Origin of the sequence: Streptomyces sp. S3(2020), assembly GCF_013044505.1 — a bacterium.
Lineage (GTDB): Bacteria > Actinomycetota > Actinomycetes > Streptomycetales > Streptomycetaceae > Streptomyces.
Genome location: NZ_JABERD010000079.1, coordinates 1 through 41,419 on the forward strand (window position 1 = coordinate 1; position 41,419 = coordinate 41,419).

Annotated in this window: 41 protein-coding genes and 1 riboswitch; of the genes, 10 read left to right on the forward strand and 31 right to left on the reverse strand. The window is 70.1% G+C overall.

Annotated elements, in window-relative coordinates:
* Positions 1-151 precede the first annotated feature (151 nt).
* The 5 genes from HLK59_RS24475 to HLK59_RS24495 all read right to left on the reverse strand — a co-directional run bounded on the left by HLK59_RS24475 (position 152) and on the right by HLK59_RS24495 (position 4,459).
* The gene (locus tag HLK59_RS24475) at positions 152-337 is read right to left on the reverse strand and encodes a hypothetical protein (RefSeq protein WP_171143644.1); all 186 of its coding nucleotides are present in this window, start codon (positions 335-337) and stop codon (positions 152-154) included.
* Between the two features lie 196 nt (positions 338-533).
* Positions 534-1,151, reverse strand: a complete 618-nt coding sequence (locus HLK59_RS24480) for a hypothetical protein (protein WP_171143645.1) — start codon at positions 1,149-1,151, stop codon at positions 534-536.
* A gap of 35 nt (positions 1,152-1,186) precedes the next feature.
* Positions 1,187-1,759, reverse strand: coding sequence for a GNAT family protein (locus tag HLK59_RS24485; RefSeq protein ID WP_171143646.1), 573 nt, complete (start codon positions 1,757-1,759; stop codon positions 1,187-1,189).
* Positions 1,737-3,965 (reverse strand): MMPL family transporter, encoded by a 2,229-nt coding sequence (locus tag HLK59_RS24490; protein ID WP_171143647.1) that lies wholly within the window; start codon positions 3,963-3,965, stop codon positions 1,737-1,739. The genes HLK59_RS24485 and HLK59_RS24490 overlap by 23 nt, the downstream gene beginning before the upstream one ends.
* 191 nt (positions 3,966-4,156) lie before the next feature.
* A complete protein-coding gene (locus HLK59_RS24495) occupies positions 4,157-4,459 on the reverse strand; it encodes a hypothetical protein (protein WP_171143648.1) in 303 nt (100 codons plus the stop codon).
* 138 nt (positions 4,460-4,597) lie between these two features.
* Between HLK59_RS24495 and HLK59_RS24500 the strand changes: the two genes are divergently transcribed.
* Complete coding sequence (locus HLK59_RS24500) at positions 4,598-5,401, forward strand: methyltransferase domain-containing protein (protein ID WP_171143649.1); 804 nt, start codon at positions 4,598-4,600, stop codon at positions 5,399-5,401.
* A gap of 49 nt (positions 5,402-5,450) precedes the next feature.
* Here the strand turns inward: HLK59_RS24500 and gatB are convergent, their stop codons facing one another.
* The 10 genes from gatB to HLK59_RS24550 all read right to left on the reverse strand — a co-directional run bounded on the left by gatB (position 5,451) and on the right by HLK59_RS24550 (position 16,742).
* Positions 5,451-6,965: an Asp-tRNA(Asn)/Glu-tRNA(Gln) amidotransferase subunit GatB gene (gene gatB, locus HLK59_RS24505; protein WP_171143650.1), complete on the reverse strand. Its 1,515-nt coding sequence runs from the start codon at positions 6,963-6,965 to the stop codon at positions 5,451-5,453.
* Between the two features lie 15 nt (positions 6,966-6,980).
* A complete protein-coding gene (locus tag HLK59_RS24510) occupies positions 6,981-7,220 on the reverse strand; it encodes a hypothetical protein (protein WP_171143651.1) in 240 nt (79 codons plus the stop codon).
* Complete coding sequence (gatA, locus tag HLK59_RS24515) at positions 7,217-8,719, reverse strand: Asp-tRNA(Asn)/Glu-tRNA(Gln) amidotransferase subunit GatA (protein WP_171143652.1); 1,503 nt, start codon at positions 8,717-8,719, stop codon at positions 7,217-7,219. The genes HLK59_RS24510 and gatA overlap by 4 nt, the downstream gene beginning before the upstream one ends.
* 5 nt (positions 8,720-8,724) lie before the next feature.
* Positions 8,725-9,021 (reverse strand): Asp-tRNA(Asn)/Glu-tRNA(Gln) amidotransferase subunit GatC, encoded by a 297-nt coding sequence (gene gatC, locus HLK59_RS24520; protein WP_007384860.1) that lies wholly within the window; start codon positions 9,019-9,021, stop codon positions 8,725-8,727.
* A 126-nt stretch (positions 9,022-9,147) separates the two neighbouring features.
* Positions 9,148-11,379, reverse strand: a complete 2,232-nt coding sequence (locus tag HLK59_RS24525) for a bifunctional diguanylate cyclase/phosphodiesterase (protein WP_171143653.1) — start codon at positions 11,377-11,379, stop codon at positions 9,148-9,150.
* A 281-nt stretch (positions 11,380-11,660) separates the two neighbouring features.
* On the reverse strand, positions 11,661-13,853 hold the full coding sequence (gene ligA / locus HLK59_RS24530; protein WP_171143654.1) for an NAD-dependent DNA ligase LigA: 2,193 nt from the start codon (positions 13,851-13,853) through the stop codon (positions 11,661-11,663).
* Positions 13,854-13,868: 15 nt separating this feature from the next.
* Entirely contained in the window at positions 13,869-14,867 is a 999-nt protein-coding gene (locus HLK59_RS24535) for a methionine synthase (protein ID WP_171143655.1), read from the reverse strand.
* Positions 14,864-15,553 (reverse strand): SDR family oxidoreductase, encoded by a 690-nt coding sequence (locus HLK59_RS24540; RefSeq protein WP_171143656.1) that lies wholly within the window; start codon positions 15,551-15,553, stop codon positions 14,864-14,866. Before HLK59_RS24540 ends, HLK59_RS24535 begins: the two co-directional genes overlap by 4 nt.
* Before the next feature lie 26 nt (positions 15,554-15,579).
* Positions 15,580-16,119 (reverse strand): TIGR00730 family Rossman fold protein, encoded by a 540-nt coding sequence (locus HLK59_RS24545; protein WP_171143657.1) that lies wholly within the window; start codon positions 16,117-16,119, stop codon positions 15,580-15,582.
* Positions 16,116-16,742, reverse strand: coding sequence for a class I SAM-dependent methyltransferase (locus HLK59_RS24550; RefSeq protein WP_171143658.1), 627 nt, complete (start codon positions 16,740-16,742; stop codon positions 16,116-16,118). The genes HLK59_RS24545 and HLK59_RS24550 overlap by 4 nt, the downstream gene beginning before the upstream one ends.
* A gap of 78 nt (positions 16,743-16,820) precedes the next feature.
* Between HLK59_RS24550 and HLK59_RS24555 the strand changes: the two genes are divergently transcribed.
* Entirely contained in the window at positions 16,821-17,147 is a 327-nt protein-coding gene (locus HLK59_RS24555) for a DUF427 domain-containing protein (RefSeq protein ID WP_171143659.1), read from the forward strand.
* Between the two features lie 28 nt (positions 17,148-17,175).
* Complete coding sequence (locus tag HLK59_RS24560) at positions 17,176-17,958, forward strand: alpha/beta hydrolase (protein WP_171143660.1); 783 nt, start codon at positions 17,176-17,178, stop codon at positions 17,956-17,958.
* Here the strand turns inward: HLK59_RS24560 and mnmA are convergent.
* Entirely contained in the window at positions 17,948-19,075 is a 1,128-nt protein-coding gene (gene mnmA, locus HLK59_RS24565; RefSeq protein WP_171143661.1) for a tRNA 2-thiouridine(34) synthase MnmA, read from the reverse strand. The genes HLK59_RS24560 and mnmA overlap by 11 nt on opposite strands.
* A gap of 60 nt (positions 19,076-19,135) precedes the next feature.
* Here mnmA and HLK59_RS24570 point away from each other — a divergent pair, with 60 nt between their 5' ends.
* Complete coding sequence (locus tag HLK59_RS24570; protein ID WP_171143662.1) at positions 19,136-19,798, forward strand: N-acetylmuramoyl-L-alanine amidase; 663 nt, start codon at positions 19,136-19,138, stop codon at positions 19,796-19,798.
* Positions 19,799-20,011: 213 nt separating this feature from the next.
* Positions 20,012-21,559 (forward strand): multicopper oxidase domain-containing protein, encoded by a 1,548-nt coding sequence (locus HLK59_RS24575; RefSeq protein ID WP_171143663.1) that lies wholly within the window; start codon positions 20,012-20,014, stop codon positions 21,557-21,559.
* Positions 21,560-21,633: 74 nt separating this feature from the next.
* Here HLK59_RS24575 and HLK59_RS24580 read toward each other — a convergent pair whose 3' ends face one another.
* The 4 genes from HLK59_RS24580 to HLK59_RS24595 form a co-directional block, all read right to left on the reverse strand.
* On the reverse strand, positions 21,634-22,797 hold the full coding sequence (locus tag HLK59_RS24580; protein ID WP_171143664.1) for a VCBS repeat-containing protein: 1,164 nt from the start codon (positions 22,795-22,797) through the stop codon (positions 21,634-21,636).
* A gap of 194 nt (positions 22,798-22,991) precedes the next feature.
* Entirely contained in the window at positions 22,992-24,161 is a 1,170-nt protein-coding gene (locus tag HLK59_RS24585; RefSeq protein WP_171143665.1) for a cysteine desulfurase family protein, read from the reverse strand.
* 52 nt (positions 24,162-24,213) lie between these two features.
* The gene (locus HLK59_RS24590; RefSeq protein ID WP_171143666.1) at positions 24,214-24,504 is read right to left on the reverse strand and encodes a DUF4190 domain-containing protein; all 291 of its coding nucleotides are present in this window, start codon (positions 24,502-24,504) and stop codon (positions 24,214-24,216) included.
* 37 nt (positions 24,505-24,541) lie between these two features.
* Positions 24,542-24,706, reverse strand: coding sequence for a hypothetical protein (locus HLK59_RS24595; RefSeq protein WP_171143667.1), 165 nt, complete (start codon positions 24,704-24,706; stop codon positions 24,542-24,544).
* A gap of 143 nt (positions 24,707-24,849) precedes the next feature.
* Here HLK59_RS24595 and HLK59_RS24600 point away from each other — a divergent pair, with 143 nt between their 5' ends.
* Entirely contained in the window at positions 24,850-25,476 is a 627-nt protein-coding gene (locus tag HLK59_RS24600; RefSeq protein WP_171143668.1) for a TetR family transcriptional regulator, read from the forward strand.
* A gap of 76 nt (positions 25,477-25,552) precedes the next feature.
* Here the strand turns inward: HLK59_RS24600 and HLK59_RS24605 are convergent, their stop codons facing one another.
* Both HLK59_RS24605 and HLK59_RS24610 read right to left on the reverse strand, forming a co-directional pair.
* Positions 25,553-25,957, reverse strand: coding sequence for a hypothetical protein (locus HLK59_RS24605; RefSeq protein WP_171143669.1), 405 nt, complete (start codon positions 25,955-25,957; stop codon positions 25,553-25,555).
* 203 nt (positions 25,958-26,160) lie between these two features.
* Entirely contained in the window at positions 26,161-27,015 is an 855-nt protein-coding gene (locus tag HLK59_RS24610) for a thioesterase family protein (protein ID WP_171143670.1), read from the reverse strand.
* Positions 27,016-27,151: 136 nt separating this feature from the next.
* On the opposite strand from HLK59_RS24610, the gene HLK59_RS24615 reads away from it, so the two are divergent.
* Complete coding sequence (locus HLK59_RS24615) at positions 27,152-28,396, forward strand: alpha/beta hydrolase-fold protein (RefSeq protein ID WP_171143671.1); 1,245 nt, start codon at positions 27,152-27,154, stop codon at positions 28,394-28,396.
* Here the strand turns inward: HLK59_RS24615 and HLK59_RS24620 are convergent.
* From HLK59_RS24620 to HLK59_RS24660, 9 genes are all read right to left on the reverse strand, one after another.
* Positions 28,305-28,961: a trimeric intracellular cation channel family protein gene (locus HLK59_RS24620; protein ID WP_171143672.1), complete on the reverse strand. Its 657-nt coding sequence runs from the start codon at positions 28,959-28,961 to the stop codon at positions 28,305-28,307. The genes HLK59_RS24615 and HLK59_RS24620 overlap by 92 nt on opposite strands.
* A 79-nt stretch (positions 28,962-29,040) precedes the next feature.
* Complete coding sequence (locus HLK59_RS24625; RefSeq protein ID WP_171143673.1) at positions 29,041-30,249, reverse strand: dipeptide ABC transporter ATP-binding protein; 1,209 nt, start codon at positions 30,247-30,249, stop codon at positions 29,041-29,043.
* Positions 30,250-30,260: 11 nt separating this feature from the next.
* Positions 30,261-31,358, reverse strand: coding sequence for an ABC transporter ATP-binding protein (locus HLK59_RS24630; RefSeq protein WP_171143674.1), 1,098 nt, complete (start codon positions 31,356-31,358; stop codon positions 30,261-30,263).
* Positions 31,355-32,353, reverse strand: coding sequence for an ABC transporter permease (locus HLK59_RS24635; RefSeq protein ID WP_171143675.1), 999 nt, complete (start codon positions 32,351-32,353; stop codon positions 31,355-31,357). Before HLK59_RS24635 ends, HLK59_RS24630 begins: the two co-directional genes overlap by 4 nt.
* Positions 32,354-32,463: 110 nt before the next feature.
* Entirely contained in the window at positions 32,464-34,263 is a 1,800-nt protein-coding gene (locus tag HLK59_RS24640; RefSeq protein WP_171143676.1) for an ABC transporter substrate-binding protein, read from the reverse strand.
* A 71-nt stretch (positions 34,264-34,334) separates the two neighbouring features.
* A complete protein-coding gene (locus tag HLK59_RS24645; protein WP_171143677.1) occupies positions 34,335-35,345 on the reverse strand; it encodes an ABC transporter permease in 1,011 nt (336 codons plus the stop codon).
* Between the two features lie 313 nt (positions 35,346-35,658).
* Positions 35,659-36,459: an enhanced serine sensitivity protein SseB C-terminal domain-containing protein gene (locus HLK59_RS24650; RefSeq protein WP_171143678.1), complete on the reverse strand. Its 801-nt coding sequence runs from the start codon at positions 36,457-36,459 to the stop codon at positions 35,659-35,661.
* 155 nt (positions 36,460-36,614) lie between these two features.
* Positions 36,615-37,385 carry an enhanced serine sensitivity protein SseB gene (locus tag HLK59_RS24655; RefSeq protein WP_171143679.1) on the reverse strand — a complete coding sequence of 257 codons (771 nt, stop codon included), beginning with the start codon at positions 37,383-37,385 and terminating at the stop codon, positions 36,615-36,617.
* A gap of 80 nt (positions 37,386-37,465) precedes the next feature.
* On the reverse strand, positions 37,466-38,140 hold the full coding sequence (locus HLK59_RS24660; protein ID WP_171143680.1) for an AAA family ATPase: 675 nt from the start codon (positions 38,138-38,140) through the stop codon (positions 37,466-37,468).
* 221 nt (positions 38,141-38,361) lie between these two features.
* Positions 38,362-38,456: riboswitch (glycine riboswitch) on the forward strand.
* Between the two features lie 143 nt (positions 38,457-38,599).
* Between HLK59_RS24660 and gcvT the strand changes: the two genes are divergently transcribed.
* The 3 genes from gcvT to glyA all read left to right on the forward strand — a co-directional run.
* Positions 38,600-39,715, forward strand: coding sequence for a glycine cleavage system aminomethyltransferase GcvT (gcvT, locus tag HLK59_RS24665; RefSeq protein WP_171143681.1), 1,116 nt, complete (start codon positions 38,600-38,602; stop codon positions 39,713-39,715).
* A 117-nt stretch (positions 39,716-39,832) separates the two neighbouring features.
* Entirely contained in the window at positions 39,833-40,210 is a 378-nt protein-coding gene (gcvH, locus tag HLK59_RS24670) for a glycine cleavage system protein GcvH (protein ID WP_046261643.1), read from the forward strand.
* Positions 40,211-40,225: 15 nt separating this feature from the next.
* Positions 40,226-41,419 (forward strand): serine hydroxymethyltransferase (gene glyA / locus HLK59_RS24675; protein ID WP_171143682.1); only part of this gene is annotated, 1,194 nt, incomplete at its 3' end.

Consider the following 41,419-nt stretch of genomic DNA (forward strand, 5'->3'; position numbering starts at 1 on the left):
GCCATCCCCGCCTCCGTTCCCGCCCCGGTCTGCCCCGTGACACCCCGCGACGCCGTCCCGGCGTGCGGGACGGCGTCGGTCTGTTCGTGTGTGCCGGTGTTCGGGGGGACGGCCGCCTCGGTCGGCGGGCGGCCGTCCCCCTCCCCCGCGGTCACGCGGCGCGCAGGAACCGGAGCCGGCGGGTGCGCCCGGTATGCACCCCGCCCTCGGCCTCGTGGCCGGCTGCCTCACGGCGGGCGGCGCGACGGCTGCGGACGGCCTCGCGGGCCAGCCGCTCCTGCTGGGCCTGACGGAGCAGGTCGGCGGAGCGAAGCTGGGAGAGCTCGTACTCGTACATGGTGTCCCCTTGGGAGAGTCGGTTTCGTGCTTCGCTTTCTGCGATGTCTCAACCTTCGTCTCCGAGGCGGGTCCGCCACATCGGGAGAGTTCCGCATCTTCGGCCACCGTGGGGGCCTTAGACATGCCTAAGGGGCCTCAGGCGCCGCGTAAGGTGCTTACGGTCGGCCTAAGACCCCTTGGTGACCTGCGGTGATTCAGCTCGTGGACGGCAGTCCGAGCAGGACGTCGGTGTACTTGAGGACGGCCAGGAGCAGGCCGATGACACCGAGCGCGACTCCCGCCCAGCCGACCGACTTGATCCACGGGGCCTGCGGCTTGCCGGGCGCCCCGAAGGCGGGCCGGGCCAGCACGAAGACGCCCACGACCAGCGCGGCCAGCGCGAAGAAGCCGGCCCACAGAGCGGAGGTCTGCCAGGCGTCGCCGTAGATCTCCTTGACCTGGGTGGCGACGGTCGCGGTCGACGCCGTCTCCAGCTGGCCCACGAGGGTCTCGCGGGCGGCGGCGACCGTACCGATCCAGCCACCGGTGAGGGAGACCAGGCCGAGCCCGACGGACACGACCGCGGCCGCGCCCTGGCCGACGCCGGACGGGCCCTCCTTCTCGTCCTCGGCGAGGCCCTCGAGAACCTCGGCCTCGTCGCCGTCCTCGGCGTCGTCGGCCTCGGTCCCGGAGTCGGTCCCGAGCTCGGAGTCGGCCTCGGTCACCTCGTCGGCGCCCACGGCGTCGCTCTTCGTGACGTCCACCTTCTCCTCGTCGGTCTTCACCTCGGGGCCCGTCTCGGCCCCGGTCTCGTCAGCAGTCTTGGTTCCCATACCTCGCACCGTACGGACGCAGTCTGAGAGGTCTCTTAATGATCGTTGTGAGCGGCACGCGTGCGTGCCTCACGCCACTCGGGCGCCAGCACCGACCAAACCTCGAGATCGTGCCGGGTCCCACCATAGAGGTGCGCCTGACGGTGGACGCCGTCGCGGGTCATTCCCAGCCGGCGGGCCACGTTCAGGCTGGGGGTGTTTCCGGCGGCTGCGACCCATTCGATCCGGTGGACGCCGCGTCCCTCGACCATCCAGTCGATGAGCAACCGCATCGCCCGGGTGATCAGCCCGCGTCCGGTGGCGGCGGGTTCCAGCCAGCAGCCGACCTCGCAGTTGCCCTGCGCCGCGTCGAAGTTGAGGGTGAGCACCCCGCCGACGAGCTTTCCGTCCAGCCAGATGCCGTGGTAGCCGCCGGTGTCGTCGACACGCATCCGGGCGTAGCGCTGGAGGGTCTCGCGCGCGGACTCCACGTCGACGGCCTGGGAGCCGAAGGGGATGAACTGCCCGATGAACTCCCGGCCGCGCTCCAGGTTCGCCAGGAACTCCTCGGCGTGCCAGGGCTCGAGGGGCCGCAGTTCGGCGCCGTCACCCAGCGATATCGCGTACATCCTCGTCCTGCTCCCTCTCCAGCTCCGCCACGACGTCCTCCACCCTTTCACGCGGGGCGCGGCACTCCGGCGGCTCGATGCTGATGCGTGGCATCCGGCGGTCCAGCCAGCCCGGCAGCCACCAGTTGGCGCCGCCGAGCAGGTGCATGAGGGCGGGGACGAGCAGTGTGCGCAGGACGAAGGCGTCGAGGGCGACGGCGGCGGCGAGGGCGATGCCGAACATGGCGATCACGCGGTCGCCGCTGAGGACGAAGGCGAGGAAGACCGAGATCATGATGACCGCGGCGGAGTTGATCACCCGGCTGGTCTCGGCGAGGCCGACGCGGACCGCCCGTCGGTTGTCGCCGGTCTCCAGCCACTCCTCGTACATCCGGCTGACCAGGAAGACCTGGTAGTCCATGGAGAGCCCGAAGAGCACGGACACCATGATCACCGGGAGGAAGGGCTCGATCGGTCCCGCCCGGCCGAGGCCCAGCAGCTCGCTCCCCCAGCCCCACTGGAAGATCGCGACGACGATCCCGAAGGCCGCGGCGACCGCGGCGACGTTCATCGCGGCGGCCTTCAGCGGGATGCCGACGGACCGGAAGGCGAGCAGGAGCAGCAGACAGCCCAGACCGATGACGACGCCGACGAACAGGGGCAGCTTGCCGACGATCACCTCGGCGAAGTCGTCGTACGACGCCGTGACACCGCCGACCTGGATGTCGAGCGAGGTGCCGGTCTCGGCGCGGGGCAGCACCTCGGTGCGCAGCCGGTCGACGAGGTCGCTGGTCTGCTGGGACTGCGGGGACGAGGTCGGGACGATCGTGAAGTAGCCGATGTCACCGGCGCTGTTGTAGGTCACCGGCGTCACCGAGGCGACGCCCTCGGTGGTGCGGATGGTGGCGTCGAGGTTGTCGAGGAGGAGCTTGTCCTCGGCGCCGTCGATGTGGGTCACCAGGGTCAGCGGGCCGTTGACGCCGGGGCCGAAGCCGTCGGCGAGCAGGTCGTAGGCCTGGCGGGTGGTGGATATCTTCGGGTTGTTGCCCTGGTCGGAGGTGCCGAGGTGCAGCCCGAGCGTGGGCAGGGCCAGGACGGTCATGACGACCAGGGCGACCGCGCCGAGCAGCTTGGGGTGCCGTTCCACGAACGCCGACCAGCGTGCGGCGAGCCCGGTCGGCACCTCGGGCTGGGGCCCGTGCTCGTCCAGGTGCCGTCGCTCGCGCCGGCTGAGGGCGCGCATGCCGATGAAGGAGAGCAGGGCGGGCAGCAGGGTGACGGAGGCGGCGACGGTGAGGACGACGGTGAGCGAGGCGGCTATCGCGACGCCGTTGAGGAAGCTCAGCCGGAGGATCAGCATGCCCAGCAGGGCGATGCAAACCGTGGCACCCGCGAAGACGACCGCCCGTCCGGTGGTCGTGACGGCGTTGGATATGGACTCGGCGACGCCCAGCCCGCGTTTCAGTCCGCGCCGGTGCCGGGTCACGATGAACAGGGCGTAGTCGATGCCGACGCCGAGTCCGATCAGCATGCCGAGCATGGGTGCGAAGTCGGCGACGGTCATGGCGTGCCCGAGCAGCACGATCCCGGCGTACGCGGTGCCGACGCTCACCAGCGCGGTGGCGATGGGCAGCAGCGAGGCGGCGAGCGAGCCGAAGGCGAGGAACAGCACGAGCGCGGCGACGAGTACGCCGACGGCCTCGGCCAGGTGTCCGCCCGAGGACTCGGTGAGGGCGATGGCGCTGCCGCCCAGCTCCACCTGGAGCCCGTCGCTCGCGGCCTCCTCGGCGGTGTCGACGACGGACCGCACCTCGGCCGCGTCGATGTCCTCGGCCCGGTCGTCGAAGGTGACCGTGGCGTACGCGGTACGGCCGTTCTCGCTGATCTGGGCGGCGCCCTGCTCGTCGTAGGGGCTGACGACGGCGGCCACTCCGGGCAGATCGGCGATCTCGTCGAGGGTCCGGGTCATGGTCTGTTCGACGGCGGAGGCACGGACCGTGCCGGACGTGGTGTGCCAGACGACGGTGTCGCTGTCACCGCCGAGCTCCGGGAAACCCTCCCGCAGCAGCTGGGTGGCGCGGCCCGACTCGGTGCCGGGGACCTCGTAGTCGTTCGAGTACGCCGAGCCGGTGGCCACGGCCGCCGCGGTCACCCCGCCGAAGGCGAGGAGCCACAGCAGGACGGCGACGAGGCGGCGCTGGACACACCAGCGTGCGAGGGCTGCCACGAAACGTGCTCCCGGGTGGATTTATGGATCTTTGACCGGGAACAGTCGTCCATGAGTTGAACGGCCCGCAAAGAACGCATGAGCAATGCGGAGACCACTCTTGCAGTCAGAAATGATCGTTTAACGCATTCGTGCGTTTATTCACAGGAGTGGGAGACAGATCACAGGACAGTAACGTCCGCTCTGTCACCTCAGTCGAACTGGTCGCCCAGTGCCATCACCATCACGCCGACGATCAGCAGCCACAGCGCCCTGCGGGTGCGTCCCCGGGAACCCAGGACCGCCGCGAGCGCGCAGACGGCGGCTCCGAAGGCGTAGGCGGCCGGCACCAGCGTGGGAGCGGCACCGCTCAGCCGCAGCACCGACGCGGCGAGGCCCGCGAGGGCCAAGAGGGTTCCGGTGCCGGAGGACGTCCAGCGCGCCCGCCGGGCGTCCAGCACCTCGTCGTCGTACTCCCCCTCTATGTCGGACTCGGAATCCGGGTGCGCGTTCATGGCGGGCGAGCGTAGCGTGTCCGGCTGAGAATCCCGGGCGGCTACGCCCCTGACCGAAGCGGGTGCATTGTTTGAAGGTCCGACCGAGCTCCTACGCATCTCTCTTTCCTACGAAGGACTCAAGGAGCCCGTTCACCGATGTCAGACATCACCTCAGGGACCTCGGACGACCTCACTAGCCGTCTGACCCACCCGCGCTGGACACGCAGCAACCACTACGACGTCCGCTGGACGATCGAGAACCAGATGGGCCCGCACGCCCTGTGGCTGCTGGAGTGGCTGGCGCCCGCGCTGGGGCTGGAGAACCTGCGCCCCGGTGCCCGCGTCCTCGACCTGGGCTGCGGCCGCGCCATGACCTCCGTGTTCCTCGCCAAGGAGTACGACGTCCAGGTCACCGCCGCCGACCTGTGGGTCAGGGCCGACGAGAACGCCGTACGCGTCGCCGAGGCGGGAGTCGCCGACCGTGTGCTGCCGGTGTACGCCGAGGCGCACGACCTGCCGTTCGGCGAGGGGACGTTCGACGCGATCGTCTCCGTCGACGCGTATCAGTACTTCGGCACGAACGACCTGTATCTGCCCACGCTGACGCGGCTGTTGAAGCCGGGCGGGCGGATCGGGATCGTCGTACCGGCGCTTCGGGAGGAACCGGCGGGCGACGAGCCTCCGGCGCATCTGAAGGAGTACTGGGAGAAGGACCCCGGTTTCTGGGCGTTCCACTCCCCCGCCTGGTGGCGGCGGCTGTGGACGCGCGGCGGGGCCGCGGTCGAGACGGCCGACTGGCTGGAGGACGGCTGGCGCGACTGGCTGCTGTGGAGCGAGGTGTGCGCCGCGGAGAGCCCGAGCGAGTTCATGGCGGACATGGCGCGCTGGTCGGTCGACCTGATGCACGCCGACGTCGAGCATGTGCTCGGTTTCGCGCGGGTCGTGGGACGCCGTAAGTGACAGCGGGGCCCCGGAGGTACGACCTCCGGGGCCCTGCCTACGACGGGTCTCAGCCCTCGCTGACGCCCAGCTTCTCCAGGATCAGCTCCTTGACGCGGGCCGCGTCGGCCTGACCGCGGGTCGCCTTCATGACCGCGCCGACCAGGGCGCCGGCGGCCGCCACCTTGCCGGAGCGGATCTTGTCGGCGATGCCCGGGTTGCCGGCGATGGCCTCGTCGACGGCGGTGCCGAGGGCACCCTCGTCCGAGACGACCTTCAGACCGCGCTTGTCGACGACCTCGTCCGGGGTGCCTTCGCCCGCGAGGACGCCTTCGATGACCTGGCGGGCCAGCTTGTCGTTGAGGTCACCCTTCGAGACGAGCTCGGTGACCCGGGCGACCTGCTCGGGCGTGATGGCCAGCTCGTCCAGCGACGTGGCGGACTCGTTGGCGCTGCGGGCGAGTTCGCCCATCCACCACTTGCGGGCGGAGGCCGCGTCGGCACCGGCGTCGATGGTCGCGACGATGAGGTCCAGCGCACCGGCGTTGGTGATCGACTGCATGTCGAAGGCGCTGATGCCCCATTCCTCCAGCAGCCGCGCGCGGCGCACCCGCGGCAGCTCGGGCAGCCCGGCGCGGACCTCCTCGACCCACTCGCGCGAGGGGGCCACCGGAACGAGGTCCGGCTCGGGGAAGTACCGGTAGTCCTCGGCCTCCTCCTTCACGCGGCCCGAGGTCGTGGACCCCGTGTCCTCGTGGAAGTGCCGGGTCTCCTGGATGATCGTGCCGCCGCTGTTCAGGACCGCGGCGTGCCGCTGGATCTCGAAGCGGGCCGCACGCTCCACGGAACGCAGCGAGTTGACGTTCTTCGTCTCGGAGCGCGTGCCGAACTTCTCGCGGCCGTGCGGGCGCAGCGACAGGTTCACGTCGCAGCGCATCTGGCCCATCTCCATGCGGGCCTCCGACACACCGAGCGCCTTGATGAGCTCGCGCAGCTCACGGACGTACGCCTTGGCGACCTCGGGCGCGCGCTCGCCGGCGCCCTCGATCGGCTTGGTGACGATCTCGATGAGCGGGATGCCGGCGCGGTTGTAGTCGAGGAGCGAGTGCGAGGCGCCGTGGATACGGCCCGTCGCGCCGCCGACGTGCGTCGACTTGCCGGTGTCCTCCTCCATGTGGGCGCGCTCGATCTGCACCCGGAAGATCTCGCCGTCCTCCAGCTGTACGTCGAGGTAGCCGTCGAAGGCGATCGGCTCGTCGTACTGGGAGGTCTGGAAGTTCTTCGGCATGTCCGGATAGAAGTAGTTCTTCCGGGCGAAGCGGCACCACTCGGCGATCTCGCAGTTCAGCGCGAGACCGATCTTGATCGCCGACTCGACGCCGATCGCGTTGACGACCGGGAGCGCGCCGGGCAGGCCGAGGCAGACGGGACAGGTCTGCGTGTTGGCGTCCTGACCGAGTTCGGTCGAACAGCCGCAGAACATCTTGGTCTTGGTGCCGAGTTCGACATGGACCTCAAGGCCCATGACGGGGTCGTACGACGCGAGAGCGTCCTCGTACGACTCCAGGTCGGTCGTGGTGGTCACGGTGAAACTTCCCTCTCAGCCCAGCAGGACGTCGTCGTCGCCCAGCCGCTTCAGCTCGCGGTAGAGGATGGCGAGGCCGGTGACGATGGCGACGGCGGACACGGTGGCGTCGATCAGCCGCAGGGTGTCGTGCTCGCCCCGGGCCTTCTTGATCTGCTTGGCGACGCCGACCGCGCCGAACGCGGTGGTGGCCATCGACAGGTACGTACCGGACTTGGACTTCTTGAAGTCCTTGGCCTTGGTCAGCTTGCTCACAGCGACGGTGCCTCCTCCAACAGCGGGTGCCCCCACTTTTCCACGAAGGCGGCCTCGACGGCGGCGCCGACCTTGTACAGACGGTCGTCCTTCAGCGCCGGGGCGATGATCTGGAGGCCCACGGGGAGGTTGTCCTCGGGCGCCAGACCGCACGGCAGCGACATGGCCGCGTTGCCCGCCAGGTTCGTCGGGATGGTGCACAGGTCGGCCAGGTACATCGCCATCGGGTCGTCGGCGCGCTCGCCGATCGGGAAGGCGGTGGTGGGCGTCGTCGGCGAGACGATGACGTCGACCTGCTCGAACGCCTTCTCGAAGTCACGCGTGATGAGCGTGCGGACCTTCTGGGCGCTGCCGTAGTACGCGTCGTAGTAGCCGGAGCTGAGCGCGTACGTGCCGAGCATGATGCGGCGCTTCACCTCGGGGCCGAAGCCCGCCTCACGGGTGAGGGAGGTGACCTCTTCGGCCGAGTGGGTGCCGTCGTCGCCCGTGCGGACGCCGTAGCGCAGGCCGTCGAAGCGGGCGAGGTTGGACGAGCACTCGGACGGCGCGATCAGGTAGTACGCCGACAGGGCGAGGTCGAAGGACGGGCAGTCCAGCTCGACGATCTCGGCGCCCAGGTCCTTCAGCAGCGCGACGGACTCGTCGAAGCGCTGGATGACACCGGCCTGGTAGCCCTCGCCGCGGAACTGCTTGACGACGCCGACGCGCATGCCCTCGACGCTGCCGTTGCGGGCGGCCTCGACGACCGGCGGGACCGGGGCGTCGATCGAGGTGGAGTCGAGCGGGTCGTGCCCGGCGATGACCTCGTGCAGCAGCGCCGCGTCCAGGACCGTACGGGCGCAGGGCCCGCCCTGGTCGAGGGACGAGGAGAAGGCGACCATGCCGTAGCGGGAGACCGCTCCGTACGTGGGCTTCACGCCGACCGTGCCGGTGACGGAGGCCGGCTGGCGGATGGAGCCGCCGGTGTCGGTGCCGATGGCGAGGGGGGCCATGTGCGCGGCGAGCGCGGCGGAGGAGCCGCCGCCGGAGCCGCCGGGGATCCTGGTGAGGTCCCAGGGGTTGCCGGTCGGGCCGTAGGCGCTGTTCTCGGTGGAGGACCCCATGGCGAACTCGTCCATGTTGGTCTTGCCGAGGATGACGACGTCGGCGGCCTTGAGGCGCTTGGTGAGGGTCGCGTCGTACGGCGGGATCCAGCCTTCGAGGATCTTGGAGCCGACGGTGGTCGGGATCCCCTCGGTGGTGAAGATGTCCTTGAGCGCGAGGGGTACGCCGGCCAGCGGGCCCAGCGTCTCCCCGCGCTCGCGCTTCTCGTCGACGGCACGGGCCTGCGCCAGCGCGCCCTCGCGGTCGACGTGCAGGAAGGCGTGCACCTTCGTGTCGACTTCTTCGATACGGGCGAGGTGGGCCTCGGTGACCTCGACCGCCGTGAGTACGCCGGAGGCGATGTTCGCGGCGGTCTCAGCGGCGGTGAGCCGGATGATGCTGCTGTGGTCCGTCATGGTGATTAGTCCTCCCCCAGGATCTGCGGCACCTTGAAACGCTGCTGCTCCTGGGCCGGGGCGCCGGAGAGCGCCTGCTCGGGGGTGAGCGACGGACGGACCTCGTCCGCCCGCATGACGTTCGTCAGCGGAAGCGGGTGCGAGGTCGGCGGTACGTCTTGGTCGGCGACCTCGCTGACGCGTGCGACCGCGCCGATGATGTCGTCCAGCTGTCCCGCGAAGTGCTCGAGCTCTTCGGGCTTCAGCTCCAGACGCGCCAGCCGTGCGAGGTGGGCGACCTCCTCGCGCGTGATGCCAGGCATGCAGCGATCCTCTGGGGTGAGTGCGTGTGGTTTGGGGCCAATCCTATGGGGCGAGTGCCTCCGGCCGTTAAACGGATTCGGAGGGGGTGCCTGGACAGGCGCCCCCGATCGGCCCTTCCGAGGCGCTCACTCCGCCGCCGGCAACGCCGCCCTCGGCCGCTGCCACCCCCGCGACCCGCGGGCCCGCAGCCACGCCGTGGTCTCCTCGGCCGGCATCGCCGCCGCGACCAGCCAGCCCTGTACGGCGTCACAGCCCAGGTCGCGCAGCCGCTCCCAGGTCTCGTCGTCCTCCACGCCCTCCGCGACGACCAGCAGGCCGAGCGAGTGCGCGAGGTCGACCGTGCACCGCACGATCTCCGCGTCCTCGGTGTCGATGGCCAGCCGGGCCACGAAGGAACGGTCGATCTTCAGCTCACTCACCGGCAGCCGGCGCAGATGCACCAGGGACGAGTAGCCCGTGCCGAAGTCGTCCAGGGACATCTTCACGCCGTGCCCGGTCAGCCCGGCGAGGGTGTCGGCGGCGCGCTGCGGGTCCTCCAGGAGCACGTGTTCGGTTATCTCCAGCTGGAGCGAGCCCGCGGGGACGCCGTGCCGGGCCAGCCGGGCGGCGACGGAGCCGGCGAAGCCGGGGGTGTGGACGTCACGCGGGGAGACGTTGACCGCGACGGGCACGTGCAGGCCCTGGGCGCGCCACTTGGCCACCTGGGCGAGCGCGGTGTCGAGGACGTACTCGGTGAGGTGCGGCATCAGTCCGGACGACTCGGCGATGGCGATGAACTCGTCCGGCGGCACCTTCCCGCGCTCCGGGTGCACCCAGCGGACGAGGGCCTCCAGGCCCGCCACCTGGCCGTCGAAGCGGACCTTGGGCTGGTAGTGCAGCTGGACCTCGTGCGCGTCCAGCGCGCGCCGCAGGTCGCCCAGCAGACCGAGGCGGTCGGGGGTGTTGGAGTCCCGCTTGGACTCGTAGACCTCGACACCCGTGCGGTCCCGCTTCGCCTGGTACATCGCCACGTCCGCCCGGCGCAGCAGCCCCTCGGCGTCCAGGGCGTGGTCGGGGAAGACGGCGACGCCGGCGCTGGCCTCCAGGACGAGGGTGAGCCCGTCGAGGTCGAGGGGGGAGCTGAGGGCCGCGACGAGGTTGCGGGCCACCCGGGTCGCGGACGTCGTCGAGTCGGCGACGGGCAGTAAGACGGCGAACTCGTCACCGCCGAGCCGTGCGGCCTCCGCTCCGCGCGGCAGGGCCGCCTGGAGCCGGTCGGCTATCTGGAGGAGCAGCCGGTCACCGGCCAGGTGGCCCAGGGTGTCGTTGACCGAACGGAAGCGGTCGAGGTCGATGAGCATGAGGGCGGCCCGGGCGCCGATGCGCTCGGCGTCGTCCAGGGCGGTCCAGATCCGTTCGAGGAGCCACTGCCGGTTGGGGAGCCCGGTCAGCGGGTCGCGCAGCTGCTCCTCCGCCCGGGCCCGGGCTATCCACAGGGTGGAGTCGAGGGCGATGAGCGGGATCGCGAAGAGCGGCAGCAGCACCGGTTTGGCGACGGCGACGACGCAGACCAGCGGTGCGATGCCGAGCAGCGCGACGGCGACCAGTCCCTGTCTGACGAGGGCGGTGCGGGCCACGGTGGGCAGACCGCCGGTGCGCGGGGCGTGCAGGTACCACAGCAGGGTGCGGGTGACCACGAGGTAGGCGGCCGCGACGAGGAGCACCTCGGGGGCGGTGTAGAGGGTCCAGGTGTCGGGGTTCCAGGGGGCCTCGACGGACGGGACACGGCCGAAGGCGGCCAGCACCAGGGCGCCGGCGCCGATGCCGAGGATGTCCACCGCGCCGTGCAGGACGCCCTGTCGCCAGCGGTTGCGCCTGGCTATGCCGACCAGGACGACGACGGTGAGGCTGACCATGCCGGCGGGCACCCAGCCGTACAGCATCAGGACGGCGAGGGTGAGGGCGGCGCCCGAGCCGGTGCCGCCCCACCAGCGGGCGCGGCCGAGGGCGACCAGGTGGCCGACGATGACGCCGGTGAGGACGGCCAGGGACCAGCCGACGGTGCCGGACGGGAAGAGCGCGTGGCCCTCGGTGAAGGCGCGGTAGAAGCCGGCGCCGAGCACGAACCCGGCCGCCGCGACGACCCCGGTGGGCAGTGCGGGCCAGGACAGATGCCGCTCGGGCCCGGAGCCCGGCAGCCCGGGAGTGTGGTCGGTGAGCTGTACGGAGTTGCGTCCGCCTCCCGTGGAGTACGGTCCGAGGGCGCGTGTCTCCTCGCCCGGACGGTTCGCGGACCGCGTCGCCCAGCGGCTCCCCTGCCAGGCGCTCGTCAGCCGGCGCAGCCGTGAGTCCGGGGCGGCGCTCTCGGTCGGTTCCATTCCCGTCCCTCTCACAGCCGGCGGTGCCCACGCCACGCGGCCCGTTGCCCGACAAACCCTCTGCGGCGCCGCGTTGGAAAGCCCTTCCCCCTGCTCTGGAGGAGCAAGGGGATGCCCCAACCGCAGCTGGGCACGGCGGGCGCACATCTCAACAGTAGGCCGCGGAAGGCTTCCACGGGCAGCGGTCGTCGACGGTTGCCCGAATGCGCCCCGGCCACCCGTATGCATCTGGTATGCGCCGATCGGGTGGCCTTCAACCGCTGCTCCGTCCTGCTCCTCGCCTACTCCTCGGTCGGAAGCGCGACTTCGGCGGCCGCCTCGGGTCCCTGTTCCAGCAGGACGTCGAAGCCGTCCTCGTTCAGAACGGGCACCTTCAGCTGCATCGCCTTGTCGTACTTCGAACCTGGATTGTCACCCACAACGACGAAAGACGTCTTCTTCGAAACAGAACCGGTCACTTTCGCACCCAGAGTTTGCAATGCCTCCTTGGCGCCGTCACGGGTGAAGCGCTCCAGGGTGCCGGTGACGACGACGGTGAGGCCTTCGAGGGGGCGGGGGCCCTCGTCCTCGCCGGAGCCCTCCTCCTCCATGCGGACACCGGCGGCCCGCCACTTGCGGAGGATCTCCTGGTGCCACTCCTCGGCGAACCACTCCTTGAGCGACTTCGCGATGATCCCGCCGACCCCGTCGGTGCCGGCCAGCTCCTCTTCCGTGGCCTGCTCGATCCGCTCGATCGAGCGGAACTCACGGGCCAGGGCCTGGGCGGCGACCGGACCGACATGGCGGATCGAGAGGCCGTTGAGGAAACGGGCGAACGGGCGGCTCTTGGCCTCCTCGATGTTCTTGAGCAGGGCGAGCGTGTTCTTCTTCGGCTCGCCCTGCTGGTTGGCGAAGACGGTGACGACCTTCTCCTCGCCCGTCTTCGGATCCCGCTTGGGCAGCCCGCTGTCCTGGTCGAGGACGTACGCCTTGATCGGGAGCAGCTTCTCCACCGTGAGGTCGAAGAGGTCGCCCTCGTCGACGAGCGGCGGGTCGGCCGGCTCCAGGGGGCGGGTGAGCGCGGCGGCCGCCACATTGCCGAAGTGCTCGATGTCCAGGCACTCACGGCCCGCGAGGTAGGAGACGCGCTCCCTCAACTGCGCGGGGCAGGTGCGCGCGTTGGGGCACCGCAGGTCGATGTCCCCTTCCTTCATGGGCTTCAGCGGCGTCCCGCACTCCGGGCACTCGGCGGGCATCACGAACGCGCGCTCGCTGCCGTCGCGCAGGTCCACGACCGGGCCGAGGATCTCCGGGATGACGTCACCGGCCTTGCGGATCACCACGGTGTCACCGATGAGGACGCCCTTGGCCTTGACGACGTCCTGGTTGTGCAGGGTGGCGAACTCGACCTCGGAGCCCGCGACCGTGACCGGTTCGACCTGGGCGTACGGCGTGACGCGACCGGTGCGGCCGACGCCGACCTTGACGTCGATCAGCTTGGTGTTGACCTCTTCGGGCGCGTACTTGTAGGCGATCGCCCAGCGGGGCGCGCGGGCCGTGGAGCCGAGGCGTCCCTGGAGGCGGATCTCGTCGAGCTTGACGACCGCGCCGTCGATCTCGTGCTCCACCGAGTGGCGGTTCTCGCCGAAGTAGGCGATGAACTCCCGTACGCCGTCGAGTCCGTCGACCACCTTGTTGTACTGGGCGGTGGGCAGACCCCAGGTCTTGAGCAGGTCGTAGGCCTCGGAGAGGCGGGTCATGCCGTCGAAGCCCTCCAGGGCACCGATGCCGTGCACGACCATGTGCAGGGGGCGGGTGGCGGTGACGCGCGGGTCCTTCTGGCGCAGCGAACCGGCCGCCGCGTTGCGCGGGTTGGCGAAGGGCTTGTCGCCGGCCTCGACCAGACGGGCGTTGAGCTCCTCGAACTTCTCCATCGGGAAGTAGACCTCGCCGCGGATCTCCACTAGGTCGGGGACCTTGTCGCCGGTGAGCCGGTCCGGGATCTCCGCGATGGTCCGGACGTTGGGCGTGATGTCCTCGCCGGTGCGGCCGTCGCCGCGGGTCGCCGCACGGACGAGACGGCCCTGCTCGTACGTCAGGTTGACGGCGAGACCGTCGACCTTCAGTTCGCACAGGAGGTGGTAGTCAGAGGTGCCGACGTCCTTGGCGACGCGCTCGGCCCAGGCCGCCAACTCCTCGTCGCTGAAGGCGTTGTCGAGGGAGAGCATGCGGGAGCGGTGTTCGACGGAGGTGAACTCCGTCTCATAGGCCCCCGCGACCTTCTGCGTCGGCGAGTCCGGCGTCCGCAGCTCGCCGTACTCCTCCTCCAGCGCCTCCAGCGAGCGCAGGAGCCTGTCGAACTCCGCGTCGCTGACGACCGGGGCGTCCTTCACGTAGTACCGGAAGCGGTGCTCCTCGATCTGCTCAGCGAGCTTCGCGTGCTGCTCCCGTGCCTCCGCGGGCACCGTCGTCTCCGCTTGCTTGTCGCCGGCCACCGTGTTGTCCTCCCGTTACTCTGGGTTGTCCGCGAGGGATCTCGCCGCCTGGACGCAGTGGGCGAGCGCCTTGCGCGCGTAACCCGGGGAGGCCCCCGCGAGTCCGCACGCCGGAGTGACCGTGACCGCCTCCGCGAGAAGTCCCGGATGCAGCCCCAACCTGCGCCACAGCGTCCTGACACCCATGACGCTACCGGCAGGGTCCGACAATGCCGTGTCCGTGCCGGGCACGACACCGGTGAAGAGCCGGGTGCCGCTCTCCACCGCCTCACCGATCGCGTCGTCGTCACGCTCGGTGAGAAGGCTGAAGTCGAAGGAGATCGCCGCCGCACCCGCCCTGCGCAGAAGGGCGAACGGGACGTCCGGTGCGCACGAGTGGACCACGACGGGGCCGTCGGCGTGAACCCCGACGACGTCGCGGAGGGTCGCCTCGACGACCTGCCGGTCGACGGCGCGGTGGGTGCGGTAGCCGCTGGCGGTCCTGACCTGTCCGCGGAGCACGGCGGCGAGGGAGGGCTCGTCGAGCTGGAGGACGAGCTGGGCGCCGGGGATGCGGCGCCGCACCTCGGCGAGGTGTTCGCGCAGGCCCTCGGCGAGGGACGCGGCCAGGTCCCGGCAGGCGCCGGGATCGCCGAGGGCTGCCTCGCCGTTCCTCAGTTCCAGCGCGGCGGCGAGCGTCCAGGGGCCGACCGCCTGCACCTTGAGCAGGCCCTCGTATCCCTGGGTGAACTCCTCCAGGGCGTCCAGGTCTTCACCGAGCCAGGACCGGGCGCGCTTGGTGTCCCGGCCCGGCCGGTCCCCGATCCGCCACCCGCTGGGCTCGACGCGCGCGAACACCTCGACGAGCATCCCGGCGGTCCGCCCGATCATGTCCGCGCCGGGTCCGCGTGCGGGGAGCTCGGGCAGGAACGGGAAGTCGTCGAAGGAACCGGTGGCCGTCTTCGCGGCCTCCCTGGCGTCGCCCGAGGGGAGGGAGCCCACTCCGGTGGCGGGAGCGAAGGCGAAACCGGTCACCGTCCCGGCCTCACCGTCAGGTCGTTGATCTCCGCGTCCCTGGGCAGGTCGATCGCCGTGAGGATGGTCGTGGCGACGGACTCGGGGTCGATCCACTCCGAGGGGTCGTACTCCTTGCCCTCCTGCTGGTGGACCTTCACCTGCATGGGGCTCGCCGTGCGGCCCGGGTACACCGAGGTGACGCGGACGCCGTTGCCGTGCTCCTCGTTGCGCAGGGAGTCCGCCAGGGCCTTCAGGCCGTGCTTGGAGGCGGCGTACGCCGACCACTCCGCACTGGCCCGCAGACCCGCACCCGAGTTGACGAACACCACGTGCCCGCGCGCGGTACGGAGTTGGGGCAGGAAGTGCCGGGTCAGCTCGGCGGGGGAGATCAGGTTGACGTTGAGCTGGTGTCGCCAGGACTTGGGGGTCAGGTCACCGACCGGTCCCAGGTCGACCACTCCCGCGATGTGCAGCAGGGAGTCGACCCGGCCGGGGAGCGTCTGGTGGGAGAAGGCCCAGGACAGCTTGTCCGGGTCGGACAGGTCTCCGACGAGAGTGCTCGCCCCGGGGAACTCGGCCGCCAGTTCCTTCGCACGGCCCGCGTCGCGCGCGTGGAGCACGAGTTCGTCCCCGCGCGCGTGCAGACGGCGGGCCACCGCCGCGCCGATGCCGGAGCCCGCCCCGGTGATCACATGTGTAGCCATGCCGCCATGCTCGCATCACCCGGGGGTCACCCGATGCCCTGGCTCTCCTCCAGGTACGCCAGCGCCCCCACCGGCTCCTCCGCGAAGAACACCAGGTCGGTCAGCGGACGCGGCAGGAAGCCCTCGTCGTCCATGCGCCGGAACTGCTCCTTGAGGCCGTCGTAGAAGCCCGCGGAGTTCAGCAGGACCACCGGCTTGTCGGTGTGGCCGTGCTTCTTCAGCTCCAGGATCTCCGTCGCCTCGTCGAGCGTGCCCGTGCCGCCCACCATGATCACCACGGCGTCGGCCTTCTCCAGGAGCAGCTTCTTGCGCTCGGCGAGGTCCTTCGCGATGACCATCTCGTCGACCCCGGGGCGGACCTTGGCGGCCAGGAACTCGACGGAGACGCCGACGAGCCGGCCGCCCGCCGCGTGCACGCCGTCCGCGACGACCTTCATCAGTCCGACGTCCGAGCCGCCCCACACCAGTGTGTGGCCGCCCTTGCCGAGCAGTTCCGCGAACTCCCGCGCGGGGCGGGTGTAGCGCTCGTCGAGGTCGGCGGCGGAGAGGAAGACGCAGATGTTCATGGGCCCACCGTACGGGCCCGGTCCGACATCAGGGTCGCGCGGATCTTCGACTGCCGGTGCGGCAGCCGCGCCCAGTCGTCCATCAACCGGGCCTTCAGACCGTGGCGTGCGGCGAGTCCGGCCAGGGTCCGCGTCCGGTAGGAGAAGTCCTCGTGGGGCGCCCGGAGTCCGCGGCCCTCGGTGCGGTTGAAGGTGAAGTCGAAGAATCCGCCGGGTGCGAGGACGCGGCCCACATGCGCGAGGCACTGCTCGACGACCTGCCGGGGCGAGTGCGAGAAGACACTGTGCGCGTGGACGACGTCGAAGTACCCCTCGGGCAGGAAACCGAAGGTCAGGTCACCGACGAGCACCAGATGCGGCAGTTTGGACTGAAGGCCCTCGCGTACGAGGGTGCCCTGGGCGCCGAGCAGCATGGCCGGTGAGATGTCGATGCCGTAGTAGTGGCCGGTGTCCAGGTGGTCGATGAGGAGGCGTCCCGCGCGGAGGTTCCCGCAGCCGATCTCGAGCACATGGTGCTCCGGTCGCAGGCCGTGGGTCAGCAGGTAGTCGAACTGGAGCAGATGGTCGAACTGCGTCCGGTGGACGACGTTCCCGTGCTCTCCGGACGGATCTGCGGCTCCCATGAGGACCTCCTCGGGAAGAACTCGGGTCCTGCGCGCGCTGCACCTTCGACAGGACGGCTACCCCGAGGAGGCCCGACCGTGCCACCAGGACACCGCATCACCGTCGAGAAAGGCACCGCGCACGTCCGCGTCGTCCACGGCGACCAGGTCCTCGCGGAGACCGACCGGCCCCTCGTCCTGCGCGAGACGGGCTCTCCGGTGCGCTACTACATCCCCGCCGAGGACGTACGCCTGGACCTGCTGACCCCGTCGGACACCCACACCGTCTGCCCCTTCAAGGGGACGGCCTCGTACTGGTCGCTGCCGGACGCGGCGGACCTGGTCTGGGCGTATCCCGACCCGAAGCCGGGCGTGGCCGAGATCAAGGACCACCTCTGCTTCTACGACGTGGAAATCACCGATTAGTCCGGCGGCGGGTGGGAGTCTCACCGGCATGGACAAGAAGACTCTTTCCCGCGACGGCACACCCATCGCCTACGCCTCCACCGGGCAGGGCCCTGCCGTGATCCTCGTGAGCGGGGCGATGTCGACGGGCGGCACGGTCGCTCCGCTGGCCGTGCCGCTGTCGGACCGGTTCACGGTCCTCGTGTACGACCGCCGGGGCCGCGGCGAGAGCGGTGACACGGCCCCGTACGCGGTGGAGCGTGAGGTCGAGGACCTCGCCGCGCTGGTCGAGGCGGCGGGCGGTGAGGCGTGTCTGTACGGGATCTCCTCCGGTGGGGCGCTGGTGCTCCGGGCGGCCGCGAGCGGGCTGCCGGTGCGCCGGGTCGCCGTGTACGAGACGCCGTTCGCGGACTTCTCGGAGCACGGTGCGAAGGAGCGGGCCGAGTACACCGAGAACCTGACCGCCGCCCTCGCCCAGGGCCGGCGCGGTGACGCGGTCGAGCTGTTCCTCCGGCTCGTCGACATGCCCGACGAGATGATCCAGGGCGCCCGCCACTCCCCCGGCTGGCCCGCCATGGAGGCCGTCGCACCGACCCTGGCCTACGACAACGCCGTCCTGGGCGACGGTCTGGTGCCCCGGGACCGGCTGGCCTCGGTCACCGTCCCCGTCCTGGCGGTCGCGGGAGGCGCGAGCCCCGAGTGGCTCCAGGGGGCCACCCGGGCGGTCGCGGAGGCGGTGCCGCAAGGGTCGTACCGGAACCTGGAGGGTCAGACCCACATGGTCGACCCGAACGCTCTGGCTCCGGTGCTGGCGGACTGGTTCACGCGCTAGCGCCCGCCCTCGCGCGCGTGGTCGTCGCGATCGTCGCCGAGCCGACCACGCGCGTGTCGTCGTACAGCACGATCGCCTGGCCGGGGGCGACGCCGCGGACGGGCTCGGTGAACGACACCCGCAGCTCGCCGTCGACCAGCTCCGCGGTCACCTCCGTCTCGCCGCCGTGGGCGCGGAGCTGGGCGGTGTAGGTGCCGGGGCCGGCCGGGGCGGTGCCGCACCAGCGGGGCTTGACGGCCGTCAGCGCGTCGACGTCCAGGGCGGCGGCCGGGCCGACCGTCACGGTGTTGTTCACCGGGGAGATGTCCAGGACATAGCGCGGCTTGCCGTCGGCGGCCGGGGTGCCGATGCGCAGCCCCTTGCGCTGGCCGATGGTGAAGCCGTAGGCGCCCTCGTGGGTGCCGATCTTCGCGCCCGACTCGTCGACGATGTCGCCCTCCGCCTTGCCGAGGCGGTTCGCGAGGAAGCCCTGGGTGTCGCCGTCGGCGATGAAGCAGATGTCGTGGGAGTCGGGCTTCTTGGCGACCGCCAAGCCCCTGCGCTCGGCCTCCGCGCGGATCTCGTCCTTGGTCGTGACCGTGTCGCCGAGCGGGAAGAGCGCGTGGGCGAGCTGCTTCTCGTCGAGGACGCCGAGGACGTACGACTGGTCCTTCGCCATGTCGGAGGCGCGGTGCAGTTCGCGCGAGCCGTCCTGACGCACGATCACCTGGGCGTAGTGGCCGGTGCAGACTGCGTCGAAGCCCAGCGCGAGCGCCTTGTCGAGCAGGGCGGCGAACTTGATCTTCTCGTTGCAGCGCAGGCACGGGTTCGGGGTGCGGCCCGCCTCGTACTCGGCGACGAAGTCCTCGACGACGTCCTCGCGGAAGCGGTCGGCGAGGTCCCAGACGTAGAACGGGATGCCGATGACGTCCGCGGCGCGGCGGGCGTCGCGGGAGTCCTCGATGGTGCAACAGCCACGCGCGCCTGTGCGGAACGACTGCGGGTTCGCCGAGAGGGCGAGGTGGACGCCGGTCACGTCGTGGCCGGCTTCCGCGGCACGGGCGGCGGCGACGGCGGAGTCCACACCGCCGGACATGGCGGCGAGGACACGGAGGGGGCGCTGCGTGGAGTGAGTCATAACTCTTCAAGGGTACGGGGGCGCGGGAACCGGAGCCCACGAGTATCCGTTGACGATCACATGGGGGCGAGAGAGGCATCCAAGGACGGCGACCGGCGCATCGGGCGCCGCGCCCTGCTGATCGGCGGGGCGGCGGCCGCGGTGGGCACCGGTGTGCTGGCCCGGGACGAGCTGGCGCGGCTGTGGTGGCGCACGCCCGGCGTGGAGAAGCCGCGCAAGGAGGGCGAGGTCGACTACACCGGCGCACGCTGGGTCGCGGCCTCGGACGCCAACTGGCGGCGCGCTGACCGGCCGGACGACTACGGCATAGACATGGTGGTCGTCCATGTCACCCAGGGCAGCTTCGCCAGTGCGGTGAAGGCCTTCCAGGATCCGGGGCACCAGGCGGCCGCGCACTACATCGTCGGCAAGGACGGCCGGGTCACCCAGATGATCCGCGAGCTGGACGTGGCTTACCACGCGGGCAACCGCGACTACAACGAGCGCAGTGTCGGCATCGAGCACGAGGGCTTCGTGGACCGGCCCGAGGACTTCACGGACGAGATGTACGCGGCCTCGGCCCGGCTGACCGCCCGGATCTGCGCGCGCTACGACATACCCGTGGACCGCGAGCACATCATCGGGCACGTGGAGGTGCCGGGGACGGACCACACCGACCCCGGTGAGCACTGGGACTGGGACCGGTACATGAAGCTCGTGCGCGAGGTCGGCGCGGAAGTGTGACGCAGGTCACATGTTCGCGTTATTGTGAACAATTCATGAACGGGCCCCGCCCGATGTGTTCCGCACTCCGACGCTGACCTGCGGTGTGCCGACTTGGCTTTTTTTCAAGGGAGTTGGGGCGCGAAAGGCCTTTCTCACGATCCACAGGATTCCCGGCTCGCACCCAACTTCGCCCCAGTCTTCGCACAGCTCCCGGGCCAAAGCTCCACGGCCATGACACACACCACCGAGCCCGACAAGGGCGCGCACACGAGAGACGGTCAGGAAACCAAGGGCGAGCACACCAAGGAGGGCAGGGGCCGTAAGAAGGCCCTGCACCGGCGGAAGTTCCTCGGCGGGATGGCCGGGGTCGGCCTGGCCTCGGTCGGCGCGGCCGGAGCCGCCTTCTCCCTGCTGACCGAGGGCACCCGCAACAAGGCGGCCGCCGCCGACGGCAGCCTGGTCATCCCCGACCTGCTGGAGGGCACCGCGTCCGACGGCACCACCACGTTCACGCTGGCCACGCAGACCGGCACGACCGAGGTGCTCAGCGGGGTCTCCAGCACCACGTCCGGCTACAACCAGTCGTTCCTCGGCCCGACCCTGAAGTGGACCAAGGGCGACACCGTCCTGCTGGACATCACCAACAACCTCGACGAGGACACCACTGTCCACTTCCACGGGGCGCACGTCCCGCCGAAGATGGACGGCGGCCCGCAGAACGCGTTCTCCGCCGGGACGACCTGGGAGCCCACCTTCGAGGTCCTCGACGAGGCCAAGACCCTCTGGTACCACCCGCACGCCCTGGGCACCACGGCCAAGCAGGCTGTCCACGGCCTCGCCGGGATGATCATCGTGGAGGACGACTCGGACACCTCCGCCGCCCTGCCCGGCGACTACGGCGTCGACGACATCCCGCTGATCTTCCAGTGCCTGGCCGTCGACAGCGCCGGTGACATCAAGTACGACCAGGCCGGATACCTCACCAGCGGCCTCAGCTTCCCGGTCCTGGTGAACGGCACCAACGTCGACGACACCACCCTCGGCTTCACCGCCACCAAGACCCGCAACCGCTTCCGGGCACTGAACGCCTCGCCCGCCGACATCATCACCATCCAGCGCAGCGACGGCGGCACCCTGACCCAGATCGCCACCGAGCAGGGCTATCTGACGGAGGCCGCCGAGGTCACCACCATCCGGCTGGTGGCCGGCTCCCGCGCCGAGTTCGTCATGGACGTCACCGAGGACGTCACCCTCCAGGTCGTCATCACCACCGGCTGGATCCGCGGTGGTTCGGGCACCTTCGACTTCCTCACCGTCAGCGCGGGCGGCAGCGACTCACCCGACGACCTGCCGAGCACCCTCAACACCATCGACCGGTACGACACCACCGACTTCACGGCCCGCACGATCACGCTCAGCAACACGGGCGCGACCATGAAGATCAACGGCTCGGCCGGTCTCACCATGGCCAGCATGGCCATGATCAGCACCACGCTGGGCGCCAAGGAGATCTGGACGATCACCAACGCCAGCCAGCTGGAACACTCGTTCCATCTGCACGACGTGCCCTACCAGCTGATCTCGGTCAACGGGGAGGACCCCACCGGGGTCGACCTCGGCTGGCGTGACACCTACGAAGTCGTCGGCGGCGGCACGATAGTGATCGCCATGGAGTTCACCGACTTCGCCGACGACACGTACATGTACATGCTCCACTGCCATCTGCTCCAGCACGAGGACGAGGGAATGATGGCCTCCCTCATGGTCACGGAGAGCTAGCCGGCACCTGCTCACAGCCCCTTGGGACGGCTGCCGCCGGCAGTGGAAGTGCCGGCGGCAGCCTGCTGAAGGGTCTAGCAGCTGCCCTTGAACACGTCGACCTGTCCTCCGGTGCTGTTCGCCACCGCGAGGTCGGGTACACCGTCGCCGTCCAGATCGGCGGCCGCGGCATCGTAGGCACCGGGCGCGGACACCTCGGCGAGCGGGGTCGGTTCACCACTCGCCGCGCCCAGGAACGGGCTGACCGAGTTGCCCCGCAGCGACGAGACCATGAGGTCGGAGATGCCGTCGCCGTCCAGGTCGGCGGCGCCCACCGCGACCGGCAGCGCGGAGGTGGCGTACGTGGTGGCGGCGCCGAACGTCCCGTCGCCGTCGCCGAGGAGCACGTCCAGGGCGTTGGAGCCGTTGCTCACCGTGGCCAGGTCGAGCGCGCCGTCGCCGTCGAAGTCGCCCTGCGCCAGGGAGTAGAGGCGGGAGGTCGCGGCGTACTGGGCCGACGCGCCCAGCGCGCCCGTGCCGTCGCCGAGCAGGACGCTGATCCCGGCGCTGCCGACGCTCGCGGTGGCCACGTCCGCCGAACCGTCACCGTCGTAGTCGCCGACGACGACACCGTGCGGCTGGCTGCCCGTGGCGGTCTGGCCCCGGTCCTCGAAGGTGCCGTCGCCGCGCCCCAGCAGCACCCGCACCGTGCTCGGGCCCTGTTCGGCGACGACGAGGTCGGCCGCGCCGTCGCCGTCGAGGTCACCGGTGGCCAGGGCCCGCGGCGAGGCGCCGACGTCGATCGCCGAGGCCGCGCCGAACGTTCCGTCACCCTCGTTCAGCAGCACACTCACCCGGGCGCCGCCGAAGTCGGCGGTGGCCAGGTCGGGGCTGCCGTCGCCGTCGAAGTCGGCCGCCACCGTCTGGTACGGGCGGGTCCCGACGGTGTAGGAGGTGCCCTCGGCGAAGGTCCCGTCACCGTTGCCGAGCAGCACGGTCACCGAAGCCGCTTCGAGGTTCGCGGCGACCGTGTCCTGCGCGCCGTCACCGTTCAGGTCCACGATGACGACGTGGCGGGTGTTGGTGGAAGCCTCCGCCGAGGTGTCCAGGGGGATGTACGTCGGAGAACCCGCGCAGGACTCACTCACCTCGGCGACGGCCGGCGTCGCGCCCGCCGCGCCGAGGAGGAACAGGGCGGCCACGACGGCGAGGCCGGTCTGCCGGACGGCGCGGTGTGCGGGCGATGGCTCGACGGTCATGTCACGGCCTTCTGTCGACAGCAGGGGCGGCGGCGCCCACCGAAGGTAGACCAACACCCCGTCAACTGTCGACAGCTAGCCGCAATATTGCCGCGTGATCCTCGATTTTCCCGTGAGTGTCGACACTAGAAGCGACCATGGACGACCGGCCGTCGCGGGCCGGCCGTCGTCGGCCGAGGAGCGCTGCGGCTCCCCTACGTCAGCCCCGCCGCGCGGGCGCGCTCCACCGCCGGACCGATCGCCTTGGCGACCGCCTCCACGTCGGCCTCGGTGGAGGTGTGGCCGAGGGAGAAGCGCAGGGTGCCGCGGGCGAGGTCCGGGTCGGTGCCGGTGGCGAGGAGGACATGGCTGGGCTGGGCGACACCGGCGGTGCAGGCGGAGCCGGTGGAGCACTCGATGCCCTGGGCGTCCAGGAGCAGGAGCAGGGAGTCGCCCTCGCACCCGGGGAAGGTGAAGTGGGCGTTGGCCGGGAGCCGGCCTCCCGGGGAAGGGTCGCCGCCGAGGATCGCGTCCGGGACGGCCGTACGGACCGCTTCGACCAGGGCGTCGCGCAGCGCGCCGATCTCCCGGGCGAACCACTCGCGCTGCTCGGCGGCGAGCCGGCCCGCGACCGCGAAGGAGGCGACGGCGGGCACGTCGAGGGTGCCGGAGCGGACGTGGCGCTCCTGGCCGCCGCCGTGCAGGACGGGTACGGGGGTGTACTCGCGGCCCAGGAGGAGTGCGCCGATGCCGTACGGGCCACCGACCTTGTGGCCGGACACCGTCATCGCGGCGAGCCCGGAAGCGGCGAAGTCGACGGGGACCTGGCCGAAGGCCTGGACGGCGTCGGCGTGCAGCGGGACGCCGGACTCCCCGGCCACGTCGGCGAGTTCACGGACCGGCATCACGGTGCCGATCTCGTTGTTCGCCCACATCACGGTGGCGAGGGCGACGTCGTCGGGGTTGCGCTCGATGGCCTCGCGCAGGGCGTCGGGGTGGACGCGGCCGTGCGCGTCCACGGGGAGGTACTCGACCGTGGCGCCCTCGTGTTCGCCGAGCCAGTGCACGGCGTCGAGGACGGCATGGTGCTCCACGGGGCTGGCCAGGACCCGGGTGCGGGCCGGGTCGGCGTCGCGGCGGGACCAGTACAGGCCCTTGACCGCGAGGTTGTCCGCTTCGGTGCCGCCGGAGGTGAGGACCACCTCGCTGGGGCGGGCACCCAGTGATTCGGCGAGGGTCTCACGGGCCTCCTCGACGGTGCGCCTCGCGCGGCGGCCGGATGCGTGGAGGGAGGAGGCGTTGCCGGTGACGGCCAGCTGTGCGCTGAGTGCCTCGACTGCCTCGGGAAGCATCGGAGTCGTCGCGGCGTGGTCGAGGTAAGCCATGGTGACCCGATTCTACGGGCCCTGTCGGGAGGACTCGGTGCAAGGGTTGGCGCTAGAAGCTCCAGGACACCGTGCTGTCCATCTGCATGAACGCCACCAGCACCAGGAGGTCGGCGACGCCCAGGCCCAGACCCAGGAAGGCGCGGCCGCGGCGGGCGGTGCCGCGCCACAGGGCGACCGAGGCGAGGGCGATGGCGATCGGGCCGAGGAAGACGTTCAGGACGAGGAGGCCGACGAGGCCGAGGATGAAGGCGGCCACGGCCATGCCGTCGGCGTCGCGGACCGCGGTGCGCCGGGTGGTGTCATGGGTGGTGCTGTGGGTGGTCGGTGCGGTGAGCTGCATGGTGATCAGTCCCCTGGGTGCGCTGGTGTCGGGTGGTTCAGTGGGTCGAGGCGTGGCGGCGGGCGTGCCGCTCGCGGAGCGCGAAGATGCCGAGCCAGGCGGCGATCACGGTGGCGGCGACGGCGGTGAAGGCGAACGGCGCGTGGGCGACGGTGCCCAGGACGGCGCCGAAGAGCAGGAGTGCGGCGACGAGGAACAGCATGGGATGGATCCCCCTCCGAGATGCTTGCGTGGTGCTTCTCGTTACATGTCGGTGAACAGTTGTAGTAACAGTTGTTCACTGACTACAGAGTCTAGCGCGCCCGGCGACTTCTCAATTCCAGAGAACAGTTGTTTACTGATGACATGAGTCACACCCTCGGCATCCGGCAGGCACAGAAACAGAAGACCCGACAGGCGCTCCTCGACGCGTCGTTGGGACTGCTGGAGGAGCAGAGCCTGAGCAGTCTGGGCCTGCGCGAGGTGACACGCGCCGTCGGCGTCGCGCCGACCGCCTTCTACCGGCACTTCCGCTCCACCGCCGACCTCGGTATCGCCCTCGTCGAGGAGGCGCTCGGCAGCCTGCACCCCCTGATCCGCACCACGGTCACCTCGGCCGACAACGCCGAGGAACGCATAGTCCGCGCCGTCGAGTTGATCGCCCACCACGTGGCCACGCACCCCGCCCATGTCCGCTTCATCGCCCGCGAGCGGCACGGCGGGGTGCAGCCGGTGCGGGAGGCCATCCGGGGCCAACTGGCCCGGTTCGCCGAGGAGGTGAAGGAGGAGCTCGCCAAGGACGTGGAGTCCGAGGGCTGGAGCGACGACGACCTGCTGATGCTGGCGAACCTCTACGTCGACCAGATGCTCATCACCGCCTCGCTGTTCCTGGAGGCGCTGGAGGACTCGGAGCAGGAGCGGGAGCGGGTCCGGCAGGTCGCCACCAGCCAGCTGCGGCTCATCAGCATCGGCCGGGACCACTGGCGCGGCTGAGCCGGGCCGGCCTCAACGCCCAGGGGCGGCACCCCCGTTCACCGGGAGTGCCGCCCCTGTCGTACGACGTGGTGGGTCAGCTCTTCGTGGCCGACTCCGACGGCTGCTGGCTCGGCGCGCCGCTGGGCGCACCACTGGGCGCCGCGCCGCCCCCGCCGGGACCGCCACAGCCGCCGCCCTGGCCGCCGCCGGGACCGCCACCCTGGCCGCCGCCACCGCCGGGACCGCCGCTGGGCGCGCCGCTCGGCATACCGGAGGGCGCACCGGACGGCTGGGCCGTGCCGTTGGCGGTGGGGGCACCCGACGGGGCACCGCTGGGCATGCCCGACGGGCCACCGCTCGGCGCACCGGACTGACACGACTGCTGCCCGGAGTTGCCGCTGTTCGAGGACGACGACGAGTCGTCCGAGCCGCAGGCCACCAGGGCGAGGGGCGAGAGCGCCAGCAGGGCCACTGCGGGGATGAGACGCACACGCTTCATGAGAAACAACTCCAAGAAGGATGAGGGAGTCCTGAGGGCTGGAACTCAATCAACGCGGCTTAGGGCTTCCTTGAGTGATCGCTGTCCCCGGCCTGTGCGCGAGGCAAAGTCCATCTAAAGGATCATGTCTGACCTGCGGTTTCCTCCGAGCCCGTCCTCTACTCGCTGGTACAAGCCCGTGACAGAGACGGCATCCACCAGGCTCAGCCGAGCCTGACGCGGGCGAGCTGACGGGACTGGGCGACCAGGCGGTCCGCGCTGTCCCAGACCTCGGCGTCCTCCTCCAGGAAGCCGCCGGCGAGGTTGCGGGTGGTGATCGAGACGCGGAGGGGGCCCGGGGCCGGGCGGCAGCGGACATGGACCGTCAGCTCGACCGTCGGGACCCAGCCCTTGAGGCCGATCTCGAAGGCGGTGGGCGGCAGCGCGTCCACCGCGAGAAGCAGCGAGAAGGGGTCGGCGTCACGGCCGTCGGCGAGTCCGAACCAGGCGCGCATCTCGCCCTTGCCGGAGGGCGCGCCGAGGGCCCAGCCCAGGGTCGACGGGTCCAGCTTGAGCATCAGCCGGTCGGCGATCGCGGAGCTGCCGTCGACCGGGGCCGGGCCGTCCTCGGGGCCGAAGCACTGGTCCATGGGCGGGAACGCGGGCGGCTTCGCCGTCGTACGGACGTCGTCGGGCAGGGTGCCCAGGTCGCCGTAGGAGGCGAGGACACGGATGCGCTCGATCTCCTTGCCCTGCTCGTCGTACTGGAAGAGCGAGGCCTGGCCGGTGGAGAGGGTGCGGCCGGTGCGGACGATGTCCGTGCGGACGACCGCGGATCCCGGCTGGGAGGCGGTCAGGTAGTGCGCGGAGATCGTGAACGGGTCGGCGTGCGGCAGGGCGTCCGCGAGGGCGCGGCCCAGGACGGCCAGAAGGTAGCCGCCGTTGACGGCGCTGATGATCGTCCAGCCGGCGGAGAGGTCGATGTCGTAGACGCCGGGTTCGCGGAGGGTGAGCGCGGTGTCCCGGTCGAACTCGCTGTCGCCGATCGTGGCCCGCGTGGCGGTAGCTGCTTCTGGCATGTCTGAACGGTACAACAACTAATTACTAAGCGGTAGCTTTGCAGATGATCACGCGAGGGTGAGAGCAGGGCAATTTCCTGGTAAGTGTCCGTACTCGTCCGTAAACCCGATGCCCCGCCACCCCCTCTGTAGGGGCATGAGCCTCACCGGGACCACGTTCCTCTACACACTGATCGTGCTGTCCGTCGTCGCCGTCGTCCTTCCGCTCGCCCTGTGGTCGCGGCTGCGGGGACCCCGCGCGCTGCGCGCCGCGGGCCGGCTGCTGATGGTGGTGTTCGCCCAGTGGACCGCCGTCGCCCTCGTGTTCGTCCTGGTCAACAACCAGAACAACCTGTACGACGACTGGGCCGACCTGCTCGGCACCGGCGACCACGTCCAGCAGGCCGCGAACCTGGGCGCCGACGGCACCGGCGGCATCGCGCTGAAACGCCTGCCGAAGGTCCGCCAGCACTTCACCGACGCCTCCGGGCCCGGGCTGCGGGGGGTCCGGGAGACCCAGCTCAAGGGCCGGGTGTCGGGCGTGAACGCCGAGGTCTACGTATGGCTGCCGCCCCAGTACGGCCGCCCCGCCTACCGGCACCACAGGTTCCCCGTGGTCGAACTCCTGTCGGGCTACCCGGGCTCGGCGAAGGCCTGGTTCGGCTCGCTGCACGCGGTCGACCAGCTGCGGCCGCTGATGCGCGACGGCCGGGTGGCGCCGTTCATCCTGGTCGCCCCGCGTATGAACCTGCTGGCCGGGGTGGACACCGGGTGCGCCAACATCACGGGCACCGTGAACGCCGACACCTGGCTCAGCGTCGACGTGCCGAAGATGGTCACGGACAACTTCCGCGCCCAGGCGGGCCCGGCGGGCTGGGCGGTGGCCGGGTACTCCGCGGGCGGGCACTGCGCGACCAAGCTCGCCGTCGCCCACCCCGACCGCTACCGGGCCGCGGTCAGCATGTCCGGCTACAACGACCCGATCGGCGAACGCAATTCGCTGGCCGCCGAGACCCCCGCCCTGCGCCGCGCCAACAACCCCTACGTGCTGCTGCGCGACGCCCGCACCCCGCCCGCGGTCGCGCTCTACCAGTCCGGCCAGCCCGGCGACGGCTACGAGGCGGCCACCGGCCTCGAACAGATCGCGAAGGCGCCGACGACCGTGCACGTCGTCTACGTCCCGAAGAGCGCGGGCGGCCACAACATGGCGCTGTGGCAGCCGCAGGTGGTCCCGGCGTTCCGCTGGCTGACCGAGGAGATGGGACTGCTGCACGGCCGGGCGGGGGCCACCGCGCGCGCCACTCTCCGCGCTACTCCTCGCGCACGGTCGAGCGCCGGTTCCAGGCCCGCGGAGCTCGCCAGTGGAACCGCATCGCCAGCAGCCGCAGCACGAAGGCCGTGAGGGCCGCGAGCCCGCTGGTGAACGGCGAGAGGGCGTCGTAGCGGATGCACAGGACGACCATGGTGGCGCCGACGATCGCCGGGACCGCGTACAGGTCGCGGTCCCAGCGCAGCAGCGAGGGCACCTCGTTGGCGAGCACGTCCCGAAGGACACCGCCGCCGACGGCGGTGGCGAGGCCGAGGGTCGCCGACTGGGTGAGGCCGAGCCCGTACTCGTACGCCTTGGTCGTCCCGGCGACGCAGAACAGGCCGAGTCCGGCCGCGTCGAAGACGTTCACGCCGACCTGGATGCGCTCCACATGGGGGTGCAGGAAGAAGACCAGGAGGGCGGCGAGCAGCGGGGTGATGAAGTACCCCAGGTCCGTGAAGGCCGCGGGCGGTACGGCACCGATGATCAGGTCCCGGAACAGTCCACCGCCCAGCGCCGTGACCTCGGCGAGGACGGCGATGCCGAAGACGTCGAAGTTCTTGCGTACGGCCAGCAGGGCGCCGGAGATGGCGAAGACGAAGATGCCGATCAGGTCGAGCGTGTGCTGGACGGAGGGAGTGAACAGGTTCTGGAGCACCCGTACATTCTCACCCAGCAGTAAGCCCCCGCCTTGCAAATGAAGGCGGGGGCTCGCTGACAGGACGTACTGGTGGGGCTTACTTCTCCTTGGAGGGAGCCTCGGCCTCGGAAGAGGCTTCCGTGGTCTCGGCGACCTCCGCCGCCACCGCCGCCGACGTCTCCGCCGACTCCGCGAGCACCTCGTCCGCGACCAGTTCGGCCGCTTCCTTGGCGACCGTCAGCAGGACGGTGTCCTGCGGTGCCTGGTCCTCGAAGCTCTCCGGGTGGTGGCAGGCGACCTGCTGGCCGGGCTTGAGCTCGATGAGCTTCGGCTCGGTCGTCTTGCAGATCTCCGTCGCCTTCCAGCACCGGGTGTGGAAGCGGCAGCCGCTCGGCGGGGAGATCGGCGAGGGCACGTCGCCCTTGAGCAGGATGCGCTCGCTCTTGGCGTTCTTGCGCCGCGGGTCCGGGACCGGCACCGCCGACATGAGCGCCTTGGTGTACGGGTGCATCGGCGCCTTGTACAGCGACTCGCGGTCGGCCAGCTCGACGATCTTGCCGAGGTACATCACCGCGATCCGGTCCGAGACGTGCCGGACGACCGAGAGGTCGTGCGCGATGATCACGTACGTCAGGCCGAGCTCCTGCTGGAGGTCGTCCAGCAGGTTCACGACCTGGGCCTGGATCGACACGTCCAGCGCGGAGACCGGCTCGTCGGCCACCACGAGCTTCGGGTTGAGCGCGAGCGCGCGGGCGATACCGATGCGCTGGCGCTGGCCGCCGGAGAACTCGTGCGGGTAGCGGTTGTAGTGCTCAGGGTTGAGACCGACCACCGAGAGGAGCCGCTGGACCTCCGCCTTGACCCCGCCCTCGGGCGTGACGCCCTGGAGCTTGAAGGGGGCGCTGATGATCGTGCCGATGGTGTGGCGCGGGTTCAGCGACGAGTACGGGTCCTGGAAGATCATCTGGACGTCGCGGCGCAGCGGACGCATCCCGCTCACCCCGAGGTGCGTGATGTCCTGGCCCTCGAACTCGACCGTGCCGGCGGTCGGCTCCAGCAGCCGGGTGATCAGCCGGCCCATCGTCGACTTGCCGCAGCCCGACTCGCCCACGACACCGAGGGTCTCGCCGGACTTGACCTCGAAGTCGATGCCGTCGACCGCGCGGACCGCGCCGACCTGCCGCTGGAGCAGGCCTTTCTTGATCGGGAAGTGTTTCTGGAGCCCGGTCACCTTCAGCAGGGTCTCGCCGGGGGCGACGGCGCCCTTGGTGATCACCGTGCCTTCGCTCTGCGCAGGGATGCTCACTTTGTCCTCGCTCACAGCTTCGGCGCAATCTCTTCGGTCCAGATACGCTCCCGCTGCTCCTGCGTCATGTGGCAGGCGGCCCAGTGCTGGCTGCCGACCTCGGACAGCTCGGGGCGGACCGTGCGGGTGACGTTGTCCTTGGGGACGTCCGCGTACGGGCAGCGCGGGTTGAAGGCGCAGCCGGACGGGATGTTGATCAGCGAGGGCGGGGAGCCCTTCACCGGGATCAGGCGCTCCTGCTGGTCGCGGTCGAGGCGGGGCATCGAGCCGAGCAGACCCCAGGTGTAGGGGTGGCGGGGCTCGTAGAACACCTTCTCCGCCGGACCGCGCTCGACGCAGCGGCCGCCGTACATCACCAGGATGTCGTCGGCGAGCTCGGCGACGACGCCCAGGTCGTGGGTGATGATGATGACCGCGGAGCCGAACTCCTTCTGCAGATCCCGGATCAGGTCGAGGATCTGCGCCTGGACGGTCACGTCCAGGGCGGTCGTCGGCTCGTCCGCGATGAGCAGTTCGGGGTTGTTGACCAGCGACATCGCGATCATCGCGCGCTGGCGCATACCGCCGGAGAACTCGTGCGGGTAGCTGTCCACCCGCTTGTCCGGCTGCGGGATGCCGACCCGGTCGAGCATCTCCACGGCACGGCGCTTGGCGGTCTTCTTGTCCACCTTGTGGTGGATGCGGTACGCCTCCACGATCTGCTGGCCGATCGTGTAGTACGGGTGCAGCGCGGACAGCGGGTCCTGGAAGATCATCGCCATGTCACGGCCGCGCAGCTTGCGCACGTGGTCCGGGTCGGCGGTGAGCAGCTCGGTGCCGTCCAGCCAGATCTCGCCGGAGATCTGCGCCTTGCGCTTGCCGTACTGGCCGGCGGTGTGCAGGCCCATGATGCCGAGCGAGGTCACCGACTTGCCGGAGCCGGACTCGCCCACGATGCCGAGGGTCTTGCCCTTCTCCAGCTGGAAGCTGAGCCCGTCGACGGACTTGACCAGACCGTCGTCGGTCGGGAAGTGCACCTTCAGGTCGCGCACTTCCAGGAAGGCGGTCGGCGCGGGCGAAGCGGGGGTGGGCTCGCCCACGGCCGCTCCGCTCTTGCTGAGTTCGGTCATGCGAGCCTCACTCGGGGGTCGATCACGGCGTACATGACGTCCACCACGAGGTTGGCGATCAGCACGGCTACGGAGGTGATCAGGGTGACGCCCAGAATGATGGGCAGGTCCTGGTTCTTGATGCCGCTCAGCACGGCCTGGCCGAGGCCGGGGAGGCTGAACGTGGTCTCGGTCAGGATCGCGCCGCCGATGAGGGCGCCGAGGTCCATACCGAGCATGGTCAGGATCGGCGTCATCGTGGAGCGCATGGCGTGCTTGCCGATGACGACCTGTTCCTTGAGGCCCTTGGCGCGCGCGGTCCGGATGTAGTCCTCGCCGAGGATCTCCAGCATGGTGGCGCGGGTGATCCGGGCGTACATCGCGGCGTAGAGGAACGCCAGGGTGATCCAGGGCAGGATCATGCCGCCGAGCCAGCCCGTGAAGCTCTCGTCGAGGGGCACGTACTCGCCCTCGATCCAGCCGAGGCCGTAGGAGAAGATCGCCAGGCTCAGCAGACCGGTGAAGTAGATCGGGAGGGAGACACCCGCGAGGGCGACGACCATCGCACCGCGGTCCCACAAGCTGCCCCGCTTCAGCGCGGAGAGCACACCGGCGGAGACACCGAGGATCAGCCACAGCACGGCGGCACCGAGCGCCAGCCCCAGGGTCACCGGGAAGCGGTCGGTCAGCACCGGCCAGACAGCCTGCTCGCTGCGGAAGGAGTAGCCGAAGCACGGCGCGGAGCAGTGGATGACGTCGCCGCCGCCCACATAGGTGCGGCCCGCGAAGATGCCCTTGAAGAACTCCCAGACCTGAGCGTAGATCGGGTCGCCCAGTCCCAGCTTCTGCCGCACGCCCTCGACAGCGGCGGGGTCGGCCTGCTTGCCCACGAAGCTCAGGGCGACGTCGACACCCGCCCACTTGGGGACGAGGAAGAAGATGCCGAAGACCACCATGACGATGACCACGAGCATCACTGCGGCGGCAAACAGCCGCCTGATGAGGTAAGCGAGCACAGCTCTCGGCCCGCCGCGGATCGCGGGCCACCGGAGATCTTCCGGTGGCCCGCGATCACGCGTCGCCGGCCTTCACCTGCCTTTCGTGCCGTTCGGCGGGTGTGCCGGGTTTACTTCGAGGACTTCAGACCGAGGTTGACGAAGTCGTACATACCGGAGTAGTTGTCCGAGGTGTAGACGTTCGCCAGACGGTCACCGCGCCAGTTCACGAACTTCTCGAAGACGAACGGCAGGTAGTAGCCACCGTCCATCACCGCGTGGTTGATGTCCTTGGCGATCTGGAGCTTCTCCGCGTCACCCTGCGTCTTCACGTAGGTGTCGAAGAGGCCGTTGATCTTCTTGTCGTCGATCATGGCGAAGTTGTTGTTGCCGCTCTCGAGGATGTACTTGCCGTCCCACAGCGGCAGACCGAAGCCCTGGACGGACGGGAAGTCCGCGCCCCAGCCCATGATGATGATGCCGAAGCCCTTCTTCTTCACGTTCGAGGGGCTGCCGATGATGCCGGAGGTCTGCGAGCCGTCGTACTGCTCGATGTCGACGTCGATGCCGACCTTCTTCAGCGAGGCCTGGAGGGACTCGGCGGTGGCCACCTCGACCGGCTTGTTGTTACGCACCGCGATGGTGGTCTTGAAGCCGTTCGGCTGACCGCAGGCCTTCAGCTCTTCCTTGGCCTTGGCGACGTTGCCGTTCTTGTTGGCACCGGCGAGCTCGTACGGGTCGTAGCTCTGGCCCTCGGAACCGGGAACGGTCGGGGGCAGCATGTTGGTGCCGATGTCACCACCGGCGACCGGGCCACCGCGCGCGGTCTGCAGCGAGACGTGGTCGGCGCCGTAGATCACGGCCTTGCGGCAGTGCTCGTTGTCGAACGGCTTCACGGTCTGCGGGAAGACCGCGTAGCGGATGTAGCCGGAGACCGGGTTGTCCAGGTTGGCCTTGTGCTCCTGGAGGGCGGTGGTGCGGCCCTGCGGGGACAGACCGGTCTGGTTGATGTCCAGGTCGTAGTCACCGGCGAGCAGACGGGCGTCCAGGTCGTTGGCGTTCGAGAAGAACTTGACCGAGATCTTGTCCGGGTACGCCTTGCGGATCGGGTCCGAGGCCTGGCTCCACTTGTCGTTGCGGACCAGGACCAGGTCCTTGCCCGGGCTGTACGACTGGAACTTGTACGGGCCGGAGGAGAACGGCTTCAGGCCGTACTTGGACTTGGTGTCCTTGTCCTGGCGGACCGGGGAGGCCGAGACCAGGGCGAGGATCTCCTGGAAGTCGGCGTTGGCCTCGGGCAGCTTGAAGACGATGGTCTTGTCGTCCGGCGTCTCGATCGCCTTCAGACCCAGCTTGTCCGCGGAGGTGTCCTTGTAGGGGCCCTTGTACTCGCCCTTGGGGTCGAGGACGTCCTTCAGGTACACCGGACCGCCGGACAGCACGTCCTGCGCCCAGACGCGCTCGATGCCGTACTTCACGTCCTTGGACGTGATCGCCTGGCCGTCCTCCCACGTGACGCCGTCACGCAGGGTGTACGTGTAGGTCTTGCCGTCGTCGGAGACCTTGGCGAGACCGGTGGCGAGGTCCGGCGTGAGCTCGGTGCCCTTCTCGCCCGGCGCGGCGGCACCCGTCACGAGCTGACGGCTGTAGTAGCGCGCGAAGTTCCACATGAAGCCGTAGTAGCCACGCGTGGTGTCCCACGAGTCGGCGTCCTGGGCACCGGCGAACTTCAGCTCGCCGCCCTTCTTGGCCAGCGAGGCCTGGGCGACCTTGTTGTTCGCGGCGTTGAAGCCAGCCGCGCCCGCGCTGTTGCCGCCGTCGTCGCTGTCATCACCGCCGCCGCCGCACGCCGCCGTGGTCAGCAGCGCGGCGACCGCGGCGACAGCGGCAAACGCCTGCTTCCGCCGCCCTGAGGTGCGTTGGGTAGTCACGATCTCGGATCCTCCGGATTTGATGAGAGAGACCCCGTGTTGGTGCCACGGGACGCTTTGTGTACGGCAGTTCAGCGGGAACCCTTCGGGTCCAGCGCGTCACGCACGCCGTCGCCGAGGAGGTTGAAGGCAAGAACGGTGATGAAGATCGCCACACCGGGGACCACCATGTACGTGGGGTCCGACTTGTAGTAATCGATCGCGTTCGAGAGCATCTGCCCCCAGGAGGCCGTGGGCGGTTTGACGCCCACGCCCAGGAAGCTGAGCGCCGCCTCGGTGAGGATGTTGGTGGGGATCATCATCGTCGTGTAGACGATGATCGGCGCGACCAGGTTGGGCAGCAGCTCCTTGAACAGGATGTAGAACCGCCCGGCGCCGAGCGAGCGGGCCGCCTCGACGTATTCGCGCTCACGCAGCGAGAGCGTCTGGCCGCGCACCACGCGTCCGATGTAGGGCCATCCGAAGAAGCCGATGACCAGGATCATCACGAACAGGCGCACGTCGGTGCCGGTCAGTCCCAGCATCTCGTTCGGCATGACGGAGACCAGCGCGATGATGAAGAGCAGCTGCGGGAAGGCCAGCAGGCCGTCCATGACCCGGCTGATCGCGGAGTCGACCCAGCCGCCGAAGAAGCCGGCCAGGATGCCCAGGATCGTGCCGATGACGACGGCGACGATCGCGGACAGGAAGCCGACGAGCAGGGAGATGCGGGCGCCGTAGAGGATCCGGGCGAAGATGTCGCGGCCGTTGACCGGCTCGACACCCAGCCAGTGGTCGCCGCTGACGCCGCCGAAGGACCCCTTGGGGGTGCCGAACAGCGGGTCGATCAGGTCCTTGTCGTTGTACGTGTTCGGGTCCTGCCCGTACAGATTGGTGATCACCGGCGCGAGCAGTGCGACGACGATGAGGAAGAGCACGACAATGCCACCCGCGAGAGCGAGTTTGTCCCGCTTCAGGCGCTCCCAGGCGATCCGTCCCAGGGAACGCCCCTGTACGGCCTTGGCGTCGGCGCTGATAACCGCCGCTTCTTCGGCCGCGCTCGGGGCCGCTTCCGCGGTCGGCTCGTGCAATGGTGCCGTCATCTGGCAGGGGCCCCTCTCAACCGGCGGTAGCCGGCCTTCACTTGCCGCTGTGGCGGCGTGATCAGTCCGTCGTACACAGGGGCGAACCCACCCCTGCTGCGGGAGTCTTCAACGCTTTGGCGATCTGTTGCCAGACTTGGCGGTGAAAGGATGCATAAACGTGATGCGGCTAGGAGGGTTCCGTTATCCGGACGCCGGGTAACGGCGGCCGGACGGGGACCAGTTGGGACAATGACGGCCTCATAGGGGCCTTCTGCCCTCATCTACGCGCGCAGATACACTCCCGTAACAGAGGAGCCTGTGACGGTCTGGATCAGTAGCCGCCGGGCGCCGGAGGGTAGCCGTACCCGGCCGCCGGGGCCTGGGCCGGAGCCGCGGCGTGCGCCTCGCGGTCGTAGAAGGGGCGGGCGCTCGCGCGCATCCACATCGCGACCGGGTCGTACTCGTCGGACATGGCGACGGTCGACACCGGCAGCCCGTCCGGGACCGCGCCGATGGACTGCTGCATCATCGCGCGCACCGAGTCCACGGCGGGCGGACTGGTGTCGTACACATCCAGACCGATGGCGAGGTACGGCGCCCCGAGCGCGGGCTGCACCCAGGCGCGGCGCAGCGAGCGGACGGCCGGGGTGCGGTGGGCGTTCTGCGCGATCAGGCCGTAGAACTGCGGAATCTCGATCCCGGGCTCCGAGAGCCGCAGCGGGCCGGCGGGCTGACGCTCCAGGCCGGTGGCGATCCGGCGCAGGTCGAGCCAGGGGATGCCGACGCCGCCGCCGGGGGCGTGCGGGTTGAGCCAGAGGCCGAAGTGGTCGGGGTACAGGGTGCGGGCGACATCGACCCCGTCGACGACCTCGTAGGAGCGGTTCCACCCGCTGGCGCTCAGTTCCTGGGCGGAGGTGACGCACGGGGCGTATCCGTACCCGCCCACCTCCATGTTTCCGTACTGGGCGTCGGGCGAGCCCGACTGGCCGTGCCAGAGAAGCATCCAGATCTGGCCGGAGGAGGGGGCGGCGAGGGCGCGGAGGAGTGCCTCGTAGGCGTCGTAGCGCCCGGGCGTCACCTGGCGCAGCATGTGCTCGACCTGGCCGGTCGCGGCGGTGCCGCTCGCGCTCACGAGTCCCTCCGGAGAAACGGTGCGTATGTCTGCCGACAGCTTAAGCGGTGACGGCTCGGGGCTTGCGGTGGTCCGCCGGGTGCGGGCCGTGGTGGGCTGGTCGCGCCCACGCGGCGGAGCCGCACATCGGTACAGCCCCGCGCCCCTGGGTGGGTCTAGTGACCCTGTGTGTAGAACGGACGTACCTTTTCTCGCATCCAGTGACCCACCGGATCATCCGCTACGTCCAACAGGACCAGGTTCACCGGCCAGCGCACCGGGGTCCGGCCCAGGGCGCGGCCCAGGGCGTCCATCGGGAGGGTACGCAAGTCGCCCTCCCATTGGGAGAGTTCGACACCCACGAACATCACGGGGTCGGCCGTCTCGATCGAGGCGAGACAGCGGCGGGCCGTCAGGACGACTCCCGTCGCGGCGAACTCGGCGGAGGCGGTGGCGAGGAAGTCGACCGGCTCCTCCTGCCAGTCCGGCTCGTAGAGCTTGACGCGGCCGCCGGTGTTGGGGCCGTCCAGCGGGGTGCGGCCGATGCGGCAGAGCTCGGCGACTGCGGGCGGCGGGAGCGGGACGCCGACCACCCCGTCCGGGTTCACCGCGATCCCGATGTGCGGGGGCAGGCCCCGCGCGAACTCGACCGCGGGCGCGATCGTGTACGCCATGTGCCCGCCCGCGACCTGGCGGAACTGCTCCTCGGAGCTGAAGACCGGGACGTACGCCTGGCCCCCGATCTCCATGCTGGGCAGGTCGAGGGGACCGCTGTGCGGGCCGCCGCCGTTCGGCAGCGGGATCCACACGAAGCTGCGGCCCAGTACCTCGATGATCCGGGCACCGGCCGCGGGCATGCCGAGGGAGGCCGAGAGCACCTCCTCCAGCTCGTTGCCGGGCCATCCGCCGCCGTGCGGATGGGGGTGTGCCTGTGCCGGGAATGCCATCTGTCCGTCCGCCTGCCGAGTACTGCCGCTTGTGGCTTGTCTGTGGCTGAAAAGGCTAGCGGGTACGGGGGCGGCCGAGGTCAGCCCGTGAAACCGATCCGGCGCAGGGTGTCCGCCGCGTCCCGGTCGAGCAGCACCGCCGAGCCGACGCCCTGCGGCAGGTCGCCCTTCGCCACCGAGCGGATCAGCCGGGCCGCCGCCGTGCGGTGCCTCAGGAAGGCGTACTTGGAGACACCGCGGCCGCGCTCGCGCTGACCGGCCAGCGCGGTGTCCGGGGTGACATCGAGGAGCAGCAGATGCAGGGTGCCGCCGCGCCGGCGGGCCTCACGGGCCAGCCAGCCGCGCACCCAGGACTGTGTGCCGCAGTCGTGCACGACGACCCCCTTGCCGGAGCGCAGGGCACGGAACAGACCGAAGTAGTGGGCGGCCCGGACCAGGGGGCGGTAGATCGCGTACGGCAGGAGGCGCGGCGCCCGCTCGTCCCAGCGGTCGCGGGTGTCCTGGGAGTCGATCCGGGTGCCCTTGACGGCCCGCCGCATCAGCGTGGACTTGCCGCTGCCGGGCAGGCCGGTGATCACGACGAGGTCGTCCGGGGCGAAGAGCAGGGCGTGCGGGCTGTGCCCCGCACGGTCGCGCAGGTCGCGGACGACCGGTTGCGGCGCACACGTCTCCCGGACCGTCTCCCGGAGCGGGGTGGCCGGCTGTGCGGGCAGCGCGACGGCCGAGGTCGTGGCGTACGCAGTGGTCCTGTTCACCGTGATCGTCCTCCCCTGGGGTGGGTCACGAGTTCCCATCCCCGTCGAGTGTAAAGAGAAGGTAATCCGCGGTGCCTCCTGTTTCCGTCTGTTTCTCGCAACAGGCCTGCTACAGGGTGCGGCGAGTGACGGTGGAGTCCGTGCGGGCCCGGTGGGAGCCACCCCTGCCCCGCCGGACGGATGCGTGCAATGATGTCCGCGCCAACTGCATACCGGCCGCTTGAATCCGCGCGGGAGAGTTCCCAGCCCTGCTGGGACGCCGAAGGAGCAAGTCCCTCCCTTGAATCTCTCAGGTCCCCGTTACCGCGCGGGCGAGGCACATCTGAAAAGCGAGCCGCCCTCCGGCGGCTCCACCCAAGGTGCAAGTCATGTCCCCTGCGGTCATGACGAACCTCTCAGGTTCCGATGACAGATGGGGAGGAACGACCTCGCCGTCATGCCTTGGGAGACAACCGTCCGATGAGCAATGAACCCCGTCTTACCGCGCTCGATGCCCTGCATCGCTCGCTCGGCGCGACGATGACCGACTTCGCCGGCTGGGACATGCCCCTGCGCTACGGCTCCGAGCGCGACGAGCACAACGCCGTGCGCACGAGGGCCGGGCTCTTCGACCTCTCGCACATGGGCGAGATCACGGTGAGCGGGCCGGAAGCGGCCGAGTTCCTGAACTGGGCCCTCGTCGGCGACCTCGCCGCCGTGAAGGTGGGCCGCGCCCGCTACACCATGATCTGCGTCGAGGACGGCGGCATCCTGGACGACCTCATCGTGTACCGGCTTGCCGACGCCGAGTACATGATCGTCTCCAACGCCTCCAACGCCCAGAACGTACTGAACGAGCTGAGCAACCTCGCCGAGGAGTTCGAGGTCGAGGTCCGCGACGACCGGGACGCCTACGCGCTGATCGCCGTGCAGGGACCCGAGTCTCCGGGCATCCTCAAGTCGGTGACCGACGCCGACCTCGACGGCCTGAAGTACTACGCCGGTCTGCCCGGCACCGTCGCCGGTGTCCCCGCCCTCATCGCCCGCACCGGATACACCGGCGAGGACGGCTTCGAGCTGTTCGTGAAGCCCGAGCACGCCGTCGCCCTGTGGCAGGCGCTGACCGAGGCCGGGGCGGACGTCGGCCTGGTCCCTTGCGGCCTGTCCTGCCGGGACACGCTGCGCCTGGAGGCGGGCATGCCGCTGTACGGGCACGAGCTGTCGCTCTCGCTGACCCCGTTCGACGCCGGGCTCGGCCGGGTCGTGAAGTTCGACAAGGACGGCCCCTTCGTGGGGCGAGCGGCGCTGGAGGCAGCGGCCGAGCGCGCCGCTTCGCACCCGCCGCGCGTCCTCGTCGGCCTGATCGCCGAGGGCCGCCGGGTCCCCCGCGCCGGGTACGCCGTGGTCGCCGACGGCCAGGTGATCGGCGAGGTCACCTCCGGCGCCCCCTCCCCCACGCTGGGCAAGCCGATCGCGATGGCGTACGTCGACGCCGCGCACGCCGCGCCGGGCACCACCGGAGTCGGTGTGGACATCCGGGGCAGTCACGAGCCCTACGAGGTCGTGGCTCTGCCGTTCTACAAGCGCCAGAAGTAGACACTGGACGCGAGGTCGCGCGCCCGCGCGTGACCCTGCGCACATTTCCGCTGCTCACGCGTGTTTCCAGCAGTCCCCGACATTCACCATCACCCCGCGTACAGGAGAATTCAGGCCATGAGCAACCCCCAGCAGCTGCGCTACAGCAAGGAGCACGAGTGGCTGTCGGGCGCCGAGGACGGCGTCTCGACGGTCGGCATCACCGAGCACGCGGCCAACGCGCTCGGCGATGTCGTCTTCGTGCAGCTCCCGGAGGTCGGTGACACGGTGACCGCGGGCGAGACCTGCGGCGAGCTGGAGTCGACCAAGTCGGTCTCCGACCTGTACTCGCCGGTGTCCGGTGAGGTCACCGCGGTCAACGAGGACGTCGTCAACGACCCGTCGCTGGTGAACTCCGCCCCCTTCGAGGGCGGCTGGCTGTTCAAGGTACGCATCGCGGACGAGCCGGCCGACCTGCTCTCCGCCGACGAGTACACCGCCTTTTCCGCCGGCTGAGGAGTCGTACACCTGATGTCCGCACTGAACACGCCCCTGCACGAGCTGGACCCGGAGATCGCCGCCGCGGTCGACGCCGAGCTGAACCGTCAGCAGTCCACCCTGGAAATGATCGCCTCGGAGAACTTCGCGCCGCTCGCGGTCATGGAGGCCCAGGGCTCGGTCCTGACCAACAAGTACGCCGAGGGCTACCCCGGCCGGCGCTACTACGGCGGCTGCGAGCACGTCGACGTCGCCGAACAGATCGCCATCGACCGCGTCAAGGACCTCTTCGGCGCCGAGTACGCCAACGTCCAGCCCCACTCCGGCGCCTCCGCCAACCAGGCCGCCCTCTTCGCCCTGGCCTCCCCCGGCGACACCATCCTGGGCCTGGACCTCGCCCACGGCGGCCACCTCACCCACGGCATGCGCCTGAACTTCTCCGGCAAGCAGTTCAACGTCGTCGCCTACCACGTCGACGACGCCGGCCTGGTCGACATGGCCGAGGTCGAACGCCTCGCCAAGGAACACCGCCCCAAGGTCATCATCGCCGGCTGGTCCGCCTACCCCCGCCGGCTCGACTTCGCCGAGTTCCGCCGCATCGCCGACGAGGTCGAGGCCTACCTCTGGGTCGACATGGCCCACTTCGCCGGCCTGGTCGCCGCCGGACTGCACCCCAACCCCGTCGAACACGCCGACGTCGTCACCTCCACCACCCACAAGACCCTCGGCGGCCCCCGCGGCGGCATCATCCTCGCCCGGCAGACCTTCGCGAAGAAGCTGAACTCCTCCGTCTTCCCCGGCTTCCAGGGCGGCCCCCTGGAACACGTGATCGCCGCCAAGGCGGTCTCCTTCAAGGTCGCCGCATCGGAGGAGTTCAAGGAGCGCCAGGCGCGTACCGTGGAAGGCGCCCGCATCCTCGCCGAGCGGCTCACCGCCCCGGACGCCCGCGCGGCCGGCGTGAATGTCCTGTCCGGCGGCACCGACGTCCACCTGATCCTCGTCGACCTGCGCGACAGCGACCTCGACGGCCAGCAGGCAGAGGACCGCCTCCACGAGGTCGGCATCACCGTCAACCGCAACGCCGTCCCCAACGACCCCCGCCCCCCGATGGTCACCTCCGGCCTGCGCATCGGCACCCCCGCGCTCGCCACCCGCGGCTTCACCGCCGAGGACTTCACCGAGGTCGCCGACGTCATCGCGTCGGCACTGAAGCCGTCCTACGACGCC

Coding starts and splice junctions, on each gene's coding strand:
- HLK59_RS24475 (WP_171143644.1), bottom strand. CDS start 337: ATGTACGAGTACGAGCTCTCCCAGCTTCGCTCCGCCGACCTGCTCCGT.
- HLK59_RS24480 (WP_171143645.1), bottom strand. CDS start 1,151: ATGGGAACCAAGACTGCTGACGAGACCGGGGCCGAGACGGGCCCCGAG.
- HLK59_RS24485 (WP_171143646.1), bottom strand. CDS start 1,759: ATGTACGCGATATCGCTGGGTGACGGCGCCGAACTGCGGCCCCTCGAG.
- HLK59_RS24495 (WP_171143648.1), bottom strand. CDS start 4,459: ATGAACGCGCACCCGGATTCCGAGTCCGACATAGAGGGGGAGTACGAC.
- HLK59_RS24500 (WP_171143649.1), top strand. CDS start 4,598: ATGTCAGACATCACCTCAGGGACCTCGGACGACCTCACTAGCCGTCTG.
- gatA (WP_171143652.1), bottom strand. CDS start 8,719: ATGACGGACCACAGCAGCATCATCCGGCTCACCGCCGCTGAGACCGCC.
- gatC (WP_007384860.1), bottom strand. CDS start 9,021: ATGCCTGGCATCACGCGCGAGGAGGTCGCCCACCTCGCACGGCTGGCG.
- HLK59_RS24525 (WP_171143653.1), bottom strand. CDS start 11,379: ATGGAACCGACCGAGAGCGCCGCCCCGGACTCACGGCTGCGCCGGCTG.
- HLK59_RS24540 (WP_171143656.1), bottom strand. CDS start 15,553: ATGGCTACACATGTGATCACCGGGGCGGGCTCCGGCATCGGCGCGGCG.
- HLK59_RS24545 (WP_171143657.1), bottom strand. CDS start 16,119: ATGAACATCTGCGTCTTCCTCTCCGCCGCCGACCTCGACGAGCGCTAC.
- HLK59_RS24550 (WP_171143658.1), bottom strand. CDS start 16,742: ATGGGAGCCGCAGATCCGTCCGGAGAGCACGGGAACGTCGTCCACCGG.
- HLK59_RS24560 (WP_171143660.1), top strand. CDS start 17,176: ATGGACAAGAAGACTCTTTCCCGCGACGGCACACCCATCGCCTACGCC.
- mnmA (WP_171143661.1), bottom strand. CDS start 19,075: ATGACTCACTCCACGCAGCGCCCCCTCCGTGTCCTCGCCGCCATGTCC.
- HLK59_RS24570 (WP_171143662.1), top strand. CDS start 19,136: ATGGGGGCGAGAGAGGCATCCAAGGACGGCGACCGGCGCATCGGGCGC.
- HLK59_RS24575 (WP_171143663.1), top strand. CDS start 20,012: ATGACACACACCACCGAGCCCGACAAGGGCGCGCACACGAGAGACGGT.
- HLK59_RS24580 (WP_171143664.1), bottom strand. CDS start 22,797: ATGACCGTCGAGCCATCGCCCGCACACCGCGCCGTCCGGCAGACCGGC.
- HLK59_RS24585 (WP_171143665.1), bottom strand. CDS start 24,161: ATGGCTTACCTCGACCACGCCGCGACGACTCCGATGCTTCCCGAGGCA.
- HLK59_RS24590 (WP_171143666.1), bottom strand. CDS start 24,504: ATGCAGCTCACCGCACCGACCACCCACAGCACCACCCATGACACCACC.
- HLK59_RS24595 (WP_171143667.1), bottom strand. CDS start 24,706: ATGCTGTTCCTCGTCGCCGCACTCCTGCTCTTCGGCGCCGTCCTGGGC.
- HLK59_RS24600 (WP_171143668.1), top strand. CDS start 24,850: ATGAGTCACACCCTCGGCATCCGGCAGGCACAGAAACAGAAGACCCGA.
- HLK59_RS24605 (WP_171143669.1), bottom strand. CDS start 25,957: ATGAAGCGTGTGCGTCTCATCCCCGCAGTGGCCCTGCTGGCGCTCTCG.
- HLK59_RS24610 (WP_171143670.1), bottom strand. CDS start 27,015: ATGCCAGAAGCAGCTACCGCCACGCGGGCCACGATCGGCGACAGCGAG.
- HLK59_RS24615 (WP_171143671.1), top strand. CDS start 27,152: ATGAGCCTCACCGGGACCACGTTCCTCTACACACTGATCGTGCTGTCC.
- HLK59_RS24630 (WP_171143674.1), bottom strand. CDS start 31,358: ATGACCGAACTCAGCAAGAGCGGAGCGGCCGTGGGCGAGCCCACCCCC.
- HLK59_RS24645 (WP_171143677.1), bottom strand. CDS start 35,345: ATGACGGCACCATTGCACGAGCCGACCGCGGAAGCGGCCCCGAGCGCG.
- HLK59_RS24655 (WP_171143679.1), bottom strand. CDS start 37,385: ATGGCATTCCCGGCACAGGCACACCCCCATCCGCACGGCGGCGGATGG.
- gcvT (WP_171143681.1), top strand. CDS start 38,600: ATGAGCAATGAACCCCGTCTTACCGCGCTCGATGCCCTGCATCGCTCG.
- gcvH (WP_046261643.1), top strand. CDS start 39,833: ATGAGCAACCCCCAGCAGCTGCGCTACAGCAAGGAGCACGAGTGGCTG.